This is a genomic window from Zhengella sedimenti (genome assembly GCF_046506625.1).
GTDB classification, from domain to species: domain Bacteria; phylum Pseudomonadota; class Alphaproteobacteria; order Rhizobiales; family Rhizobiaceae; genus Zhengella; species Zhengella sedimenti.
On sequence record NZ_JBKFFP010000001.1, the window covers coordinates 165648 to 221094 of the forward strand.

Genomic DNA, 55447 nt, shown 5'->3' on the forward strand with positions numbered 1-55447 from the left:
CGGGACGTCCGCTGCTGGATGCAAGCTGCAGGGCGCTGATGGATTACTGCATCGCCTTCTCCCGGCGGTGAAGCCAGCGCTTGCCAGGCGCGACGGGCGGTGACAAAAGGCGCCTGCCCGAACCCTGCCGGAGAACCCCGCCATGACCGACACCATGAAAGACCGCATGATCGTCGCCCTCGACGTCCCGACCGTCCGCGCGGCCGAAGACGCGGTTTCGGAACTCGGCGACACGGTGTCCTTCTACAAGATCGGCTATCAGCTAGCCTTTGCGGGCGGGCTTGACCTGGCCCGCGACCTCGTGGCGGACGGGCGCAAGATCTTCCTCGACATGAAGCTGCTCGACATCGACAACACCGTCGCCAAGGGCGTCGAGAGCGTCGCGCGGATGGGCGTTCACATGCTCACCCTGCATGCCTATCCCAAGGCCATGCGCGCCGCCGTCTCGGCTGCCTCCGGGTCCCCGCTCTGCCTGCTCGGCGTGACCGTGCTGACCTCGATGGACGATGCCGACCTGGCCGAGGCAGGCTATGGGGCGGATGCGGCGGCGCTGGTGGAGCGGCGGGCCCGGCAGGCCGTCGAAGCCGGCATGGGCGGCATCGTCTGCTCGGCGCAGGAGGCGGTGCGCGTGCGGCCGCTGATCGGGCCGGGCATGGCCCTCGTGACGCCGGGAATCCGTCCCTCCGGCGCCGACCACGGCGACCAGAAACGCGTCGTCACGCCGGCCGACGCCATCCGGGCGGGCGCCAGCCATCTCGTGGTCGGGCGACCCATCGCCGCCGCAGTTGACAGGAAGGCCGCGGCCAAGGCTATTCTGGCCGAAATGACAAAAGCATAACCAATCCAGACAGGGGGAACACAGCAATGCCAAAAGGTTACTGGATCGCACGCGTCACGGTTCGCGAGCCGGAGCGCTACCAGGATTATGTCGCCACCGCCCGTCCGGCGTTCGAGAAGTACGGCGCCCGCTTCCTGGCGCGCGGCGGCGCCTACGAGACGCTCGAGGGCAGCGAACGTCCGCGCAACGTGGTGATCGAGTTTCCGAGCCTTTCGGCGGCGCGCGAGTGCTACTATTCCGAACAGTACCAGAAGGCGAAGGCCATCCGGCAGGCCGTGGCAGACGCCGACATGGTCATCGTCGAGGGTTTCGAGCCCTGACAGGGGGAGCGGGCACGGTCCGTGCCCGCCTTTGCCTTTACCACCAGACACCGCCGCGCGACATGCGGATGCGGGGCTTGTCCCGGCATTCGGGGCAATCCGGCGCGACCGCGTCATCGGTCCACGGACCGGGAGCGGCCTGCAACAGGCGATAACGGCCGCTTTCGGAATGAATGCTGGGCACCAGCGGTCCGCGGCGCGGGCGCAGCGCAGGCACGGGGATGGCAAGGCCGTCCGGTGTCTTGAGCCGCGACAGCCGGGCCACACGTTCCTCGGTCCTGGGATGGCTTCGCAGGATGGAAGGTGCCGGCATGCGGCCGCCCGGCAGCATCATGCCCTCCCATTGACGGACCTGGAACCGCTCGAGTTTCCAGAGCGCGGAGGAGAGGCCATCGGGATCGCCGGTCAGCATGGCCGCGCCGAGGTCGGCGTCGAACTCACGCGTGCGCGAGAGGGCAAGCTGGAGCAGCGAGCCGATGGTTGGCGCGGCCAGCAGCAGCAGGATCGCCAGCCACGGCAGCCCGCCGCCAAAGAGATTGAAGAACAGCAGCACGAACCCCGCCGTGGACATGGCCGAGGTGTAGCGGGTGACAATGTCGGCCAGCGCCATGACCTTGAGGTCCTCGTGGGCGATATGGCTGATCTCGTGGGCCAGCACCCCGGCAAGCTCGCGTTCGGTCAGCGCCCGCGCAAGCCCGTCGGTGATCGCGACGGCGCTGTCGTCAGGCCGGCCGACCGCGAAGGCATTCATCATCCGCGACGGCACGATGTAGAGCCTGGGAACGGCAGGCAGGTTCGCGCGCCGGGCCAGTTCCGCCACGATGCGGTTGCCTGCCGGAAAGAGGTCCGGGCCGGCTTCGCGCGCCTTGTACATGCTCAGCACGATCTTCGGACTGACACCCTGCACGGCCGTCAGGGCGATGGCGCCGAAAAAGACCGCCATGACCACACCGGTCACACCGGCGAAAATCCATGCGGTCACTCCGAGCAGGCCGAGAGAACCGGCCACCAGCAGCCAGGTGTGAAACCGGTTGAGCGAACGGTGACGCTCCTGTTCGAGAAGGTCGAGGCGAGTTGGTGCGTTCATGACAGACATATGGGTGGTTCCACTGCATTTGGGGAGTCCCGATAACCCGGCCGTAAGGAAAACATGTCAGTGTTTCCCGGTCACCGGGGGACATGACGACGTTGCCATTCATGAGCTATCGACACCGCTGGATCGCGTGGTGCTCACGCCTGCCCGTGCCATTGCCGGAGACATCCGACATTGCCGCACGCGCACGCGCGGCACAGGCAGACACGGTCAACCGGCTCTCGCCGCACATGATGGCGGTCAACATCTTCAACGCGACCGTGGCTGTCGCCTTCCTGTACGGCCATGTTCATCCCACCATGCTTTTCGGATGGTTTGCGCTGACGATGGCGATGGCGTTCACACGGCTCGCGGAGTGGTGGCGGGAAAGCCGAAGGCCGTCGCCCTTGCGCGCCTCACGCAGGAGCATGGCGCTGGTGACGCGGGATGCCGGCCTGCTCGGCCTGCTCTGGGGCTTGCTGGGACCGATCAGCTGGGCCAGCGTTCCGGAAGAGACACGCCCCATGCTGGCCGCACTGATGGCGGGCATGGCGGGCGGCGGCGCGCTGACGCTCTATGTCTCGCCGCAGGCCATGACGCTTTGGGTCGGCGGGGTGCTGAGCGGTTCGCTCGCCGTGCTGGCGTGGTCGGGCACGGCCCATGACCTGGCGCTGGCGGCAATGCTTCTCATCTATGGCCTGGCCCTGATGAAGGCCGGGCGGATCGCGTCGGTGGCCTTTATCGGCAAACATGTCGCATCGGAAAAGATCCGGGAGCAGTCGGAGACCATCGGCATGCTGCTCAACGATTTTTCCGAAAGCGCGCGCGACTGGCTCTGGGAAACGGACTACCGCGGCATGATCGTGCGGGGCGGGCGTCCCCTTCTCGACCATCTCGGCCTGACAGGGATCGACGCGGACAAGCCCGTACCGCCCAAGGTCCTGTGCACGAACCGCCGCCTGCTTGCGCGACTGCGCCAGATGTTTCGCGCCCGGCAGCCGTTCCGCAATGTGGTTGCAAGCTTTCGCCGGCCTGACGGACCGGTGTGGATCAGCGTCTCCGGCAAGCCCATCTTCGACGAGGATGGCCGGTTCAGGGGCTATCGCGGCGTGGCGTCGGATGTCTCGGACCTGCAGAAGGCGGAGGAACAGATCGCCTATCTGGCCTGGCACGACCCGCTCACGGGCCTGGTGAACCGGGCAAGCTTCTCGCGGCGTCTCGAGGCAAGCATCCGCGACGAGGACGGCGCCAGCCTGTTCTATCTCGATCTCGACGGCTTCAAGGCGGTCAACGACCAGTTCGGTCACGGAATGGGCGACAAGCTGCTGGCCGAGGTCGCGGCACGGCTGCGCAAAGCCGTGGGACGCGACGATGCCGTGGCCCGCTTCGGCGGCGACGAGTTCGCCATCCTGGCGACCGGCGCCAGGACGCGGGCGCAGGCGGAGCGGCTGGCCCGGCGCCTGGTCGAGCGGATCAGCAAGCCCTATGCCATCGACGGATCGCTGCTGCGCATTTCCGTCTCCATCGGTATCGCCTTTCCAGATGCGGGCCATCGCGATCCGGCCGAATGGCTCAACCGCGCCGATCTGGCGTTGTACCGGGCAAAGGACGAAGGAAAGGCGGGCTTCCGCGTCTATGAAGCGGCCATGGATGAATTGCTGCGCCGGCGCCGCTTCATCGAGCGGGAATTGCGGCACGCGGTCGGGCGCAAGGAAATCTCGGTCGCCTTCCAGCCCTTCCGCGACGCCCGTACCGGGCGTATTGCCGGTTTCGAGGCCCTGGCACGCTGGACGCATCCCGATCTTGGCGAAATCCCGCCTGCCGAATTCATTCCCGTGGCCGAGCGGATCGGCATGATCGGGGAGATCGGCAATGCCGTGCTGCGGCAGGCCTGCGCGTTCGCCGTCAACTGGCCACCGGACATACGGGTCGCGGCGAACCTGTCGCCGCAACAACTCCAGGCCGGCACGATCGCCGAATTCGTCTGCCGCGCCTTGCGCGAGAGCGGCCTCGACGCGTCGCGGCTGGAACTGGAAATCACCGAGAGCACGTTCATCAACAATACCGCTCCGGTGCTGTCGCAGCTTGCCGACCTGAAGGAACTCGGCGTTTCCATAGCACTGGACGATTTCGGCACGGGCTATTCGGCGCTTTCCTACCTGCTGCAGTTCCCGTTCGACAAGTTGAAGATCGACCAGTCGCTGATCGGGCCGTCCGCCACGGACACGTCCGCCCGCGACATGCTGGACACGGTGCTGAAACTGGCGCGAGTCCTCGGCCTGGTGACCACGGCGGAAGGCGTGGAGACGGATGCGCAGGCAAGTCTGCTCACCGAACTGGGCTGCGACTATCTGCAGGGCTACGGCATTTCGCGGCCGCTCTCCGCCAGCAAGGTGCCGCTCTTCCTGATGGAGACGGCCGAAAGCGGACAACGTCCCGCCGAAAACGTCACCGCGCAGGCCGGGTGACGCGGCGCAGGGTCAGATTGATCCTGCCGCCATTGCGCAGGAGAGCGGATGTCTGCGGATAGATGCGATCGACCCCGTGAAAGCACAGGCGTCCCTCACCGCCGAGAACCACCGCGTCGCCGGATTCCAGACGGAACGAAACCGTGCGTTCCTCGCGCCGCGTGCCGCCGACCCGGAACAGGCAGGCATCGCCGAGCGACAGCGACACCACCGGTGCCGAAAGATCCTCCTCGTCCCGGTCCTGGTGGAGGCCCATCTTCGCTTCCGGTCCGTAGAAATTGACGAGGCAGGCCTGCGGCGGCGCATCATGGCCCGAGATCGCGTTCCAGACGTCCAGGAGGGCGGGCGGCATGGGCGGCCAGGGCCTGCCCGTGACCGGATGGGTCGCCTGGTAGCGATAGCCCCGCTCCCGGTCGGTCACCCAGCCGAGCTCACCGCAATTGGTCATCCGCACGCTCATCGGGCGGCCGCTGCGCGGCATGACCGGCACATAGAGCGGCGCGGCGCGCACGACATCGCGGACCGCATCGAGCAGCGCGTGCTGGGCGCCGGTCTCCAGGAATCCGGGAATGTGGCGGACGCCTTTCGGCAAGACCTTCATGACGAGACTTCCTTGCGCGCGGTGGCCTGCGTGCCATTATGGCGCGGGGCCATGTCCAGGCAATGGAGGACACAATGCGATACCTGTTTTGGAAGGCGGCACCGGCGGCCGTTCTGACGCTGGCGGCAATGGGCGGAGGGCCGGCCGCGGCCCAGGTCTCGGTCGCCAGCACGCTGGCGGGCAGTGCGGATCCGGAGGTGTGCGCCTTCGCCGCTTCGCTCGGCAATGGCACCGACGCCGTCATCGCGCAACTGGGCGCGATGGCCGCGCCGTGGGGTGAGTCCGACCGCGCCAAGCTCGGGCCGATCATGCGGCCGGAACTGGAGAAGTTCGACATGGAGGCGGGCGTCGTCTACCGGATCGCCGACCTTGCGCCCTTCGCGCAGGAATTCATGGTGGTCAGCGCGGACCGGGTCGACGGGCAGACGATCTATTTCCGGATCATCTACGAGACCGGACCGGCTGGCTACTACTTCAAGAACGTGAACTTCAACTCGGATTTCTACGATATCCTGAGGGGTGGCGTGATGCAGAAACCCGAAGCCGTGGCCTGCCCATAGGCCATGCCGGCAAGGGGAAGTGGCGGCCGTCGCCGGCCGCCACCTGCCGGCGCCCGCCGGGCGCGCCGCGTCACGCCGACTGGAGATCGGGAATGCGCAGGACCTGGCCGGGATAGATCTTGTCGGGATCGGAGAGCATGGGCTTGTTGGCCTCGAAGATGACCGTGTACTTGGCACCCTTGCCCTTGCCGTAATGCGCCTCGGCGATCTTCCAGAGGTTCTCGCCCTTCTTCACCTCGTGGAAGACCGGCTGGCTTGCGGGGATGGAGGCCTTGACCAGTTCCGTCATGTCCATGTCCGGGTTCAGCTTCAGGCCGGAATCGGGTGCGACGACCTTGAGTTCGGATGCCTCGACCTTTGAAATGCCGAGCGTGTTTCCGACGGCGACGATCGCCTTCTCGAAGATCGACTGGTCCTGCACGGCGCCCTTGAGGATGACCTTGTCGCCATCAACCTCCACATCCACCTTCTCGGTCCCGAGCCCGTAGGAATCCAGCTCCTTCTTGACGGCCTCGGCCTCCGGCGCCTCATCGTCGCCGATGCCCAGCTTCTTGCCTACATTCTTGACGAAATCGAAAATACCCATACCGCAGTGTCTCCCTGGCAGGTTTCTTGTCCGGCAAGGACTTTTGCATCCCGCCATCACAATTGGAAGACGGCCGATGCTGTTTCGTAGCAGGCGAAACCTTGTTTTCGTCTGGCTGCCCGGCAGCGGCGTTGTTTCAGTCGAGGCCCGGCTTGCCGCGCATCTTCTTCACGCCGGCGCGGCCGGCCTTGGCCTTGAGCCTGCGCTCCACCGCGCCTTTCGACGGCCTGGTCTTCTTGCGGGGCGGCGGCGGCGGTTCGGCGGCCCTGGCCAGCAGCGCGGCCAGGCGCTCCCGGGCATCGGCGCGGTTGCGCTCCTGGGTGCGGTGACGGTTCGCCTCGATGACGATGACGCCGTCCTTCGTCGCCCGGCTGCCGGCAAGGCGGATGATCCGTTCGCGCACGCGCTCCTCCAGCGACGAGCCGCGCGCGTCGAAGCGCAGTTGCACGGCGGTGGACACCTTGTTGACATTCTGGCCGCCGGGTCCGGCGGCGCGGATGAAGTTTTCCTGCAGTTCGTCCTCGGCGATGACATGACGACCACAACGGATACCGCCCTGGCTCACGGCTCCATCCAGACGATGACCTCGCCGGCCTCCTTCTTCACGATATCGGGGACGGTGGCATCCGTCGCGGGATAGCCTGCGACCAGCAGGATGACCGGCTTCTCGTTTTCCGGCCGGCCGCAGATCCGTGACAGGAAGCCCATGGGCGAAGGCGTATGGGTGAGCGTGGCCAGGCCCGCATCATGCAGGGCGGCAATCAGGAAGCCGGTGGCGATGCCGACCGATTCGGGCACGTAGTAGTGCTTGATGCGATGGCCGTCCGGGCCGATGCCATGGCGCTGCGCGAAGACGACGATCAGCCAGGGCGCGGTTTCCAGGAAAGGCTTGTCGGCATCGGTGCCAAGCGGCGCAAGCGCCTCCAGCCATTCCTCCGGCGCGCGGCCATCGTAGAAGGCGCGCTCCTCCTCTTCGGCTGCCGCGCGGATGGCGGCCTTGGTGGCGGGATCGGAGATGCAAACGAAGGTCCAGGGCTGCTGGTTGGCACCCGAGGGGGCGCTGGCCGCGGCCATGACGCAATCCTCGATGACACTCCGCGGCACAGGGTCGGGCGCGAAATCGCGCACGGTGCGCCGGCGCGCGATCGCCTGGCGGAAGGCCGCTGCCGCGGCCTGTGTCTCCTCCACGCCGCGGCGCCGGAAATCAAGGGGAACATGCTTGCCGGTCTTCATGGCGCGAGATGATCATGGCGGGAAGAAAAAGAAAAGCCCGACGCCTGTGCCGGCGCCGGGCTTGTTGCATGACGTGAAGGCAACCTTATTCCGCGGCCACCGGGGTGCGCGGGGCGGCATCGCGAACCGTGCCGTCGACATGGGCCTCGAACTTGGCGAAGTTCTCGATGAACATGGTGACGAGGCGCTGGGCCTGCGCGTCATAGGCGGCCTTGTCGGCCCAGGTGCCGCGCGGATCGAGGATCGCGGTATCGACGCCCGGAACCGAAACGGGAACCTCGAAGCCGAAATTCGGATCAGTGCGGAACTCGGCGGCGTTGAGCGAACCGTCGAGGGCCGCGGCCAGCAGGGCGCGCGTCGCCTTGATCGGCATGCGCGAACCGGTGCCATAGGCGCCGCCCGTCCAGCCGGTGTTGACCAGCCAGCAGGTGACGCCGTGCCTGGCGATCAGTTCACGCAGAAGGTTGCCGTATTCGGAAGGATGGCGCGGCATGAAGGGTGCGCCGAAGCAGGTCGAGAAGGTGGCTTCGGGCTCGGTGACGCCCTTTTCCGTGCCGGCCACCTTGGCGGTGTAGCCGGAGAGGAAGTGATACATGGCCTGGGCCGGCGACATGCGGGCAATCGGCGGCATCACGCCGAAGGCATCGGCCGTCAGCATGATGATGTTCCTGGGATGGCCCGACTGGCCGGTCGCCGACGCATTCGGGATGAAATGCAGCGGATAGGCGCAGCGGGTGTTCTCCGTCAGCGAGCCGTCGTCGAAATCGGGCACACGGCCGGCATCGAGCACGACGTTTTCCAGAACCGTGCCGAAGCGCTGCGTGGTGGCGAAGATTTCCGGCTCGGCCTCGGCGGACAGGCGGATCGTCTTGGCGTAGCAGCCGCCCTCGAAATTGAAGATGCCGTTCTCGCTCCAGCCATGCTCGTCGTCGCCGATCAGCGTGCGCGAGGGGTCGGCCGACAGGGTCGTCTTGCCGGTGCCCGACAGGCCGAAGAACACGGCCGCGTCACCCTGCGGCCCGACATTGGCCGAGCAGTGCATCGGCATGACGCCGCTCTCGGGCAGCAGGTAGTTGAGCGCCGTGAAGACCGACTTCTTCATCTCGCCGGCATAGGAGGTGCCGCCGATCAGCACGATCATGCGCGTCAGGTCGACGGCGATAACCGTTTCGGTGCGGCAGCGATGGCGGCCGGGATCGGCCTTGAAGGAAGGCAGGTCGATGATCGTCATGCGCGGCCGGAATTCCTCCAGCGCCGAGCGTTCCGGGCGGATGAGCAGGTTGCGGATGAACAGGTTGTGCCAGGCATATTCGGTGATGACGCGGGTCGGCAGGGCGTGGGCCTCGTCGGCGCCGCCGACCAGATCCTGGACGAAGAGGTCCATGCCCTCGGCATGGTCGATGAAGTCCTGCATGAGGCGGTCGAAGTCCTCCTGCTCCATCGGCTTGTTGTTGTCCCACCAGACCTTGTCCGCGGTGCCGGCGTCACGGACGACGAACTTGTCCTTGGGCGAACGGCCGGTATGCTGGCCGGTGATGGCGACGAAGGCGCCCTTGTCGGTCAGGCGGCCCTCGCCACGGCGCAGGGCTTCCTCGTAGAGTTCTGCCTCCCCGAGATTGTAGTAGACCGTGCCGAGGTTCTTCAGCCCCGACGTTCCGATCCCGCATGCGGGATTGCACAAACCGATCTCTTTCATGCCTGCCACCTGTTTCCTCTCGCAGATGCGCGCCTTCCATCCGAAGGCGAGAACTGATCCTGCAATGCCGCACCGGCACCACCTCGAAACCGGGGAGAAACAGAATAGGAAAGCAAATTCAAATCATTAATCGATTTAAAGATTTGAAATTCGTTTCAATCGGTTATAGCGCGGTAAACAGTGCACAGGCTTGCGGCAGATTGACCGCGCCGGTTGCATCAGGAATGGGCAATCCCCACCTTGCGCGAAAGAAGGCGGTTGCTGACCCCTGTTCGACATGACCAGGGGAATGTGCCACAATTTGTACCTAATTTGTCCGCCAGAACCGCGCCGTCGAAATGGCAAGGGACAGGTCTGATGAGGGAGAATCCCGGCATGGCAACCATCGCGCTCGTCGACGACGACCGTAACATCCTGACCTCGGTCTCGATTGCGCTTGAATCGGAAGGCTACAAGGTGGAAACCTACACCGATGGCGCATCGGCGCTGGAAGGGCTGCAGGTGCGCCCGCCGAACCTGGCGATCTTCGACATCAAGATGCCGCGCATGGACGGCATGGAACTGTTGCGCAGGCTGCGCCAGAAGTCCGACCTGCCGGTGATCTTCCTGACGTCCAAGGACGACGAGATCGACGAATTGTTCGGCCTGAAGATGGGTGCGGACGACTTCATCAAGAAGCCGTTCTCGCAACGCCTGCTGGTCGAGCGCGTCAAGGCGGTGCTGCGGCGCGCAGGCGCGCGCGAAGCGGCCGCGGGAGCCAAGGCCAGCGGCGAGAGCGCCGCCCAGCAATTGCAGCGCGGCCACCTGCTCATGGACCAGGAACGCCACACCTGCACTTGGAAGGGCGAACCGGTGACGCTGACCGTGACGGAGTTCCTCATCCTGCAGGCCCTTGCCCAGCGGCCCGGCGTGGTGAAGAGCCGCGACGCGCTGATGGACGCGGCCTATGACGAGCAGGTCTACGTGGATGACCGCACCATCGACAGCCACATCAAGCGGCTGCGCAAGAAGTTCAAGGTCGTCGACACGGATTTCGACATGATCGAGACGCTTTACGGGGTCGGGTACCGTTTCCGCGAGGCATGACGGCCGGGCCGGCAGACAGGGCCGGGCCATCCAGAGGACAGGAATGGAAGGCGCAAGCGGCAAGAGCACGGAAAAGGCAGGCAAACGCCCGGCCGGCCAGGCGCGGCTGCGCGGCGGCTTGCGCGCGTTCCGGCGATTCGCGGGCTCGCTGGTCTTTTCCAGCCTCACGCAGCGCATCCTGGTCCTCAACCTCGCCGGCCTCGGCGTGCTGGTGTCCGGCATCCTCTACGTCAACCAGTACCGCGAGGGCCTGATCGACGCGCGGGTGGAAAGCCTGCGCACACAGGGCGAGATCATCGCCGGGGCCATTGCGGCATCGGCGACGGTCGAGACCGATTCGCTGCGGATCAACCCGGAGAAACTGCTGGAACTGCAGGCCGGCCAGAGCGTCGGCCCGACCGGCGACGGGCTGGACAGCCTCGACTTCCCCATCAATCCGGAGCGCGTGGCGCCGGTCCTGCGCCGCCTCATCTCGCCGACGCGCACGCGGGCGCGAATCTACGACCGCGATGCCAACCTGCTGCTCGATTCACGCCACCTCTATTCCGGCGGACAGATCCTGCGCTACGGCCTGCCGAGCCTGGACGCCGCGGAAGAGACGACCTTGCTGGACAGCATCGGCGCCTGGTTCAAGCGGCTGATGCAGCGCACCGACCTGCCGGTCGACCGGGAGGAACCCGGCGGGTCCGGCGCGGCCTATCCTGAGGTGATGACGGCATTGACCGGCACCGGCGACCGGCAGGTGCGCGTGTCCGAAAAGGGCGAAATGATCGTTTCGGTCGCCGTCCCCATCCAGCGCTTCCGGGCCGTGCTCGGTGTCCTGCAACTGTCGACGCAGGGCGGCGACATCGACGCCATCATCGCCTCGGAGCGCAAGGCGATCCTCGCCGTCTTCGGCGTGGCGGCGGTGGTCACGATGCTGCTGTCGCTGCTGCTCGCCTCGACCATCGCCAATCCGCTGCGGCGACTTGCCGCAGCCGCCGTAAGGGTCAAGCGCGGCGTGAAGAGCCGCGAGGAAATTCCCGACTTTTCCGACCGGCAGGACGAGATCGGCAATCTCTCGGCGGCGCTGCGTGACATGACCAATGCGCTCTACGACCGTATCGACGCCATCGAGCGCTTCGCCGCCGATGTCAGCCACGAGCTGAAGAACCCGCTGACCTCGCTGAGAAGCGCGGTCGAGACGCTGCCGCTGGCGCGCAACCCGGAATCGCGCGAACGCCTGCTGGAGATCATCCAGCATGACGTGAGGCGGCTCGACCGGCTGATCACCGACATTTCCGATGCCTCCCGGCTCGACGCGGAACTGGCGCGCGCCGACAATCGCAGCGTCGACATGCAGAAGCTGCTGTCGGATCTCGTGGCCGCGAGCCGGGAGACCACACGGCCCGGCCGCGACGCGCGCATCGAACTGCGGGTCGTTCCGGCCAGCGGAAGCCGGCGCGACTTCCGCGTCCAGGGGCACGACCTGAGGCTCGGCCAGGTCATCGCCAACCTGATTTCCAACGCCCGCTCCTTCGTGCCGGCGGAGAACGGTCACATCCTCGTCACGCTGACGCGCAGCCAGCGCCGGGTCATCGTCACGGTCGAGGACAACGGACCGGGCATCCGCGCCGAGAACATCGAGCGCATCTTCGAGCGCTTCTACACCGACCGGCCGGCCTCGGAAGCCTTCGGGCAGAATTCCGGCCTCGGCCTGTCGATCTCGCGGCAGATCGTGGAAGCCCATGGCGGGCGGCTGACGGCGGAAAACATCGCCGGCGCGAAACCGGGCGATATCCGCGGCGCGCGCTTCGTCATGGCACTTCCGGCAGAGAACTGAACGCCGCCGTTCACACCGTGCTCCATGCCCGGCGTCACAGAATCCTTCGCAGTGCAAAAAAGGGCTTGTCAACGCGTTCCACGCTGACAAGATAGCGGCCCGCGAGGAAGCGGCACCGTGACAATGAAAACAGACGGTGACATGGCAATGACGGGAGCCAAGCATTCATGATCGGACTCGTGCTCGTGACGCACGGTCAGTTGGCCGAGGAATTCCGCCACGCGGTTGAGCATGTCGTAGGCCCGCAGGAGCATTTCGAAACGGTCTCCATCGGCGCCGAAGACGACATGGAGCAGCGGCGGCAGGACATCGTCGATGCGGTGGCCAGCGCCGATGCGGGCCACGGGGTGATCATCGTGACCGACATGTTCGGCGGCACGCCGTCCAATCTCGCCATTTCCGTCATGGATGCCGGCAGGGTGGAAGTCGTGGCCGGCATGAACCTGCCCATGCTGATCAAGCTCGCCAGCATCCGGGCCGGGAACGACATGGCGGATTCGCTGACAGAGGCACAGAATGCCGGGCGCAAGTACATCAACGTCGCCAGCCAGATCCTGAGCGCCAAATGAGCGAGACGATGACCGCCGCCGTGACCCGCACGCTCGACATCGTGAACAAGCGCGGCCTTCATGCCCGCGCATCGGCCCGCTTCGTCGAAACGGCGAACGGATTCGATGCCCGCGTCATGGTCGAGAAGGACGGCCTGGAGGTGGACGGTACGTCCATCCTCGACCTGATGATGCTCGCCGCGTCGCCGGGTTGCCGCATTTCGGTGACCACGTCCGGACCGCAGGCCGGCGAGGCCATGGACGCCCTGTCGGCGCTGGTCGCCGACCGCTTCGGCGAGGAGTGCTGAGGCTTTCCCGACACCGGACATGGAGGCATAAAGATTTCTTTATGTCTTTATTGCCCGTCTGGCGCTTCTCTGATATGGAGGCGCCGGATCCGGGCCTGCCAAGCCGTGCAAGCCCCAAGCCTTTCCAAGCAACGGAGTGACCTTCATGGCACATGACTATGTCGTCGCCGATATCGGCCTGGCCGCGTATGGGCGCAAGGAAATCGACATCGCCGAAACCGAAATGCCCGGCCTGATGGCCTGCCGCGAGGAATTCGGCGCGGCGCAGCCTCTGAAGGGTGCGCGCATTACCGGCTCCCTGCACATGACGATCCAGACGGCCGTGCTGATCGAGACGCTCCAGGCGCTGGGCGCGGACGTCCGCTGGGCATCGTGCAACATCTTCTCCACGCAGGATCACGCGGCCGCGGCGATCGCGGCCACGGGCACGCCGGTCTTCGCGGTCAAGGGCGAGACGCTGGAGGACTACTGGCGCTATACCGACGCCATCTTCCAGTGGCCGGACGGCGGCTTCTCCAACATGATCCTGGACGATGGCGGCGACGCCACCATGTACATCCTGCTCGGCGCGCGCGCCGAGGAAGGCGAGGACGTGCTGTCGAAGCCGGGCTCGGAAGAAGAAGAGGTGCTCTTCGCCCAGATCCGCAAGCGCATGGCGGCCTCGCCGGGCTGGTTCGTCAAGCAGCGCCACGCCATCAGGGGCGTGACCGAGGAAACCACGACGGGCGTCAACCGCCTCTACCAGCTTCAGAAAAAGGGCCTGCTGCCCTTCCCCGCCATCAATGTCAACGACTCGGTGACCAAGTCCAAGTTCGACAACAAGTATGGCTGCAAGGAATCGCTGGTCGACGGCATCCGGCGGGCCACCGACGTGATGATGGCCGGCAAGGTTGCCGTGGTGTGCGGCTATGGCGACGTGGGCAAGGGCTCCGCCGCTTCGCTGCGCGGCGCCGGAGCCCGCGTCAAGGTCACCGAGATCGACCCGATCTGCGCCCTCCAGGCTGCCATGGACGGCTTCGAGGTGGTGCGCCTCGAGGATGTCGCACCCACCGCCGACATCTTCATCACCACGACCGGCAACAAGGACGTCATCCGCATCGAGCACATGCGCGAGATGAAGGACATGGCGATCGTCGGCAATATCGGCCACTTCGACAACGAGATCCAGGTGGCCGCGCTGCGCAATCTCAAGTGGACCAACATCAAGCCGCAAGTGGACATGATCGAGTTTCCGAAGGGCAACCGGATGATCCTGCTGTCGGAAGGCCGCCTGCTCAATCTCGGCAACGCCACCGGCCATCCCTCCTTCGTGATGTCGGCCTCCTTCACCAACCAGGTTCTGGCGCAGGTCGAACTGTTCACCAAGGGCGAGACCTACAGTCACGAGGTCTATGTCCTGCCCAAGCATCTCGACGAGAAGGTGGCGCGGCTGCATCTGGCCAAGCTGTCGGCCAATCTCACCGAGCTTTCGGAAGAGCAGGCCGCCTATATCGGCGTGGACACCAAGGGCCCGTTCAAGCCGGAACACTACAGGTACTGATTTTTCCCTGACGGGACACAATATATTGATGCCGGGCAATTGACTTTTTGCCCGGCATTATTTTTGTCCGCGCGGCTTCTTCACGCCGATTCGCGGTTTCGGTATGGTGTGATTCGCCAAGCTTCCGGGCGGGGACACGCGAACAGGCAGAGAAGCGGGCAAACAGGGCGGTCTTGGGTTTCATCGGGGAGATGACAAGACATGCCGACAGACGGGCCGGAAACGGCAGGTATCTCGTATTCAGCGGCGGCGGGAACGGGACCATGTGACGGAAAAGCGAGGGTTCCTGTGACAAGGGACGACAGGCGACGGCGTGCGCATGCGCACACGCCGAAGGGGACATATCGGCCAGCGGCCGGCAGCGGCATCGCACGTTCGGCGATGCGGCGGCTGGCCGGTGTCAGCGCGCTCGTCCCCGTCTGGCTGGCACCGGGCATCGCACTCGCAGCGGAGACGGCGGCCGGTTTTCCCAGCTTCGGCGTCACCGACGTCATCCAGCATTCCATCTTCACCGGCATGCTCGGCGCCGCCATGGTGTCGGCGATCTGGGTCATCCGCGAGCGCGCACGGGTCTCGGAGGAAAACCGCGCACTGCGGCTGAGGATTTCCGAGCTCAACGCCTCGCTGCAGCGCAGCGAAAGCCTCCTGAACCTCAAGGACCAGCGGCTCATCGTCTGGAGCGATCCGCAGGCCAATGCCGAACTGGTGGGCAGCCTGCCGCCCGATTGCGGTGCGCCGGATGACCGTTCCGCCTTCCTCGCCTTCGGCCGCTGGCTGACAGCGGCATCCGCACAGGGGCTGGAACGCGCCATCATCGCGCTGCGCGACAGGGACGAGCCTTTCTCCATGGTTTGCGAAACCAGGAACGGCGCCCTGCTGGAAGCCGACGGGCGGATCGCGCCGCATCACACCGTGGTCCGGTTCACATCGCTGTCGGAGGCCCGCAACGGTTTCGCCCGGCTGAAAGCGGAGCACCAGGCGATGCTCGGCGAGTTCGAGACCATGCGCCAGATCGCCATGATCGCACAGATGCCGGTCTGGCTGCGCGACGGAAACGGCCGTCTGAGCTGGGTCAACGCGGCCTATGCAAAGGCCGTCGAGGCCGATACGCCGGAACAGGCGGTGGCGGAACAGCGGGAATTGCTTCCGACGGCGGCGCGCGAACAGATCGCACGGCACCAGTTGCGCGAAGCGGCCTTCGTCTCGCGGCTCTCCACAGTGATCGGGAAGGAACGCCATCAGTTCATGGTGACGGACTGGCGCGGCGAGGATGGCTCGGCGGGCATCGCCGTCGACATCACGGCGCAGGAATTGCTGCGCGAGGAATACGAACACGCCCAGCGCAGCCATGCCGACACACTGGACCAGCTCAATACGGCGGTTGCCATCTTCGATTCCGGCCAGAAACTGCGCTTCTACAATCTCGCCTTCCAGAAGCTCTGGGATCTCGACGCGGCCTTCCTTTCCTCCGCACCGTCGCACGAATTGCTGCTCGACCGGCTGCGCCGCGACGGCGTGCTGCCGGAACAGCCGGAATGGCGGCGCTGGAAGGATCACCTTCTGGGGGCCTACCGGGCGGTGGACAGCCAGGAACACTGGTGGCACCTGCCGGACGGGCGGACCATCCGCGTGGTCGCCAACCCGCAGCACAAGGACGGGGTGACCTGGGTTTTCGAGAACCTGACCGAGAAGATCGACCTGGAGAGCCGCTACAAGACGGCCATCCGCGTTCAGGGCGAGACGCTCGACAACCTGGCCGAGGGCGTGGCCGTGTTCGGTCCGGACGGGCGGGTGCGGCTGTGCAATCCGGCCTTCGCGGAACTGTGGGGCCTGCCGGAGGAACTGGCGCAGGAGAACGTCCACATCTCGGCCATTCGCGGGGCATGCGACGTCATTTCAAGGGACAGCCCGTGGCCGGCCTTCGTTTCCATGGCCACCGGATTCGACGAGACCCGCGACGAGCGCAAGGGCCGCACGGAGCTTTCCGACGGGACGATCCTCTCCTGGGCTGCGATGCCGCTGCCCAACGGGCAGCTCATGACGACCTTTGTCGACATGACGGATACGTTCAACGTCGAGCGGGCGCTCAAGGACAAGAACGAGGCCCTGCAAAAGGCCGACCAGTTGAAGGACGAATTCGTCCAGCATGTGTCCTACGAACTGCGTTCGCCGCTGACAAACATCATCGGCTTCACCGAACTGCTCTCCATGGAGACGCCAGGCCCGCTGACCGAGAAGCAGCATGACTATGTCGACCATATCGCCACGTCATCGGCGGCGCTGCTCACCATCGTCAACGACATCCTCGACCTCGCCACGGTCGATGCCGGCATCATGCAGCTCGATATCGCGGACATGAATGTCGCCGAAACGGTGCAGGCGGCGAGCGATCTGGCCGCCGACCGCTTCGCCGAACAGGGCATCGACCTGGCCGTCTCGCTCGACGGAGCGCCGGCCACGCTGGCCGCGGACGCCAATCGCGTGCGCCAGGTGCTGTTCAACCTGCTTGCCAATGCCGCCAACTACGCGCCCGAAGGCTCGACCGTGTCATTGACCGTCGATCAAAGGGGCGACCGCGTGGCCTTCACCGTGCATGACGACGGGCCGGGCATGAGCCGCGATGTCCTCGACACGGTCTTCCGCCGGTTCTCCTCGGCCGGCGGCGGGCGCCGGCGCGGTGCCGGGCTCGGCCTGTCCATCGTCAAGAGCTTCGTGGAACTGCACGGTGGCGCGGTGGAACTGCAAAGCGAACCCGGCAAGGGCACGACCGTCACATGCCTGTTTCCCGTCCGGCGGGACGGGTTCAGGGCTGCCGCCGAATAGGCCGCGCGCATGGAGCGGTTCGCCACGTCCGTCGGTCTGCCCTGCGAAGCCGCCACTGCGCGGCTCGGCGAAGACCTCGCCATGGCGCTCAGGCCGGGCGATGTCCTGGCCCTTTCGGGCGATCTGGGCGCCGGCAAGACCAGCCTTGCACGGGCGCTCATCCGTGCAATCGCGGACGAAGCGACGCTTGAGGTCCCCTCGCCGACCTTCACGCTGGTCCAAAGTTACGACGGCCTGCGGCTGCCCATCGCCCATTTCGACCTGTACCGGCTTTCCGGGCCGGACGAGTTGGAGGAACTGGGCCTCGACGAGGCGCTTGGCGAAGGCGCGGCGCTGATCGAATGGCCGGAGCGCGCGGCCGGACTGCTGCCTGACAGCACGATCCACCTCGACCTGTCCCATGAGGGCGAAGGCCGGCGCGCGCAGATCGTTTGCGAGGGGCCGGCGGGCGAACGGATCGCGCGCAGCCTTGCCATTCGTGCCTTTCTGGCCGAAGCAGGCTGGGGGACGGCGGAGCGGCGTTTCCTGACGGGCGATGCCTCGGCGCGGGCCTACGAGACCGCGACGCTTGGCGGGGAAACCCGCATCCTCATGGATGCGCCGCGCATGCCGGACGGTCCGCCCATCCTCGACGGACTGCCCTACAGCCGGATCGCGCATCTGGCCGAAGATGTGGCGCCCTTTGTCGCCATCGCGCGCGCACTGCGCGAAAACGGCTTCGCTGCGCCGGAAATCCATGCCGCCGATCTCGGCCAGGGCCTGCTGCTGACCGAGCATCTGGGGCCGCCGGTCTTCCTGGATCCAGCCGGCAAGCCGGTGCGCGAACGCTACGAGGCCGCCGCCCGAATGCTTGCCGCCTTGCATCTTGTCCGGTGGCCGCGGGCGATGCCCGTCGCCGAAGGCATCGTCCACCATGTCCCGGACTATGACCGTCGCGCCATGCTCATCGAACTGGACCTGCTGCCCTCCTGGTACGAGGAATTCGCCAGTGGCGCCGCACCGGACGAAAATGCCCGCAATGCTTTCCGTTCGGCATGGAACGTGGTGCTCGACCAGTTGAAGGGCTGCGAAACCAGCCTCGTGCTGCGCGATTTCCATTCGCCCAACATCATCTGGCGGGCAGATCGCGAAGGCCTCGACAGGGTTGGGATAATCGACTTCCAGGACGCCATGACCGGACCGTCCGCCTATGACGTGGCCTCGCTTGCCCAGGATGCCCGCGTGACCATCAGCCCGGACCTCGAACAGGCGACGGTCGAGGCCTATTGCGCTGCGCGTGAAGCCGCCGGCCCCTTCGACCGCAGCGCATTCGAAAGGACCTATGCAATCATGGCGGCGCAGCGCAACTCCAAGATTCTCGGCATCTTCGTGCGCCTCGACCGGCGTGACGGCAAGCCGGGTTACCTGAAACACCTGCCGCGCATCCGCGATTACCTTTCGCGCGTCCTCGGCCACGACGCGCTGGCGCCGGTGCGCGGCTACTACCGCGATCTCGGCATCGCGCCGGACCTGCGGCCATGACGATCCGTCCCGACACGGCCTTCGTGCTGGCCGCCGGGCTCGGCACGCGGATGCGTCCGCTGACCGATATCCGTCCCAAGCCGCTGATCGAGATCGCCGGGCGCAGCCTGCTGGACCGTGGGCTCGACATGCTGGCCGCGGCCGGTGTGACGCGGGCCGTCGTCAATGCGCACTGGCTCGGCGAGCAGATCATCGCCCACGCGCCAACACGCCGCGACATCGCCATCACCGTCTCGGACGAGCGCGCCGGACTGCTCGACAGCGCAGGCGGGATCGTCAAGGCGCTGCCGCTGCTGGGCAAGGACCCGTTCTTCATCCTCAATGCCGACACGTTCTGGCTCGACGGCGCGGTTCCGGCCTTGCCCTCGATGGCGAAGGCATGGGACGATGCAACCATGGATATGATTCTTCTGCTAGCCGATCCGTCCAGGGCCACGGGCCACACGGGCGGCACGGATTTTCTTGCCGGTCCCGAAGGCCGCCTGTCGCGCGCCCGCGGCGCTGATAACGGATACATCTATGCCGGTGCGGCGCTCATCCATCCGCGTGTTTTCAGCAGCGCGCCGGCCGGGCCGCATTCGCTCAACCTGCATTTCGACCGGCTGATCGGCGAGGGCCGGTTGTTCGGCCACGTGATGGACGGCCACTGGATCACCGTTGGCACGCCGGACGCCATCGCCCCGGCCGAAGAGGCGATCCGGCGTCACGGACGGGCGTAACGCCATGGGCGAGCGCCACCCGCGCGTCTTCACCATCGAGCCCGGGGCATCGTTCCTGCCGGAACTGGCGGCCGCACTGTCTGACGGAAGGCTGATCCCGGGCTTTCCCGACAGCGAGGGGCCGATGGCGCTGGCCGGAGCCACGATCTACGTGCCGACGCGGCGCGCAGCGCGCCGGTTGCGTGCGATCTTCACCGAACGGACCGCTTCCGGCGCCGCCATCCTGCCGTCCATCCGGCCGCTCGGCGAATTCGACGAGGATGCCCCCTTCTTCATGGAGGGCGCGCCGCCGCTGCCGGATCTCGACCCGCCCATCGGCGCACTGGAACGGCTGCTTGCCCTGGCGCCACTGGTGCAGGCCTGGAAGGGCAAGGTGAGCGGCGAGATCGCGCGCCTGCTCGCCGAGCCGGTCACCGTGCCCAACAGCTTCGCCGACGCGCTGTGGCTGGCCCGCGACCTGGCCGCGCTGATGGACGAGATCGAGACCGAGGGAGCAGGCTGGGACAAGCTCGGACACCTGGCCGAAGGCGACCTGGCGCAATGGTGGCAGGTGACGGTGACGTTCCTTGAAATCGTGACGTCGGTCTGGCCGGAGCACCTGGCATCCATCCGCCGCTCCAACCCGGCCGCCCACCGCAACGCGCTCATCGAGGCGGAAGCGGCGCGGCTTCGCGCCCGTCCGCCGGCCGGACCGGTCATCGCGGCCGGCTCCACCGGGTCGATTCCCGCAACAGCGCGCCTGCTCGGCGTGATCGCCCGGCTGGACATGGGCGCCGTTGTCCTGCCCGGCCTCGACATGGGCCTGGACGCGGAAAGCTGGGCTCTGATCGGCAATCCGGATGCCGCGCCGTCGGTTTACGGCCACCCGCAATATGCGCTGAAGACGCTGCTCGCCCGGCTTGGCATCGAGCGGCAGGATGTCGTGCGCATGGCGGAGGCGCCGCCCATTCTGCATCAACGGCGCGCCATCGTTTCGCAGGCGCTGCGCCCGGCCGAAACGACAGACCGGTGGAGCGAAGACGCCGCCGCGATCCAGGGCGCCATCGGCGCCGGTGCGCTTGACGGTGTCGCGCTGGCCGAGGCCCGGCACGAACGCGAGGAAGCGATGGCCATTGCCGTAGCGCTGCGCAAGGCGATCGAGGACGGGCACGAACCGGCCGCGCTCGTCACCGGCGACCGGATGCTGGCGCGCCGCGTTTCCTCGGAACTGCTGCGTTTCGGCATCACGGCCGACGATTCGGCCGGTACGCCGCTGGCCTCCGCCCCGCCGGCCACGCTGCTCATGCTGCTGGTCACGGCCGCGCTCAGGCCCGGCGATCCGCTGGCGCTGCTGGCACTGGCAAAGCATCCGCTCACACATCTTGGGCTTGAACGCCCTGTCTTGCGCGAGACGGCGGAATTCTTCGACCTGGCCGTGCTGCGCGGCGGCGCGGCGCGGCCCGACATTGCCACCCTGCCCGGTCTTGCAAATGACCGGTTGTCCGGCCTTGCCGACCGGCGCCCGCCGCACTGGATCGAACGGCTGACGCCGGAACGCATTGCCGCGATCCTCGACCTTGCAAACCGCATGGCGCAGGCGGCGCAACCGCTCACCGCCCTGCGCGGCCAGGCGTCCGCCAGCGTCGCCGAACTGACGCGGGCCTGCGTTCTGGCGCTTGAAGCGACGGGCAGGCAGGAAGACGGCAGCCTGGCAGAACTCTATCGCGGCGATGCCGGCGACAGCCTGGCGGCGCTGCTGCGCGACCTGCTGGCGGCAGGGCAAGACACCATGCTGGCGCCCACCGAATGGCCCGATGCGCTCGCCGCCATCCTGGCCGGCGAGACGGTCAAGCCGCGCGCCGGCGGCGAGACCCGCGTCCACATCCTCGGCCAGCTTGAAGCGCGGTTGCAGGATTTCGGCTTCCTTGTCCTTGGCGGGCTGAACGAGGGAAGCTGGCCCCGTCAGGCGCAGGCCGACCGCTTCATGTCACGGCTGATGAAATCCATGATGGCGCTGGAACCGCCGGAGCGGCGCATCGGCCAGGCGGCGCACGATTTCGAGATGGCGCTTGGCGCGCCGCGCCTGCTGATCACCCGTTCGGTCCGTCAGGACAACTCGCCGGCCACCCGCTCGCGCTGGCTGCAAAGGCTGCTGACCCTGTGCGGGCCGGAGGCCGAAGCCGCGCTGCTGGCGGACGGGCAGAAGCTGATCGGCTGGGCGCGCATGCTGGACCAGGCCGACCGGGTGCCCTTTGCCGAACGGCCGGCACCGAAGCCGCCGCTGGACAGGCGCCCGCGGCATTTTACGGTGACCGAGATCGAGACGCTGCGGCGCGATCCCTATGCCATCTTCGCGCGCAAGATCCTCAAGCTGAAGCCGCTGGAACCGCTGGTGGGCGATCCGGGCGCGGCGGAACGCGGAACGCTGTTCCACGAGATCCTGCACCGGTTCACGAAAGAGGGCATCGACCCGGCGAGCGACGATGCGGCGGAGCGGCTGACCGCCATCGGGCGGACCTGTTTCGATGAACTGGCCTTGCCGGACGATATCGAGGCGGTGTGGTGGCCGCGCTTCACCGCCATGATTCCCGGTCTCATCGCCTGGGAAGCCGGCCGCAAGCGGGCCGGGATGCAGGCAAGGGCAGAAGTGGACGCCAGGGCGACACCGGTCGAAGAGACCGGCGTGCTCCTTTCGGGGCGGGCCGACCGCATCGACCTTGGCGACGGGTCCGCCGACATTCTCGACTACAAGACCGGCACGCCGCCCTCGGCGAGGCAGGTGCGGGCCCTGCTTGCACCGCAATTGCCGCTGGAGGCCGCGCTCGTGCTGCGCGGCGCCTTCGACATGATTCCTGCCGGGACCGGTGCAGGCGACCTGGCCTATGTGCGGCTTGGCGCGCGCGGCGAGGTGGACCATAAAAGCGTTCTGGGCAGCGGCAAGGACGCCGTCTCAGGCGCGGAACTGGCGCAGCGTGGCTGGGAGAAGCTGGCCGGCCTTCTCATGCATTTCAACGATCCGTCCACGGGCTATGTCTCGCGCCTGATGCCGCTGGCGGAAGGCAGCATGGAAGGCGATTACGACCATCTGGCGCGGGTGCTGGAATGGTCGGCCGGAAGCGACGGCGAAGGCGGGGCGGACGGCGAATGAGCGGCAAGCTGACGATCCCGGCCGATGTGATCGAGAGCCAGACCCGGGCCGCCAATCCGTCGATCTCGGCCTGGGTGTCGGCCAATGCGGGATCCGGCAAGACGCATGTCCTGGCGTCGCGGGTCATACGCCTCCTGCTCGACGGCAACGACCCGCAAAAAATCCTCTGCCTGACCTATACCAAGGCGGCTGCAGCCAACATGGCGCATCGCATCTTCAGGACGCTCGGCGAATGGGCCATGGCCGGCGACACGAAACTGGCCGGCGACATCCGCGCGCTGACAGGCGAGTCACCGTCGCCACCTCGCTTGCGCGAGGCGCGCAAGCTTTTCGCGCGGGCGCTGGAGACGCCGGGCGGATTGAAGATCCAGACCATCCATGCCTTCTGCGAGGCGATCCTGCACCAGTTTCCGCTGGAAGCGAACATTGCCGGCCATTTCGAGATGCTCGACGGGCGGATGGAGGCCGCGCTGGTGGGCGAGGCGCGGCGCATGCTCCTGACCGCCGCCGGCAGGGACGGGACCGGCCTTGCCGACGCCTTCGCCACGGTGCTGGCGCGTGCGGGCGAGACCGGACTGGACGCGCTGATGCGCGAGATCGTGACGCGGCGGGACGACCTGACCCTGTGGCTCGAACATGGCGGCGGAGCCGATGGCTGCCGGGCGGACCTGCTGGCCCTGTTCGGGCTCGATCCTCTGACAAGCGCGGAACGGATCGCGGCTGATGCCTGGCCATTGCCCGGATGCGACCCCGCCTTCATCGCCGCGATGGATGACTGGGCGTTGGCCAATGGCGCGACGCGGGCGCGCGACTCCTGCACATATGCCGCCGTTCAGGCCTGCGCGGAGACCGATCCCCTCACCCGGCTTCACGCCATTGCCGGCTCGCTGCTCAACGGAAAGGGAGAGCCCTATAACGCAACGTGGCTCTTTCCGTCCGCCATGCGCAAGGCCATGCCCGATCTCGAAGCGCGTTACCTTGCCGGCGCCGGGGCCGCGGCGCAGGCGCTCGACCGCCTGGCGACGCTCGATATGGCCGACAATACGGCCGCGGCGCTGACCATCGCCGACCGTCTGATCGCGCGCTACGAGGCGCTCAAGCGGGCGCGCGGCTTCCTCGATTTCAATGACCTGATCCGCCGCACCGCCAACCTTCTGCAGCGCCAGGACGCAGCGGCATGGGTGCACTACAAGCTGGACCGGGGCATCGACCACATCCTCGTCGACGAGGCGCAGGACACCAGCCCCGTGCAATGGGACGTCATCAAGGGACTGGCAGCGGAGTTCTTCGCCGGCCAGGGCGCCCGCGACAACGTGACCCGCACCGTTTTCGCCGTGGGCGACGAGAAGCAGTCGATCTACTCCTTCCAGGGCGCCGAACCGGATGCCTTCGACGCCACACTCGGCCATTTCCGGGACCTGACGGCAGCGGCCGGGCAGCCGCTGGAGCCGGTGAAACTCACCTACTCGTTCCGCTCCACGCCGGACGTGCTGCGCGCGGTGGACACCGTCTTCGCGGCGGAAGCCGTGCGCAAGGGCCTGACGCGCTATGGCGACGTGCTCGAACACAAGGCGGTGCGCGAGGGCCATCCCGGTCACGTCGAGGTCTGGCCGTCGATCGAGGCCGCGGCGAATGACGAGGAAGAGGACTGGACCAGGGGCATCGATCACGCCACTGCGCCCGCGGTGGAACTTGCCAACCGCATCGCCGCCACGGTGGACCACTGGCTGAAGACTGGCGAGACGCTTCCCGGACAGGGCCGCGCCATCGCGGCAGGCGACGTGCTGGTGCTGGTGCGCAAGCGGGACCGCTTCATCCACGCGCTTTCGAGGGCGCTGAAGAACCTCGGCATCCCGGTGGCGGGCGCCGACCGGCTGAGCCTGCCGGCCCATATCGCGATCAAGGACATGATGGCCATCGGCCGCTTCGTGATGCAGCCCGAGGATGACCTTTCATTGGCCGCCGTGCTCAAGAGCCCCGTCTTCGGCCTGGATGACGGGGACCTGATGGATCTCGGGCTGGACCGGCCCGCCACCCGCAGCCTGTGGCGGACGCTCTGCACAGCGGCGGCAGGCAACCCGCGCTACCAGGCCGCCGAAACGCTGCTACGGGCCTGGCGCGCCGAAGCCGGCTACCGCCGGCCCGCCGACTTCTACGCCGGCCTGCTGGCGCGCGATGGCGTGCGGCGGCGCATGGTGGCGCGGCTCGGCGCGGAGGCCGACGAGATCCTCGACGAGTTCCTCGCCTTTGCGATGGCACAGGAGCGCACCGGCGTCACCGACATGGAGAGCCTGCTCGCCACGCTGGAAACGAGCGCCCCGGAAATCAAGCGCGAAATGGACCAGAACCGCACGGAACTCCGCATCATGACCGCCCATGCCGCCAAGGGGCTGGAAGCGCCGGTCGTGTTTCTCGTCGACAGCGGCTCGGCGCCGGTGGTGGCGCAGAACCGGCCGGCGCTGACCCCTTTCAAGCCGGAGGGCAGCGCGGTCAAGCGCTTCGTATGGCGCGCCGGCGCAGGCAGGAACGAGGCACTGGCGCTGATCGACGCGCAGAACGATGCCCGTGCCGAAGACGAATACCGGCGGCTGCTCTATGTCGGCATGACGCGGGCGGAAGACCGGCTGGTCATCTGCGGCTATCACGGCAAGACAGGCCAGAAGGACGGCACATGGCAGAAGCTGGCCCATGAGGGGCTGGCCGGATCGCCCCATGCCCGCGAGACGGTGCATCCCGTGACCGGTGAAACCATCCTTGTCTACCGCGAGAGCGAAGGCGGCGGCCAGGCGGTGGCCGCGGCGAAGGCGGCGAAGGCGGGACCGGCCGAGCCCGAGCCACTGCCCTTCGACCCGTCGGCGAGGCCGGTTTCCGCCGACCCGATGCCGCGGCCGCTGTCGCCTTCCGGCGCGGCCCTCATCATCGACCCGCAGGCCGGCGACGCGCCACCGATGGGTTCGCCCGTGCTCGACGCGCCGGACATGGCACCGCTTGCCATCCGGCGGGGCATTGCCGTGCACACCCTGTTCCAGATGCTGCCGGATGTCGCGCCGGACCGGAGGACGGCGACGGCGCGGGCATGGCTGGCACGCAACGCGGCCGACTGGCCGGAAGGCGAAGCCGAGCGGTCACTCCGAACCGTCCTCGCCATTTTGGCGGACGGGACGCTGGGCGACGTGTTCGGCCCCGGGTCGCGCGCGGAGGTGCCCGTTTCTGGCCATGTCGAGATCGCCGGCCGGAGGCATCCGGTCTCCGGAATCATCGACAGGCTCAGCGTGAGCGAGGATCGCGTGCTGGCGCTGGACTACAAGACCAACCGGCCGCCGCCGGCATCGCTGGAGCAGGTGCCTGCCGCCTATGTGGTGCAGATGGCGCTCTACAAGGCGCTGCTCCAACAGCTCTGGCCGGACCGACCCGTCGCCTGCGCCCTGCTTTTCACCGAGGCGGCGCGGCTGATCACGCTGCCCGATGCGGCTATGGACGAGGCACTGGCGCGGCTGCGCCGTCATCAGGCGTGACAAAGATGTGACTTGAACAGCGTTGCCCGAAAGACCACATTGGCGGCAACACGATTCCTGCAAGGAGAACGAAGAATGGCGACCGTCAAGATCGACAAATCCAATTTCCAGTCCGACGTGCTTGGCGCCGCCGAGCCGGTGGTGGTGGATTTCTGGGCCGAATGGTGCGGCCCGTGCAAGATGATTGCCCCGGCGCTCGACGAGATCGCCGGCGAAATGGCCGGCAAGATCAAGATCGCCAAGGTCAATATCGACGAGAACCCGGAACTGGCGGCCCAGTATGGCGTGCGCTCCATCCCGACGCTGATGATCTTCAAGGGCGGTGAAGTGGCCGACATGAAGGTGGGCGCCGCGCCCAAGACGGCCCTGTCGTCCTGGATTTCCGGCGCGGTGGCCTGAGCCGTCACGCCTGGACACACGGCCCGTGAGGCCGTGAACGAAACAGCTGTCGAACCCCGGTGCCTCGCGCCGGGGTTTTCCATTTTCTGCGGCCGGGCGTAATCGCGGCCACGGCCCCATGCCGCCGCTCAGGCCGCCGACGCCATGCGTTCGCCTGCCATGCGGTAGGAAATGGATTCGGCCAGATGGATGCGGCCGACGGTTTGCGCCCCGTCGAGATCGGCCAATGTCCGTGCAACCTTCAGGATGCGGTGATAGGCGCGGGCGGAAAAACCGGCCTTCTCGGCGGCATCATGGAGCAGTTGCAGACCGGCGGCATCGGGGTTTGCCACCTGTTCGACCAGTGCCGTCGGGCAATGGGCATTGGTTGATGCCGGCGGCAGGCCAAGAGCCTGGTAGCGTTCGGACTGGATGAGCCGGGCCTTTTCCACGCGGCGCGCCACGACAGCCGACGTCTCCGCGGCGGACGGGCGGATCAGGTCGGTCGCCGTCACGGCGGGCACATCGATGCGCAGGTCGATACGGTCGAGGAGCGGGCCGGAGATGCGCGCCTGGTAATCAGCCTGGCATTTGGGTCCGCGCGGGCAGCGATGCCCCGGTTCGCCCGCCATGCCGCAGCGGCACGGGTTCATCGCGGCAACAAGCTGGATGCGGGCGGGATAGGAGACGCGGTGGTTGGCGCGCGCAATGAAGCACTCCCCGCTTTCCAGCGGCTGGCGCAGGGAATCCAGCACGGCGGGCGAGAATTCCGGTAACTCGTCGAGGAAGAGCACGCCGTTATGCGCCATGGACACCTCGCCCGGCCGGGCACGGAACCCGCCGCCGACCATGGCCGCCATCGATGCGGAATGGTGGGGCGCGCGGAACGGGCGCCGGTCGGACAGCTTGCCGCCGGCCAGTTCCCCGGCGATGGAGGCGATCATCGAGACATCGAGCAGTTCGCGCGGCGTCAGGCGCGGCAGGATCGAGGGCAGGCGCTGGGCCAGCATGGACTTTCCCGATCCGGGCGGCCCGACCATGAGCAGGTTGTGCCCGCCGGCAGCGGCGATCTCGAGCGCCCGCTTGGCCGTTTCCTGGCCCTTGATGTCGGCCATGTCGGGCAGGTTCGCCGGCGCCTGGCGGATCATCGGCTCCGGGCGCGACAGGACCTGCGTGCCGCGGAAATGATTGGCGATGGCGATCAGGCTGCGCGGGGCGAGGATGTCCATGTCCGCACCCGCCCAGGCCGCCTCGGCCCCGGACCCGTGCGGACAGATCAGTCCGAGCCCCTCGGCATTGGCGCCCATGGCGGCCGGGAGCGCTCCGGCCACCGGCGCGATGGTTCCGTCGAGCGCCAGTTCGCCGAGAACGACATAGGAGGCCAGCGCATCGGGCGGAATCGCACCGAGCGCGGCCATGAGGCCGAGCGCGATCGGCAGATCGTAGTGGCTGCCCTCCTTGGGCAGGTCGGCCGGCGCGAGATTCACCGTCACCTTCCGGACCGGCATGGTGAGGCCGGAGGCATGAAGCGCTGCCTGCACGCGCTCTCGGCTCTCGGCAACCGCCTTGTCCGGCAGGCCGACGATGTGCATGTTCATCTTGCCGGGCGCGACCATGACCTGGACGTCGACCGGAACAGCCTCGATTCCCTGAAAGGCAACCGTGCGGACACGTGACACCATGTGTCATCCCCTTCGCGGACCGCCCCCCCAGCAGCCCGCCGCTCATGTGTCAGCACGCATCATATTGAAAATCACAACCGGCGGAAGAAATCAAGAACAAAGCAAAAACATTCCACCCGCCGCGGTGGAATTTGGTTGCATGCGGTTGCAATGGCGGAACAGAAGCCTTGCGGCTCAGCCGGCGCGGCGTTTCTCGACCGCATCCCAGAACAGGGCCGCGATGTCCGCGCCGCCGAACTTCTTCACCTCGCGCACCCCGGTGGGAGAGGTGACGTTGATCTCGGTCAGCCAATCGCCGATGACGTCGATGCCCACGAGAATGAAGCCGCGCTCGCGCAGCGCCGGACCGATGCGGGCGCAGATTTCCTTCTCCCGCGCGGTCAGTTCGGAATGCTCGGCCCTGCCGCCGACATGCATGTTGGAACGGCTGTCGTGCTCGGCCGGCACGCGGTTGATCGCGCCCACCGGTTCGCCCTCGATGAGGATGATCCGCTTGTCTCCCTTGCGCACGGCGGGCAGATATTGCTGCACGATGTAGGGCTCGCGGAACACCTGCTCGAACATTTCCAGCAGCGCCGCCAGGTTGCGGTCATCCTCGCGCATGTGAAAGATGCCGGCGCCGCCATTGCCATAGAGCGGCTTGATGATGACATCGCCATGCTTGCGCCGGAAGGCGGCCACATCTTCGCGGTTGCGCGTGATCAGCGTCGCGGGCATCAGGTCGGCGAACTCGGTGACGAAGATCTTCTCCGGTGAATTGCGCACCCAGGCCGGATCGTTGACCACAAGCGTCGCCGGGTGGATGCGCTCAAGCATGTGGGTCGTGGTGATGTAGTTCATGTCGAAGGGCGGATCCTGGCGCAGGAGCACGACGTCCATTCCGGACAGGTCGGTGCGCACTGCCTCACCCAGGGTGAAATGGCTGCCCTTCACGTCGCGGACCTCGAGCGGCTCGAGCCAGGCATGGATGGCGCCGTCCTCCTGGGACAGGCTGTCCGGCGTGTAGTGGAAAAGGCTGTGGCCCCGCGCCTGCGCCTCCAGGCAGAGGGCGAAGGTGGTGTCGCCTTCGATCCCGATCGAGGAAACATGATCCATCTGGACCGCGATGTTGAGTGCCATGCCCGCTTGCTCCCTGATGGCCGGCTTCAAGCCGGACCGGTGACGTCCGTCCTGCCCATGTATCGCCCGGCGGGCGTCTTGCCAATTCCAAACAGCCGGGCGGCTCATCGCGGGTCACGGCGTTGACCGGCGCAGGGCATCACGATTTGTTCAGGATTTCGCGCCAGCATCGGGCAATCGCGATGGTTAAACAGGGCAGTCCATGCGCATGTCCGGCAGAGACGACCGGCATTTGTCCGCTCACGATGCCGTGCTGACGGATCCGTTGACGGGGCTCGGCAACCGCCGGCGCTTTTCGCACAAGATCGCGCGGCTGATCGAGGACAGGCGGAACGATCCGGCCCCCTTCGCCATCTGTATTGTCGATCTGGACGGCTTCAAGCCGGTCAACGACCTTTTCGGCCGTGTCGCGGGCGACAACATTCTCATGCAGGTGGCGCTGCGCCTGCGCAACGCAGTCGACGAGGGCGCCTCGGTGGCGCGGATCGGCGGCGACGCCTTCGCCATCCTCTATCCATGGGTCTTCACCGAAAAGGCCGCGCGCGACCATGGCGAGATGCTGCTGGAAGTGATTTCGGCGCCCTACGACCTTGGGGACCGGACAGCGCGGCTGGGCGCCTCCATCGGCGGCGCGCTCTTCTACAACGGCGAGGACGATGCGGACGCGCTGCTGGAAAAGGCGGAAACGGCGCTGCGTCACGCCAAGAACTCCGGCCAAGCGACAGCCACCATCTACAGCGCCGCAATGGAGGAGGAAGCCCGCCGGGCGATGCTGATCGAGCAGGCGCTGCGCCGCGCGGTTCCGGCCGGGGAGGTCGAACCCCACTTCCAGCCCATCGTGGACCTGAAGACACGCCAGACCGTCGGTTTCGAATGCCTTGCGCGGTGGACCGATCGCGATGCCGGACCGGTCCCTCCCTCGGATTTCATTCCGATCGCCGAGGAGCGCGGCATCATCGGCGCGCTGTCACAGTTGCTGCTGCGCAAGGCCACACAAGCCGCGCAGGACTGGCCGGATCACCTTTTCCTCTCCTTCAACCTGTCGCCGTCGCAACTCGTCGATCCCAATACCGGCCTGACGATCCTCGCCATCCTTCACCAGACCGGATTCGATCCGCGGCGGCTGGACGTCGAGATCACAGAAACCGGCGTCATGACCAATCCCGCAGCGGCCAGGACGGTCATCGCGGATCTCCGCCGGGCCGGCATCCGTGTCGCGCTCGACGACTTCGGCACCGGCCAGTCGTCGCTGGGCCGGTTGCGCGAATTCCAGTTCGACAAGCTGAAGATCGACCGCGCGTTCATTTCAGGCGTCCTGCACGACCGGCCCTGCAGCCACATCGTCAAGGCCATTCTCGCCATGTGCGAGGGGCTTGGCATGGACGCCGTGGCCGAGGGCGTGGAGGAGGAGGCACAGGCGCAGGTGCTGCTCGATTTCGGGTGCACAGGCGGACAGGGCTACCTGTTCGGCAGGCCCTGCGACGCCCGGTCGACGCTGGTGCGCCTTCGCGATGCCTTCCCGCACACTGTCCACTCCGATCCGGCCGCGGCGAACGGGCCAGGCAAGGGCTGACGGTTCAGCCGTTCACCAGGCAGACCTTGGTGTGGCCGCGCGAGATGAACCCCAGCTTGCCGGCGGCCGCCCTGGAAAGGTCGATCACGCGGCCCTTCACGAAGGGTCCGCGATCATTGATGCGCACGATCACCGAGCGGCCATTGCGCTGGTTGGTGACCTTGACACGTGTGCCGAAGGGCAAGGTCCGATGTGCCGCGGTCATCGCCGCCGGGTTCATGCGCTCGCCCGAGGCGGTGCGCGAGGTGAGCGCGTACCAGGATGCGCTGCCGCATTGCGCCGCCGCCGTTTGCGCGGCCAGGGGCGTGATGGCCACGGCCAGCGCAGCGGCGAGAATGGTGTGCTTTTTCATGATCTACCCGCATTTTCTCTTGTAGTGCCGGCGCGGGTAGGAACGAAACGGGGCGAGAGCGTGGCAGGGGCCGGCGGCGCCGTTCACTTGGAATGAACGGCTGAAACATCCCCGCGGCACAGGAAAGCGTCATTCGTCGAGACTGACGGCGTCCGGACTGACGCCCAGCCCTTCGAGATGGCCCTTGACGGCCTCCATCATGGGCGGCGGGCCGCAGAGGTAGAATTCCTGGCCGAGGTTGCCACCCGTGACCCGCGACAGCAGGGAGGCATCGACCATGCCATGGTGCATGCCCGACTTGCTTTCCTCCGACAGGACATGCACGACCTGAAGGCCCGGCATCTTTTCCAGTTCATCGCGGCAGATGATGTCCTGTTCCGTCTTGTTGGCGAAGATCAGCGTATTGCCAGCCAGTTCATTGCGGGCCTTGAGATCGCGCAGGAGCGCAAGGAAAGGCGTGATCCCGGCGCCACCGGCGATGAAGACCCCCGGACCCTTGTAGCGGAAGGTCTCGAAGGGCTCGGCGATGCGGACGGTTTCACCGACAAGCAGTTCGTGCAGCCGGCATGTCACGCCGTCATGGTCGGGATAGCGCTTGATGGTGAATTCCAGCGTGTCCTCGCCGGGCAGCGAGGTCATGGTGAAGGGCCGCGTCTCATCGCGCCATCCCTCCCGGTCAAGCGCCAGTTCTGTCGCATCGCCAGGCTCATAGGCAAAGCCATCGGGACGCTCGATCCGGAACCGGTGAACGTCGCGTGTCAGCGGTTCGATCGCACGTATCTCAACCTTTTGCATCCGTCATCTCCTTCGGTTTCGCTGGATCAAACGGTTCCCGCGCCGCGTGGTTCCGGGCGCGGAAGACTTCAACGAAAGAGAAATCGGCATGGCCCGGGAACAAGGCGCGCCATCGTTCATTGACAGTGCGTCGACAGAACGCCGCGCGGCGCAAACGATTTTCGAAGCCGATTTGCACCGCGCGGCCATATGCCACCCGGACATACAGAGGAATTATAACATGCTTAACAAGCTCTTTACCACCACTGCCATGGTCGCGCTCATGACAACGGGCGTCCTTGCGGCCGAACAGAATGCGGCCAAGGACATGAACCATGCCGGCCAGCCGGTGTTCTCGCAGGAGGCCGCACAGGACCTGACCTCGGAGACCGGCTATTTCGAAGCGGCCGCGAGCCAGATCCTCGCGTCCAACCTGCTTGGCGCGACGGTCTATGTGAAGGCGTCCGGCGAGCGCGGCGCGGCGATGGACGGACAGTCCGGCTACGGCACGGACAACACGACCGCCAAGCAGGATCGCGTCGAGGGCGAACAGGCCGCCGGCATGACCGACAGCAACGAATCCGAACGCGCCGAAAACCAGGCTGCCGGCATGGCGGATGGCGAGCGCAAGGCCGAAAACCTTGAAGGCAACGAGGCCGCCACCGGCCAGGCCGCGCGCCAGATGGCGATGATGGACAATCTCGATTCCGTCGGTGACGTCAATGACGTCGTGATGGGCCGTGGCGGACAGGCCGAGGCGGTCGTGATCGGCGTCGGCGGCTTTCTCGGCATCGGCGAGAAGAATGTCGCGGTCGATTTCAGCAAGCTGAGCTGGGTCGAGCGGAACGGCGAACGCTGGCTGACGATCTCGGCGACGCGCGAGGAACTGGAAGCGGCTCCGGCCTTCGACACCGAAACGCTTACCGCTGAGCGCGACACCGATCGCGACGACAGGCAGCAGGTTTCGGACGCTTCCGGTGAAGCGATGGATGAGAATGCCCGCCAGGATCGCACTGCGTCCGGCGAGCAGATGAACCAGACGGACGACCGGGAACAGATGGCCGCAACGGATGACGGCGACGTCGATCGCGAAACCACCGCTGCCGTCGACCGCGAAGGCTGGACGCAGACCCAGCAGGGCGAAATGAGCGCCGAAAACCTGCTTGGCACCTCCGTCTATGGTGCGAATGACGAGGATCTCGGCGAGATCGGTGACGTCATCGTGACGGCTGACGGTGAAGTCGAGGCCTACGTGATCGACGTCGGCGGTTTCCTGGGCATCGGCGAGAAGCCGGTCGCGCTCGATGCGAGCGAACTCCAGGTCATGCAGAACGGCAATGGCGAGTATCGCATCTTCACCCAGTTCACCCAGGAACAGCTGGAGCAGCAGTCGGCCTATGACGAGGCCAGCTATGCCAGCAACAGGGACCAGATGCTGCTGCGCTAAGGCGCAGAGCCTTGTGAACCTGGAAACCGGCCGCCCCGCGCGGCCGGTTTTTCATTGCGCGTTTCGCGACTGGAACCTCACCGGGTCGCGCGCGTTCTTCCCCAGACCGAAACGAAAGGAGACACACAGATGGCAACCGCCACCCAACGCGCCTCTTCCACTTCCGACAAGAGCAACGGCAAGGTGACCGCATCCGACATCGAGGCACAGATCAGCCAGCTCAAGGGCGACATTTCCAACCTGGCCCGCACGATCGGCGACTTCGGAGCGGAAAAGGCCGGAGAAGCGCGCTCGAACGCGGCTGCACGCGCTGACGATGCCGTGCTGGCATCGCGGGAGGTCCTGGCGAATGCGCGCGGCGAACTCGACCGGCTGGAAGCCATGATGCGCAACGAAGTGCGCCGCAAGCCGATCCAGACGATCGGAATTGCCGCCGGCATCGGATTCCTGGCCGCCCTGCTGATGCGCCGCTGATCTCGATGCTGAGATTACTGCCCCTCGCCTTCTCGCTGATGTCCAGCGACCTGGAGGCAGCCGTGGCGCGGCGCAAGCGCAATGGCATGCTTGTTGCCGCGGCCGTATTCCTCCTCGTCAGCGCCTGGGCGCTCCTCTTGACCGCCGCGGTTGCCTGGACCGCGCAGGCCTACGGATTGCCAGCCGCCGCCGGCGCAGCCGCGGCGCTGCTGGCCGCCTTGGCCCTGTGCGTGATGGCCGTGCTGTCGTTCCTCAAGTGGCGCGACCGCAAACAGGCCGAGAAGGACAGTCCGGGTACGCGGATCGCCGCCTATGCCGCGCTCGGCGCCGCGCCGCTGTTGCAGCGAAAGGCCGGGCTTCTGGGTCTAGGGCTTGCCGTCGCGCTGGCCTTCGCGGCCAGCCAGATGGCCTCGACGGATGCAGGCGACGATTGAAGCCGGAGACCGCCAAGAGAAAGGAAAACGTCATGAACCGTCCCCTTGAGCCGAAGGAAGCACGACAAGGCGAACGGGGCAGACCCGTACTCGTCATCCTCGCGGCCGGGCTGCTCATAGCCATGATCGCCTGGGCCGGTGTCGCGATCTACGGCGAATCCATCGATAGCGCCGTCGACCAGCAGGTCGAAACGACAACCGGCGCAAGCTGATCACCGCCCGCTCCATCCCAAGCGAAATCCAAGGAGAACCAGACCATGTCCAACGTCACCGCCGTCCTGAAACCGGAAGCCCACGCCGAGAAGATCGATATCGGGCTCGATGCCGCCTACCGGAAGGAAATGGCAGGCCTGCTGACCGGTATCCTGGAGGATACCTACCGGATGACGGTCAAGAGCCATATCTATCACTGGAACGTCGTCGGCCCGCTGTTCAAGCCGCTGCACGAACTGACCGAGGATCACTACGAAGCCCTGTTCGCGGCGGCCGACACGATCGCCGAGCGGATTCGCGCGCTCGGCCACCTAGCGCCGGTCTCGCTGGCTGAAACCTCGCAATTCGCGCCTTCGGAGAAGGCTGTCGATCACGCCAGCGCCAAGTCGATGGTCGAAGACCTGATCGACACGCATGAGAAAGCCGTGAAATCGATGCGGAAAGCGGCAGGCAAGGCCGGCGATGCCGGTGACGTCGTCACCGAGGACATGCTCACCGAACGGCTGACCTTCCATGAGAAGGCGCTGTGGATGCTGCGCGCCATCGTCGCCGACTGATTGACGCCACGGATCCGACAGGCCTGGCCTGCCGGCCTGAAGAAAGGAAAAGCCCCCGGACGCGCCGTCCGGGGGCTTTTTTCGTGACAAGCGCCCTTGCACCCTCTGCCCGACGGGCAGCGACCGGGCCTTCAGGCCCCGAGCCGGGACGGCCGGGCGTGCAGGCCGGCATCTGTCGCAGCCGTTTCTTCAGTGGCCTTTGGACGGTCGCCCTGCAAATGCAGCACGCGCAGGGCCTTGCGTTCGATCCGGATCTCGACACGCCGTTCCAGGTCGACGATCTCGCCGTCGATGAGCGCCTTGGCGCCCGGCTTGTGGCCGGGAAATTCGAGCTTCACCTCGGCGGCCGTCGCCTTTTCCAGATCGGGATTCGCGTCCCAGCTTCCCAGCGTCAGGTCGGCGGCAAGCTGCAAGCCTGCGGCAGGCGCCAGCGGACGCGCGGCATAGAGGCCCAGGGCGCCGGAATCGAAGGTATCGGGATAGGGCAGGTGGCCGGTCCCATGCGGATTCGCCGAGACGGCGAGCAGGCTGAGACGACGCCGCACGGCCTCGCCGTCCGTGGTGATCACGGCGCGAAAGGAGGGCGGTTGCATGAGTGGCGACAAGGCCGCGCGGGCGCTGGCCAATATCTTTCCCAGCCGGGAGCCGGCATATTCGCGCCGTTCCCGTTCCATCACCATGCGCGGCTGCATGCCCACGGAATACTGGTGAATGAAGGCGCGGCCATTGGCCGTGGCGATGTCGGCGCGGGCTTCCGGCGCATTTGCGAGCGCCTGGACGGCCTCTTCGAGGTCGAGCGGAATACCCAGTGTGCGCGCAAAGAAGTTCATTGTTCCGGCGGGCAGGATGCCGAGCGCCTTGCCCTCCTGCCAGCACACAGCGGCGGAGGCCGAGACGGTGCCGTCGCCGCCGCCGGCCACGATGCAGTCGATGTCGTCGCGGCCCGCCTGGCGGCGCAGGGTTTCAACCAGGTTCGCGCCATCGGTGACATGGCACTCCAGGCTGCGGCCCGCACCGGCGAACGCCTCGCCCAGATCGGCGCAGAGGCGCTCGACATCGACGGACCGGATCGTTCCGCCTTCCCTGTTCAGTATGGCTGCAACGCGCATGGGCCGGTCCTCAGATAAAGGGGCGCCGGCGCGTTTCGTCCGGCGTCCATGCCGCGATCCGCTCAAGGCCGGCACGGTCGGACACGACACATCCATGGTCGGTCCAGCGTATCATCTGCCGGCGGGCGAGCTTGCGGAGCGTCTTGTTGGTGTGAACAAGGGAAAGGCCGAGCGTATCGGCGAAATGCTGCTGGGTCACGGGAAGGCGCTGCCCGTTCGGCCCGTCCGCGCCGGTGACACGGCTGCGATGATCCAGAAAGACAAGCAAGTAGGCGGCGCGCTCCAGCGCCGAACGGCGGCCGACGGAGAGCAGATGCTCGTCGAGGATGCGCTCCTCCTGCGCCGCGATCCAGGTGATGTCGAAGGCAAGTTCGGGATGACGCTCGTAAAGTTGCGACAGGCGGCTGCGCTCGAAGACGCACAGGCGCACATCCGTCAAGGCTTCGACGGTGTGCTGCATCTCGCCCATGAGACTGCCCTGGAGGCCGATCAGGTCGCCGGGCATGACATAATTGAGGATCTGGCGCCGCCCGTCGGGCAGAAGCTTGTAGCGGAAGGCGATGCCATCCAGGACCGTGAAGAGATGGGCGCTGTGGGCTCCCTCGACCAGGATCGTGGCGCCCTTGTCGACCGCGAGTTCGCCCATCTTGAAACCGGCCACGAAGTCGAGTTCGCGTCCGGAAAATTCGCGATAGCAGGAATTGGCGCGCAGCGGACAGTGCGCGCAATCGGTCTTTCCACGCTGAACGGTGATCCTGTCAGTCATCCGGCCTCCAGACACACCGCAACGCATGGCAACAACGGAGGTTCCGCAGCGCGAAGCGTGGGCATGTCATAGTTAAATGACCCGTGGCGGAAAAAGTTCATGCTGGACTTTTCCCGGAAGGAATCATCCATGTCCGAACAAGAAGGCCTCCGGCTACTCATCATCGAGCCCGAACCGCTGATCGCCATCGATATCGAACGCATCATCGGCGACGCCTACGCCTGCACAGCGACCATCGCCACCGACCTGGCCAAGGCCGCTTCGGACACCTGGGACCTAGTGATCTGCGATTGCCCGGACCTGTCGGCCGACTACATCGAACACCTCTCCGCCTCCATTCCGAAAGACGCCGCGGTGATCCTCGTGAGTGCATCGGACACTGTCGTCCAGTCCGAGGCGCCATGGCCCCGGGTCGGAAAACCCTTTGCCAACAGTTGCCTTCTTAGCGCGGTCCGCAGGGCGCTGGCCGCGGCATCGGGCAAGGACGAGGCGGCCGAAACCACCTGATCCGGGCCGGATGCCCATCATCATCCTGCGAAGGCACGCTTGGTGACGGTTGCCGAAATCTCGTCAGGTCCGTAGTCACCCTCGCCGCTGACGGACAGCAGTTCGGCGAGGCGGTTGCGGGCGCGATTGACGCGGCTCTTGATCGTGCCGATGGCGCAGCCGCAAATCTCGGCGGCCTCCTCATAGGCGAAACCGGACGCACCGACGAGGATGATCGCTTCACGCTGGTCGGCGGGCAGTTTGTCGAGCGCGGCCCTGAAATCCTGCAGGTCGAGCGCGCCATACTGCGCCGGGTGTACCGACATGCGCTCGGTGAAGAGGCCGTCGGAATCCTGGATCTCGCGGCCGCGCTTGCGCATCTGGCTGTAGAATTCGTTGCGAAGGATGGTGAAGAGCCAGGCGTTCATGTTGGAGCCGGGCTGGAACAGGTGCTGTTTCGACCAGGCCTTCATGATCGTTTCCTGCACGAGGTCGTCGGCCTTGTCGTGCTTGCCCGTCAGCGACACCGCGAAGGCGCGCAGGTTCGGCAACGCGGCCAGCATGGAACGCTTGAAGGCGCGATCGTCAGCAGCAGATGTCCTGTCCGTTCCGGAAGGTTCAATCACGGGCATTCTCCGCAGATGTTTCCCGGCGCGTCTCATCCTGCCTGTCCACGGCATCAAGCCGTTCCAGCAGATCGAGAAAACGGTCGGGGATCGCCTCTTCCCTGACGGAATCGTAATAATCGCGCAGCCGGCGCGACACGGCATCGCCCGCAGCCCTTGCTGACGGCGAACCTTTTGAATTCTTTTTGCTATTCACGGGAAACCTTTCCATCCTGCCCGACACGATCATGTTCAAAAATGCATGCCGGACAAAAAAGTTCCAATGGAGGCGGAACTTTTTTGCCGTTCGCGCGTCGTGACCGTTACCGTAACGTCCAACCGGACATGGGGAGATTTTCTAGCATGTCATTGTCCACCCGTATTGCAGCCCACCTGCCTTACCTCAGGCGCTACGCACGCGCGGTCACAGGATCCCAGACATCCGGTGATGCTTATGTCGCCGCCGCGCTCGAAGCGCTGATCGCCGACCTGTCGCTGTTCCCGGCGGCGAGTTCGGACCGGGTCTCCCTCTTCAAACTCTTCACGCGGCTGTTGCGTTCCACGAATATCGAGATCCCCGAACCCGATTCGCCCTTCGCCTGGGAAAAGCGCGCCGCGGCAAACCTGGCCAAGGTGCGGCCCGTTGCGCGCCAGGCCTTCCTGCTGACATCGGTTGAGTCGTTCTCGCCGGCCGAAGCCGCCGAAATCCTCGATCTCGACAACGCCGCGCTGGAAGCCCACCTGGAAGAGGCGGCCGAAGACATTTCCCGCCAGGTGGCAACCGACATCATGATCATCGAGGACGAGCCCCTCATCGCCATGGACATCGAGGCGCTGGTGGAAGAACTCGGCCACACGGCGACGGGCGTGGCCCGCACGCACAGCGAAGCCGTCACCCTGTTCAAAAGGACGAACCCGAAAATGGTGCTGGCGGATATCCAGCTTGCCGACGGCAGTTCCGGCATCGACGCGGTCAACGACATTCTCAAGACGGCGCAGGTGCCGGTCATCTTCATCACCGCGTTTCCCGAACGCCTGTTGACCGGCGAACGGCCGGAACCGGCCTTCCTGGTCACCAAGCCGTTCAACCCGCAAATGGTCAAGGCGCTGATCAGCCAGGCCCTGTTCTTCAACGAGGCGGTGGCGGAAAACGCGGCGTGAGCGGCCTTTCGGCGGGAACCAAGCAGCGCAAGGCACGTTTATCGGCATATCGATCAACAGGAGATACCCGATGCTTTACTACGCGCTGATCTTTCTCGTCGTGGCCATCATCGCCGGGGTTCTGGGCTTCGGCGGCATTGCCGGTGCCTCGGCATGGATCGCCCAGGTCCTGTTCTTCATTTTCCTGGCCGCACTGGTCATCTCGCTGATCGCCGGCTTCTTCCGCCGTGCATGACATTGGTGACCCATTTCCGACCGAACTGACAGGCGCCCGGACAGGGCGCCTGTTCCCGTTTCCGAAGTAACGTGCAGAACGTCGACATGCCGCATCGCCTGACCTGGGAAAGCAAGGACAGCAAAGGCAACGCCTTTCGCGATTTCATCGTGCGGGCGCTGAACCAGTCCTATGTCGGCGCGACGCTGCAATCGCTGGACGGGCGCTACATCTATATCGCGAACCTGCCCGATTGCTGGCACGTGAACCCGGAGACGGAACCGCACGAGGCCGTGGTTTTCGGCGACAGGCTGGGCGGGACGCTCAGCGAAATCCGCGGGAGGGTAAAGCAGAACGGTGATGCGGAAAGCCTGCTGACATCCGGGCCGGACGAGCGCCGTTTCGAATTCATCGTCACGCGGACCGGCACAGGCCCCGAAACGATGATCCACACGACCATCATCGAACTGACCGAAGAGCATCGCCGCGAGCAAATGCTCAGGGCGTTGCTGCGCGAGGTCAGCCACAGGTCGAAAAACCTGCTGGCGATCATCCTCAGCATCGTGTCGCAGACGGCGCGGGGCGCCTCCACCCTCTCAACTTTCCTGCCGGTGTTCCGCGGACGCATCTATTCCCTCGCCCAGTCGCAGGATCTGGTTACCGATTCAAGCTGGCGGGGCGCCCAGTTTCGCGAACTCGTAAGGGCGCAGGCGGCGAAGTATCTCGATGAGGCTGAGGCGGTGCTGACCGTGACAGGAGCCGATCCGCTGCTTTCGCCGAACGAGGCGCTGCATGTCGGCCTGGCGTTGCATGAACTGCTGGTCGACGCCCTTGCAGCGGCGGCCGCGCTCGGCATGCGTCCCGACATCCGGGTCGACTGCGCGGCCAGCGATACGGAACCGCGGCAGATCGACATCACATGGAGCCATACCGCCAACGGCCCGGACTTCATTTCCGAAGCCGGGCAGGCCGACGCCTTTGCCAGCGTGGTCCTCGACCGGATCACGCCGGTCGCCGTCCAGGGAACCGGAAAGATCGAGCGGCACGATGACCTGTTCGTCTACAGGCTTTCCTTTGCGCAGGCGCCGCAAGCCTGACAGGCGTTCACCGCGAGACAAAAAGCCTGCCCTTTGTTTCCTGACCGATCCGGAACCGGAGGCACGGTTCGCGAATTTGGCTTCCGAAAGGAGGCAACATGAGCGATCACGACAAGGATCACGAGAGCAGGAGTTCGGAACAACGGCCTCCCCTTTCCAACGGGTGGGTCTTCGCCCTGTCCATGACCGCGGCCCTTGCGACGGGCGCGTGGCTCATCCTCTCGGAAGCGCCGGGCGGGGCAGAGGCCGTGTTTCCGTTTTCGGCTCCTGCCGGCATCCAGTCCGATTGAACAAAAAAACCCCCGGTCCAGCCGGGGGTTTTTCGTTTTCAAGCGAAGGCAAGCGGCCATCACTGGCGCGCGAGGAAATCGTCGATCTCGCGCTCGGCCTCTTCCTGGCCCTTGCCGTAGCGCTCCTGGATCTTACCGGCGAGTTGCTTGCGGTTGCCGGCGATGACGTCGAGATCGTCACCCGTGAGCTTGCCCCAGTTCTTCTGGAGGTTTCCCTTCATCTGTTCCCAATTGCCTTCGATCTGGTTCCAGTTCATCGCGTTTCTCCTTTTTCATGAAAAGCTGTCGTGCGGCCATGCCGCGGGGGCTATTGGCAAACGGCGATACCCGGCCATCGGTTCCCTGTTCCGCCTCAGGCATCATGAAATCGCGTGGCGGGAACCGGTCACCCCGTTGCGGCGTTTTCACTGCAACAACGAGAGACCGGAGCCATGGAACATCTTGCCGCCCTCATGCTGATCATCGCCTGTGGCAACACGCCGGAAAGCTGCGACGTGCACCCGTCACCCGTCACCGGATACGAATCCATGCAGGCCTGCCGGCAGGCGATCGGCCCGGTCCTGGGCTCGGCAGGCCGGCGCGACGGCCTGCTGGTCGCCCGGTGCCTGGAAGTCGATCCGGCGGACGAGCGGGAAAAGGAGATCGTCTGGGACGTCACGAAAGATGGCGGCTTGCAGGCTTCCGTCCGGGCGGTCGAGGATGCCCCGTCGATGATTGCGCAAGCCGGTGGCGCCCATGGCGGTCGCGCTCTGCGCTGAACAACGGGTGCGCAGCCACGGCGGTGCACCATGCAAGCAGAAACAAAAGGGCAAACTGAAACAAGCCTCTTTCCAGCATGCCCAAAAAAAGCATACTGACCGTATTCCTTTTCCCCGAGAGACAGGCCAGTTGCAGCGATACGTCCCCGCCTTCGTCTTTGTCCTCGTCGGCTTGATCGGATTTGTGATCACGGCGGCGGTATACCGTACCGAAAGCGAGGCGGCGCAGGCCCGGTTCGAACTCGTCGCCGATGAAGCGGCCGGACGCATCGAGGAGCGCGTCCACCAGCACATCGCGCTGCTGGTGGCGACGGCATCCCACTACCGCGCCGTCGACGGGCAATTGACCCGGCCTGCGTTCGCGGCCTTCGTCGCCGGCCTCGACCTCGACAACCGGTTCGAGGGCATTCAGGGCATCGGCTTTTCCAAGATCCTGCAACCGGGCGAGGATGGCGAGGCGCGCAAGGCCCTGCAGGAGGCTTATGGGATCGACCGGGCGGTCTGGCCGGAAGGCACGGAAGCCGTGCGCACGGCGATCCTGCTTCTCGAACCGATGAACGACCGGAACCGCGCCGCGCTCGGCTTCGACATGTTCTCGGCGCAAGACCGGAAAGAGGCGATGTGGCGCGCGCTGCAGACCGGCGAGGTGTCAGCCACACCGCCGGTCACGCTTGTCCAGGAAATTACCACGATCAAGCAGGCAGGCTTCCTGGTTTACCTGCCGGTTTCGGAACCCGGCGGCAACGTGCCGGCCGGTTTCATATACGCGCCGTTCCGGGCCGGCGACCTGCACAGGGCCGCGTTGAAGGGACGTCCGCTGCCGGTGGAACTGACGACCCGTGACATCAACGCGCCGCCCGGAAGCCAGGCGCTCTACACCTCCGGGGGGTACACCGAATCGGGCAATTCCGTTTCCTGGCGCGCGGTTCGCGAATTCGACATTGCAGGCCGGCGCTGGGAAGTGAGGCTCCACGAGACGCCGGAATTCGCCGGCGCCTATCCCGGCATATACACGCTCCTGACCGGGCTCATCACGTTCCTGCTTGCCACGGCGCTGGCCGCAGCGACGCGCTGGCAACAGCAATCGGTGGCCAATGCGGAAGCCCTTGCCGACCTGTCGCAAAGCGCATCGGCGGAAAAGGATCTCCTGCTCAAGGAGATGAAGCACCGGATCAAGAATTCCATCGCCCGCATCCAGGCCATGGCCCGGCAGACGGCGGCCGCAAGCGAGGACATCCAGGCGTTCTCCGAGAGCTTTTCGGCACGGCTGCAATCCATGGCCAATGCGCAGGACCTGCTGACGCGCGCCAGCGGCAGCGGAGCCGAACTGAAGGAACTCATCGGTACCGAACTGCAGCAGATCTACGGCACGCAATTGGACGACACGCGGATGGAGGGGCCCGCGGTCTGGCTCGATGCCCGCCAGACGCAGGCGCTTGCCCTGACCGTCCATGAACTGGCCACGAATTCGCTGAAATACGGAGCCGGGTCACATCCGGACGGCAAACTCGACATCCAATGGTCCGTCACGGACACGCCGCGCCGTCCCCTGACGCTCACCTGGAGTGAAACGTTTCCGGCCGCCCAACCGCCGGACGAACCGGACCGTCGCGGTTTCGGCTCCCGCCTGATCGACGCCAACATCCGTGGCGAGCTGCGCGGCACTATCGAGCGCGACTACCACGAAAACGGCCTCACCATCGGGATCGAAATTCCCCTGCGGCCGGACAAGGCCTGAGGAACAGATTGCCGCGCCGCGCGTTTTTCGGGGTAATCCGGAGAAAACAGCCATGCGCCACCTTCCACCCGGACGCGGCGCCCGGCTGGCCCCGCAGACCGGATCGGCCAACCAGTTCATCGAGATCGCGGCCCGTTTCGCCGCCATTACCGTCGGCCTGCTGGCGCTCACGGTGATCGTCGAGCGCGGCCAGGTGCTGATCGCGCCGGTGACGCTGGCGCTTGTCATCGGGCTGATGTTCGGACCGCTTGCGGACCGGATCGAGCGGGCCGGCGTTCCGGCTCCCATTTCCGCCGCGACCATCGTCCTCGTCTTCCTTTCGCTCATTTCCGCCGTGATCGCGACCATCGTGATCCCGCTGACGGCATGGACCGAACGGCTGCCCGTGATCTGGGCGCGGGTCCAGTCCATCCTGGCCGACTGGAAGGATCTCATGACGACCATGGACAGCATGAGCGCCAGCCTCCAGAACGCGCTTGGCCAGGAGGGCAATGCCGCAGAGGTCAAGGTCGACGACGGTTCGGCGGTCGAGAACGTGGCGTGGCTCGCCCCGGCGATCGCAACCCAGATCGTGCTCTTCCTGGCGAGCCTCTATTTCTTCATGGCGACGCGCCACCAGCTTCGCAGCTCGGTGCTCGGCCTGTGCTTCGACCGCCGCCTTCGCTGGCGCATTGCCCATGTCTTTCGCGACGTGGAAGCGCTGGTATCGCGCTACCTGATCTCGATCACGGCAATCAACATCGCCATGGGCGCCTGCGTCAGCGTGGCCATGGCGCTTCTCGGTGTGCCCTCGCCGCTGCTCTGGGGCATGCTGGCCGGCTTGCTGAACTATGCCATCTATGTCGGGCCGGCGATCATGGCGGTCATCATGCTGGGTGTCGGCCTGGCCACAGGCTCCTCCACATCCGGTTACCTGGCACCCATGCTGGCCTACCTGGCGGTCAACATGACGGAAGCGCAATTCGTGACGCCGCATGTCCTGGGACGGACGCTCACGCTCAACCCGCTCATCGTGCTTCTCGCGCTGGCCTTCTGGATCTGGGTGTGGGGACCGGTCGGCGGGTTCGTCGCCGTGCCCCTGATGCTCATCGCGGCGGCCGCCATCCGGCATGTCTCGCCGGCGAACCACCGCCGCTTCGCGCTGGAAACGAACGCGGAAAAAAACTGACGCCGCGCGCGGAACAATCTGCCCGTCCACGGCATTCTATGGGCGTGACAGGCTCCGGATACCCCCTCCCCGCACCAAGGCCGTCACTCAAGTCCGCTTCTCCTGCCCCCCCGGAAGCGGATTCAAGAGGGAAGCGCCATCTGCCCGCGGCGCTTCCCTCTTCTTCATCAAATCCCTGCCCCGGCACTGCGGCCGCCGCCTCCGTCCTGACCGGACGCGAGGGGCGGCCGTCTGGCCGACGCGGTCAAGCGACGGAACCGCCCGACGCGGCTCCGGCATTTGCGATGTCTGGAGGAAATTTGGTGGAGCCAAGCGGGATCGAACCGCTGACCTCCTGCATGCCATGCAGGCGCTCTCCCAGCTGAGCTATGGCCCCACGGGGAACCGGCAACCGGTTCCGGGAAGGAGGCGGAGCCTTGCGCTCCGCTTCGGTGTCGGGCTTCTATCCAAGCCCCGCGGCAAGATCAAGTGTCTTTTGCACCTGTGCCGGTTTTTTTGGGAAACGCGGCGAGACCGGCGCCGCGTTTCGCGAAGGTCATTCGTCGTCGTCGCTGTTCACGCCGCCGATGATGCCGGTAACGTCGTCATCGTCATCCTCGTCCTCGTCGTCGCCGAGGAACGGATCGTCGTCGTCATCGCCCAGGTCGATATCGTCATCGTCGTCGTCGTCATCGTCGACGTCAACCTTCTCGGTGACCGGACCCTTGGCGCCACCGGTGGAATCATCCTCGTCCGCATCCTCGAGGGAAACGATCTCGGTCTCGGCTTCCTCGTCGTCCAGTTCCTTCTCGTCGGCGACGTCCTCTTCCTCTTCCTTGATGGAGGAGACATTGTCCTGGAAATAGGACAGCGGATAGGAAACGCCGGTATAGGGGGAAACGACCGGATCCTTGTTCAGGTCGTAGAATTTGCGGCCCGTCTCGGGACAGACCCGCTTGGTGCCAAGTTCAGGTTTCGCCACGGCTCGTCCTCATCTTTTGGGGGCGGGCGCTCGACCGCCGGATTCGCGGCAAGCCCTGCCGGGCCCTCGCCATAGGTTCATGAAATCGCGGACCCCTTATCGTCAAGTGGCCATCCTGTCAAAAGCTATTTCGGCCTGGCGGCGCAGACGGCAAGGGATGACCCCGAGGCATCGAAGTGCTAGACAGCCGGCGTCCGGCCGGCCAATCACGGTCCGGCGCCCCGCCATGCTTATCCAGATGGACAGAACCATGTCGCATTCCGGCGCTCCCCGCCCCGCCCTCGCCCGCAAGAGCAACGCGCTTTCCGGCACCGCGCGCGTGCCCGGGGACAAGTCGATTTCCCACCGCTCCTTCATGTTCGGCGGCCTGGCCTCCGGTGAAACACGGATCACAGGCCTGCTGGAAGGCGAGGACGTGCTGGCCACCGGCCGCGCCATGGGCGCCATGGGCGCGCAGATCGCCAAGGTCGGCGATACATGGATCATCCAGGGCGCCGGCAACGGCGCGCTGCTGGAACCGGAGGGTCCGCTTGATTTCGGCAATGCGGGCACGGGCTGCCGTCTGACCATGGGCCTGGCGGGTGTCTACGACATGCAGACCGTCTTCACCGGGGATGCCTCCCTGTCGCGCCGCCCCATGGGCCGCGTGCTCGACCCCCTGCGGCTGATGGGCGTGCAGGTGCAGGCGCAGGACGGCGACCGGCTGCCCGTGACGCTGCACGGGCCCAAGACGCCGTCGCCGATCACCTACCGCGTGCCGATGGCCTCGGCGCAGGTGAAATCCGCCGTGCTGCTGGCCGGGCTCAACACGCCGGGCGTGACCACGGTCATCGAACCGGTGATGACACGCGACCATACCGAAAAGATGCTGGCCGGGTTCGGCGCTCAGCTCGAGGTGGAGGAAGACGCCGACGGCGTGCGCACCATCCGCCTGCAGGGCCGGCCGAAGCTGACGGGCCGGGTGATCGACGTGCCGGGCGATCCGTCCTCGGCGGCCTTCCCGCTTGTCGCCGCGCTCATCGTGCCGGGCTCCGACATCACCATCGAGAACGTGCTGATGAACCCGACGCGCAACGGCATCGTCACCACGCTGCAGGAAATGGGCGGGCAGATCGACATCATCAACTGGCGCGATGCGGGCGGCGAGGACGTGGCGGACCTGCGCGTGCGCGCCTCCGACCTGAAGGGCGTGACCGTTCCTGCCGAGCGCGCGCCGTCGATGATCGACGAATATCCGGCGCTGGCCATGGCCGCCGCGCTGGCCGAGGGCGAAACTGTGATGGAAGGCCTGGAGGAGCTGCGCGTGAAGGAAAGCGACCGCCTTTCCGCCGTCGCGGAAGGGCTGAAGGCCAATGGCGTGGATTGCACGGAAGGCGAGACGACGCTCTCCGTGCGCGGACGGCCGGACGGCAAGGGGCTGGGCGGCGGCACGGTCGAAACCCACCTCGACCATCGCATCGCCATGAGCTTCCTCATTCTGGGCCTTGCCACGGAAAAGCCGGTCACCGTGGACGACGCCACCATGATCGCCACATCCTTCCCGGAATTCTTCACGCTGATGGGCGGTCTGGGCGCTGAACTGGAGGAGACGAAGCATGACTGACAGCAAGGTGGCCCTGATCGTCGGCGGCGGTTCGGGCATGGGCGCGGCGGCGGCGCGCAAGCTGGCCGAAAACGGTTACGCCGTCGCGGTGATGTCGTCTTCCGGCAAGGGCGAGGCGCTCGGCCGCGAACTGGGCGGGCTGGGTTTCACCGGGTCCAACCTCGAACCCGGCGACCTGAAGCGGTTCGTGGACCTCGCCATGGAGCGGTTCGGGCGGATCGACGCCGTGGTCAATTCCACCGGCCATGGTCCGAAGGGACCGGTTCTGGAGATCTCCGACGAGGACTGGATGAAGGGCATGGAGTATTACTTGCTCAACGTCATCCGCATGACGCGGCTCGTCACACCCTTGATGCAGGCCCGGAAATCGGGCTCCATCGTCAACATTTCCACCTATGCGGTGTTCGAGCCCGAAGAGATGTTCCCGACATCGGGCGTGTTCCGGGCCGGGCTTGCCGCCTTCACCAAGCTCTTCTGCGACAAGTATGCCGGCGACAACCTGCGCATGAACAACGTCATGCCGGGGTTCATCGACTCGCTGCCGGAAAAGGAAGAGCGGCGCGCGCGGATACCGATGGGCCGTTACGGCTCGGCGGATGAAGTGGCCGAACTGATCGCTTTCCTTGCATCGGACAAGTCGGCCTATGTCACGGGGCAGAACATCCGCATCGACGGCGGGATCACGCGCAGTGTCTGAGGACGGGACGGACATGCCGCTTGCCATCGCCATCGACGGGCCGGCGGCATCCGGCAAGGGCACGCTGGCGCGCATGCTGGCGGCGCACTACGGGTTGCGCCATCTCGACACCGGGCTGACCTACCGGGCGGTGGCCAAGGCGCTGATGGATGCCGGTGCGCCGCTGGACGACGAGGACAAGGCCGAGGCGGCTGCGCGGGCGCTCGACCTGGCTGCCATGGACCGGGCGGTGCTGTCCGACCACGCCGTGGGCGAGGCCGCCTCGAAGGTCGCCGTCATGCCGGCGGTGCGCCGCGCGCTGGTGGACAAGCAGCGGGCCTTCGCCGCCGAGCCGCCCGGCGCCATTCTCGATGGCCGCGACATCGGCACGGTCGTCTGCCCCGACGCGCCGGTGAAGCTCTATGTCACGGCCTCGGCGCCGGTCAGGGCGAGGCGGCGCTATCACGAGATCCTGTCGAAGGGCGGAGAGGCGGACGAGGCGCGGATCCTGGCCGACATCGAACGGCGCGACGCGCGTGACATGGGGCGCGCGGACTCGCCGCTGAAGCCGGCGGACGACGCCTACTTGCTAGATACGTCCAACATGGATATAGAGACCGCGTTCGCGCGCGCCCGGATCCTCATCGACGAGGCAAGGGCCAAGGCGCGGACATAACCCGCCTGCCGGCATTCTCCGACGCGCCGGTCCGGCATTTCGCGTTTTGAAGACGCGCGGTGCCATGAGGGTTCGCCAGAGGCGGCCCGGGATGCTCGATGCAGGCAAACGCAACGCAACCCCCCGGCGCATGCAGCCCGCTTTCCGAAAAACTTTTGTCTTGCGGGCTCCCAGGAGAAAACATGTCAGATATGAATCCGTCGCGCGACGATTTCGCGGCATTGCTCGATGAATCCCTGCACGACAGCCCGCTCGCGGAAGGCTCCGTCGTCAAGGGCAAGATCACGGCCATCGAAAAGGACATGGCCATCATCGACGTCGGCCTGAAGGTCGAAGGCCGCGTGGCGCTCAAGGAATTCGGCGCCAAGGCCAAGGACGGCGCGCTCAAGGTGGGCGACGAGGTCGAGGTCTATGTCGAGCGCGTGGAAAACGCGCTGGGCGAAGCCATGCTCAGCCGCGAAAAGGCCCGCCGCGAAGAGGCGTGGGTCAAGCTGGAAGAGAAGTTCAACAATGGCGAGAAGGTCGAAGGCGTGATCTTCAACCAGGTCAAGGGCGGCTTCACGGTCGACCTCGACGGCGCCGTGGCCTTCCTGCCGCGCAGCCAGGTGGACATCCGCCCGATCCGCGACGTCACGCCGCTGATGCACAACCCGCAGCCGTTCGAAATCCTCAAGATGGACAAGCGCCGCGGCAACATCGTCGTCTCGCGCCGCACCGTGCTTGAAGAGAGCCGCGCCGAGCAGCGCTCCGAGATCGTCCAGAACCTCGAAGAGGGCCAGGTGGTCGAGGGCGTGGTCAAGAACATCACCGATTACGGTGCGTTCGTCGACCTCGGCGGCATCGACGGCCTGCTGCACGTCACCGACATGGCATGGCGCCGCGTCAACCATCCGACCGAGATCCTCAACATCGGCCAGACGGTCAAGGTGCAGATCATCCGCATCAACCAGGAAACCCACCGCATCTCGCTGGGCATGAAGCAGCTCGAAGCCGATCCGTGGGACGGCATCGGCGGCCGCTATCCGCTTGGCAAGAAGGTCACCGGCACGGTCACCAACATCACCGACTACGGCGCCTTCGTGGAGCTGGAGCCGGGCATCGAGGGCCTGATCCACGTGTCGGAAATGTCCTGGACGAAGAAGAACGTCCATCCGGGCAAGATCCTCTCGACCACGCAGGAAGTCGACGTCGTCATCCTGGAAGTCGATCCGGTCAAGCGCCGCATTTCGCTCGGCCTCAAGCAGACGCTGGAAAATCCGTGGGAAGCCTTTGCCCGCAACCATCCGGTCGGCTCCATGGTCGAGGGCGAGGTGAAGAACAAGACCGAGTTCGGCCTGTTCATCGGCCTCGACGGCGATGTGGACGGCATGGTCCACCTGTCGGACCTCGACTGGAACCGTCCGGGCGAGCAGGTCATCGAGGAATTCGAAAAGGGCATGGTCGTCCAGGCCCAGGTCCTCGACGTGGACATCGAGAAGGAGCGCATCTCGCTCGGCATCAAGCAGCTTTCGCGTGACGCTATCGGCGAGGCTGCGGCTTCGGGCGAACTGCGCAAGAACGCGATCGTCACCTGCGAAGTGACCGACGTGAAGGACGGCGGCATCGAGGTTCGCCTCGTCGACCACGACATCGACGCCTTCATCCGCCGCTCCGACCTGTCGCGCGACCGCGACGAGCAGCGCCCCGAGCGCTTCCAGGCCGGCCAGAAGGTGGACGCACGCGTCACCCAGTTCGACAAGAAGACGCGCCGCATCCAGGTCTCCATCAAGGCGCTGGAAATCGCCGAGGAGAAGGAAGCCGTGGCGCAGTACGGTTCGTCGGACTCCGGCGCTTCGCTGGGCGACATCCTGGGCGCCGCGCTGAAGAAGCAGGGCGAATAAGCCGCATCGCCTTCACGGCGGCACGACATGAAAAGGCCCGGCGGAGACGATCCGCCGGGCCTTTTTTTCGTCCATGGGAAGGGCTGTCAGAGCCTGATGCGGAAACGCGCGAAGCCGTTTTCGCCGTCGCCGGCCTCCTCGATGGCCACGCCCTTCACGTCACCGGCATACTGGCGGCCCTTCGGTCCGGTATCGAAGATCACGGTGGCGCCCTCCACTGGCGCGAAGGTCCAGTTGGCATCGGCGGACGGGTTGATGGTTCCCTGGTCGACGATGTAGCGCACGATCACGTCGCGGTTGGTGTCAGGTGCGACGAGGATCACGACATCCTCGTTGACACCGGGGAAATTGCCGCCGCCACCGGCGCGGTAATTGTTGGTCGCGACAACGAATTTGGCCGCCGGGTCGACCGGCTTGCCCTCGAACATCAGGTCTGTGATGCGGCTGGCGCCCGGATTGGCGACCTCGCCCTTGGACGTGTACTTCGCCGGCTGGGTCAGGTCGATGCGATAGGTGACGCCGTCGATCACGTCGAAATTGTAGGACGGGAAATCCGGGTTGATCAGCGGCTGGTCGGCCTTGCCCGGCTCGACCCGGTTGAAGATGCCGGCCGACATTTCCAGCCATTCCTTCACCGTCGCGCCATCGACGAGCACGGCGCGCACCGTGTTGGGATAGAGGTAGAGATCGGCGACGTTCCTGATGGCAATGGCACCGGCCGGCACGTCCGTGTAATAATCCGGGCCGCCGCGCCCGCCCGCCTTGAAGGGTGCTGCGGCCGAGAGGACCGGCAGGTCCTTGTGTTCGCCATCCTTGAGCAGGTCCTTCACATACCAGGTCTGGGCACGGGAGACGATCTGCACCGAGGGATCATCGGCCACGAGCGCGAAATAGGAATAGAGCGGCGCGGAGGTCTCGCCGACCGGTGTGCGCACATAGGCAAGGGTCGCCTCGTGCTCGGCCTTCACCGAGGCCTCGACCTCGGCGCTGCTTTCGACGAGCGGATTGACCTTGCGCTCCACGCGCTCATAGATCGGGCGCGTCTCGACCATGGAGTCCACCACCTTCCAGGTGTTGCCGTCACGCTCGACAAGGAGGTCGATCAGGCCCATGTGCGAGCCCCAGAAACCGGCCTGTACCGCCGGCTTGCCGAACAGGCGTCCCCTGGCGGCGTCCACGCCCTCCAGGCCCTCGAACGCCTTGCCCGGGAAGACCAGATGCTGGTGACCGGTGAAAATGGCATCGATGCCTTCCACCTCCCCCAGGAAGAGCGAGGCGTTTTCCATGCCGTCCACCCGTTTCGCGTCGATGCCGGAATGGGAAAGGGCGACGACGATATCCGCGCCCTCCTCCTTCATCTGCGGAACCCAGGCGGCGGCGGCCTCGACAATATCGCGGGTCATCACGTTGCCGCTGAGATGGCGGGAATCCCAGACCATGATCTGCGGCGGGACAAAGCCGATGAAGCCGACGCGGATGGCGTGCTCCTGGCCCGCGCCGTCGACGACCGTCCTGTCCAGGATCACGTAGGGCGACATGTAGAGATCGTCATCGCGCGGATTGGCCGCCAGCGTGGTGCCGCGCACGAGATTGGCGCAGACCAGCGGGTAACCGGCACCGGCATTGACCTTGTCCATGAAGGACAGGCCATAGTTGAATTCGTGGTTGCCAAGCGTTCCGCAGTCATATCCCAGCACGTTCATCGCCTGGATCACGGGGTGCATGTCGCCTTCCTTCATGCCCCGTTCATAGGCGATCCAGTCGCCCATCGGGTTGCCCTGAAGGTAGTCGCCATTGTCGACGAGAAGGGAATTGCCGGCCTCCTTGCGGAAGTCACCGATGACTCGCGCGGTACGGGCCAGGCCCATCGTGTCATTGGGTTTGTCGGCGTAGTAGTCATAGGGCATGACCGCCACGTGGATGTCGGTCGTCTCCATGATACGCAGATGCGCCTGGCCGGCCGATGCGCGCGCGGCGAAGGGATGCAGTGCGATGAGCGCCGAGGACGCCGCGGCGCCGGCCATGAACGAACGTCTTGTCAATCTGTGTGCTGATCCGAGCATGCGAGGAACTCCCAGGTTTGCAACGTCTTCCGGCCAGACGCCCCACCCTCTTTCGCCGGCGCAGAAGTGTGCGGTTGAATCGGCGCGAAGTCCAGCAGGGCGTTGCGACAGGGCGATGACGGGGGAGCAAATGCCTGCGCCGGCATCAGGCTCGACGGCGGACACGGAAAAGGCCGGGATTTCCCGGCCTTTTCGAGGGTGGGGTCTGCACGACCCGGTTACCTGTTGATATCGCGTTCCTCGATGGCGGGACCGTAATCGAGGTTCGGCTCCTCGCCCGCTTCTCCGGCCATCGTGGAATTGTCCGGGATCGAAGCTGTCGGCATGGTGTCGAGCAGCATCGGATCGGCATATCCACCGCGGTAGACATTCCTTTCGGCGGGACCCTTGTTGTATTCGTCCTGCACGGCGGCCGAGTAGTTACCATAAAGCTGCGGCGGCTCCTCGGCGAAGGCGGCGGTGGAAAGCGCGGCGCTAGCGGCGAAAGCTGCCAGAATCATCCGTTTCATGTCTGTACTCCCTTGTTGACATTGATCGAATTCGTTGCCGGCTTCTCTGCGCCGGTCGTGTTGGAAACGGGCGCAACCGGCGTGTTGTTTCGTGAATGCGGGTAAACAGTCGGTCACGAATTGTTTGACGTCCGGATGTGAACCAGGCACGGAAAATCACGTAAACGCGGCCCTTGCCGGGGATTGCTACTTGCCAGCAGGATGCGTTCGTGATTATATTTCGATAATTCTGGAAATTTGGAATCAATGGACAAGACGGCTGCCCTTTCCGCGCTTTCGGCCCTGTCGCAGGACATGCGCCTCGATGTGTTCCGCCTGCTGGTCCAGGCCGGCGGGACCGGCGTGGCGGCCGGCGACATCGCGCGGCGTCTCGACGCGCTGCCCAACACGCTGTCGGCGAACCTGAAGATCCTGGCGCAGGCCGGGCTCGTGCGGGCCGAGCGGCACGGGCGGACGATCCTCTACCATGCCGACTTCACCGGCATGCGCGACCTTCTCGCCTTCCTGATGGAAGATTGCTGCAACGGGGCGCCGGAACTTTGCGCGCCCGTCATCGACGCCGTGACCTGCGGCTGTCCGGAGTGACCCCCCTTGAAATCCAGGCCGATCAACATCCTCATCCTGTGCACCGCAAATTCCGCGCGCTCGATCCTTGGCGAAGCGCTGATCCAGCGGCTCGGACAGGGCCGCTTCCGGGCCTTCTCGGCCGGATCGCAGCCACGCGGCATCCCCAACCCGACGGGCCTGAAACTGCTGGAAAGCCTCGGCCACGACATTTCCGGCTTCCGCTCCAAAAGCTGGGACGAATTCGCCGGAGCCGACGCGCCGCAAATGGACATCGTGATTACCGTCTGCGATTCGGCAGCCGGCGAATCCTGCCCCTTGTGGCCCGGCGCGCCGGTCAAGGCGCATTGGGGCATTCCCGATCCGGCCGGCAAGGGCGAGACGGAGGAAGCGCGACTGGCCGCGTTCCGCCAGGCCTACGACCTGCTGGAAGCCCGCGTGGCCGCTCTCGCCGCCCTGCCGGTGGAAGAGATGAGCGCAGACGCCCTTTCAGCCGCCCTGGCAAGGATCGGCGCCATGGACGGCGCGACCGCCATGGCGCAGGCGCAGGACGCGGAGGGCTGATCGCGTGACATTCGACCTGAAACGACGCCTCGTGGCCGAGGCACTCGGTACCGGACTGCTGGTCGCCACCGTGGTCGGTTCGGGCATCATGGCGGACCGGCTGTCGGACGATGTCGCGGTTTCGCTGCTCGGCAACACGATCCCGACCGGGGCGATCCTGTTCGTTCTCATAACCACGCTGGGCCCGGTCTCCGGCGCCCATTTCAACCCCGCCGTCAGCGTGGCCTTCGCGATCCGGCGCAGCCTGCCTTTCGGCGAACTGGCACCCTATGTGCTGGCGCAGATCGCCGGGGGCATTGCAGGATCGCTTCTCGCCCATGCCATGTTCGAACTCGACATCGTGCAGTTCTCGCAAACGGCGCGCACCGGCGGCGGCCAGTGGATCGCCGAAATCGTTGCCACCTTCGGCCTCGTCTTCACGATCTTCGCGGGCATACGATTCAGGCCGGAGGCGGTGCCGGCCCTTGTCGGCCTCTACATCACCGCGGCCTACTGGTTCACTGCATCAACGTCCTTTGCCAACCCCGCCGTGGCGGTTGCGCGTGCCTTTTCCGACACGTTCGCAGGCATCAGGCCCGCCGACATGCCCATGTTCATCCTCATGGAAATCGCCGGCGCCCTGGCAGCCGCCGCGTTTTCCGGCTGGCTGTTCGCAGGCGGGCGGAACCGGGAACCGGTGCGGCCTGCCTGACCTGCCGCATTGCAGCAAGTTGGCCGAATTGCGGCTTTGCGTGCCGGTCAAAAAGGGCTAAACAGCGGTCAATGGACGTGGCCGGCCCGGCCGCGCCCGCCCGCGTTTCGAGCCAGACGGACAGGTCATGACCCAGATCACTTCCACACCGAAACTCGTTACCATCTTCGGCGGCTCCGGCTTTGTCGGCCGTCACACGGTGCGCGCGCTGGCCAAGCGCGGCTACCGCATCCGCGTGGCCTGCCGCCGGCCCAATCTCGCCGGCCACCTGCAGCCGCTGGGCAATGTCGGACAGATCCAGGCCGTTCAGGCCAACCTGCGCAACCGCGCCTCCATCGACCGGGTCATCCAAGGTTCCGACCACGTCATCAACCTGGTCGGCATCCTCCACGAGGGCGGCAAGCAGACCTTCCAGTCGGTCCAGGCCTTCGGCGCCCGCGCCGTGGCCGAGGCCGCGCGTGCCATCGGCGCCAGCCTGACGC

General features: G+C 65.9%; 56 protein-coding genes and 1 tRNA gene (2 of these 57 only partly in view). 38 read left to right on the forward strand and 19 right to left on the reverse strand.

Translation table 11 applies throughout. From position 1 onward, the window contains the following. The 3 genes from ACLB6G_RS00850 to ACLB6G_RS00860 all read left to right on the forward strand — a co-directional run. A protein-coding gene (locus tag ACLB6G_RS00850; RefSeq protein ID WP_410354215.1) for an NADPH-dependent FMN reductase crosses the window boundary here: on the forward strand, window positions 1-71 show its 3' end. Its footprint begins 511 nt before the window's first position; 71 of the gene's 582 nt are visible here — the last part of the coding sequence; its start codon lies beyond the left edge, outside the window; its stop codon occupies window positions 69-71. 71 nt (window positions 72-142) lie between these two features. Next, on the forward strand, window positions 143-838 hold the full coding sequence (gene pyrF, locus ACLB6G_RS00855) for an orotidine-5'-phosphate decarboxylase (RefSeq protein WP_410354216.1): 696 nt from the start codon (window positions 143-145) through the stop codon (window positions 836-838). A 26-nt stretch (window positions 839-864) separates the two neighbouring features. After that, on the forward strand, window positions 865-1158 hold the full coding sequence (locus tag ACLB6G_RS00860) for a DUF1330 domain-containing protein (RefSeq protein WP_410354217.1): 294 nt from the start codon (window positions 865-867) through the stop codon (window positions 1156-1158). Between the two features lie 37 nt (window positions 1159-1195). Here ACLB6G_RS00860 and ACLB6G_RS00865 read toward each other — a convergent pair whose 3' ends face one another. Further along, window positions 1196-2245 carry a zinc metalloprotease HtpX gene (locus ACLB6G_RS00865; RefSeq protein ID WP_410354218.1) on the reverse strand — a complete coding sequence of 350 codons (1050 nt, stop codon included), beginning with the start codon at window positions 2243-2245 and terminating at the stop codon, window positions 1196-1198. A 92-nt stretch (window positions 2246-2337) separates the two neighbouring features. Between ACLB6G_RS00865 and ACLB6G_RS00870 the strand changes: the two genes are divergently transcribed. Beyond that, on the forward strand, window positions 2338-4698 hold the full coding sequence (locus tag ACLB6G_RS00870; RefSeq protein WP_410354219.1) for a putative bifunctional diguanylate cyclase/phosphodiesterase: 2361 nt from the start codon (window positions 2338-2340) through the stop codon (window positions 4696-4698). Here the strand turns inward: ACLB6G_RS00870 and ACLB6G_RS00875 are convergent. Next, window positions 4679-5299, reverse strand: coding sequence for an alpha-ketoglutarate-dependent dioxygenase AlkB family protein (locus ACLB6G_RS00875; RefSeq protein WP_410354220.1), 621 nt, complete (start codon window positions 5297-5299; stop codon window positions 4679-4681). The genes ACLB6G_RS00870 and ACLB6G_RS00875 overlap by 20 nt on opposite strands. Window positions 5300-5373: 74 nt before the next feature. On the opposite strand from ACLB6G_RS00875, the gene ACLB6G_RS00880 reads away from it, so the two are divergent. Beyond that, window positions 5374-5859 (forward strand): hypothetical protein, encoded by a 486-nt coding sequence (locus tag ACLB6G_RS00880; RefSeq protein WP_410354221.1) that lies wholly within the window; start codon window positions 5374-5376, stop codon window positions 5857-5859. Between the two features lie 70 nt (window positions 5860-5929). On the opposite strand, the gene lysM is transcribed toward ACLB6G_RS00880, so the two are convergent. From lysM to ACLB6G_RS00900, 4 genes are all read right to left on the reverse strand, one after another. Continuing rightward, a complete protein-coding gene (lysM, locus tag ACLB6G_RS00885; protein ID WP_410354222.1) occupies window positions 5930-6445 on the reverse strand; it encodes a peptidoglycan-binding protein LysM in 516 nt (171 codons plus the stop codon). A gap of 136 nt (window positions 6446-6581) precedes the next feature. Further along, window positions 6582-7010: an alternative ribosome rescue aminoacyl-tRNA hydrolase ArfB gene (gene arfB / locus ACLB6G_RS00890; protein WP_410354223.1), complete on the reverse strand. Its 429-nt coding sequence runs from the start codon at window positions 7008-7010 to the stop codon at window positions 6582-6584. Further along, window positions 7007-7678: a nitroreductase family protein gene (locus ACLB6G_RS00895; RefSeq protein ID WP_410354224.1), complete on the reverse strand. Its 672-nt coding sequence runs from the start codon at window positions 7676-7678 to the stop codon at window positions 7007-7009. Before ACLB6G_RS00895 ends, arfB begins: the two co-directional genes overlap by 4 nt. An 85-nt stretch (window positions 7679-7763) precedes the next feature. Beyond that, a complete protein-coding gene (locus ACLB6G_RS00900; RefSeq protein ID WP_410354225.1) occupies window positions 7764-9374 on the reverse strand; it encodes a phosphoenolpyruvate carboxykinase in 1611 nt (536 codons plus the stop codon). A gap of 375 nt (window positions 9375-9749) precedes the next feature. Here ACLB6G_RS00900 and ACLB6G_RS00905 point away from each other — a divergent pair, with 375 nt between their 5' ends. From ACLB6G_RS00905 to trxA, 11 genes are all read left to right on the forward strand, one after another. Further along, window positions 9750-10460: a response regulator transcription factor gene (locus ACLB6G_RS00905; RefSeq protein WP_410355139.1), complete on the forward strand. Its 711-nt coding sequence runs from the start codon at window positions 9750-9752 to the stop codon at window positions 10458-10460. Between the two features lie 43 nt (window positions 10461-10503). Then, window positions 10504-12282, forward strand: coding sequence for a stimulus-sensing domain-containing protein (locus ACLB6G_RS00910; protein WP_410354226.1), 1779 nt, complete (start codon window positions 10504-10506; stop codon window positions 12280-12282). Window positions 12283-12449: 167 nt separating this feature from the next. Next, window positions 12450-12851, forward strand: a complete 402-nt coding sequence (locus ACLB6G_RS00915; RefSeq protein WP_410354227.1) for a PTS sugar transporter subunit IIA — start codon at window positions 12450-12452, stop codon at window positions 12849-12851. Continuing rightward, window positions 12848-13138 (forward strand): HPr family phosphocarrier protein, encoded by a 291-nt coding sequence (locus ACLB6G_RS00920; RefSeq protein WP_410354228.1) that lies wholly within the window; start codon window positions 12848-12850, stop codon window positions 13136-13138. Before ACLB6G_RS00915 ends, ACLB6G_RS00920 begins: the two co-directional genes overlap by 4 nt. 145 nt (window positions 13139-13283) lie before the next feature. Then, window positions 13284-14678: an adenosylhomocysteinase gene (gene ahcY / locus ACLB6G_RS00925; RefSeq protein ID WP_410354229.1), complete on the forward strand. Its 1395-nt coding sequence runs from the start codon at window positions 13284-13286 to the stop codon at window positions 14676-14678. 381 nt (window positions 14679-15059) lie between these two features. Continuing rightward, the gene (locus tag ACLB6G_RS00930) at window positions 15060-17501 is read left to right on the forward strand and encodes a sensor histidine kinase (RefSeq protein WP_410354230.1); all 2442 of its coding nucleotides are present in this window, start codon (window positions 15060-15062) and stop codon (window positions 17499-17501) included. A 9-nt stretch (window positions 17502-17510) separates the two neighbouring features. Next, the gene (tsaE, locus tag ACLB6G_RS00935) at window positions 17511-19022 is read left to right on the forward strand and encodes a tRNA (adenosine(37)-N6)-threonylcarbamoyltransferase complex ATPase subunit type 1 TsaE (RefSeq protein WP_410354231.1); all 1512 of its coding nucleotides are present in this window, start codon (window positions 17511-17513) and stop codon (window positions 19020-19022) included. Continuing rightward, complete coding sequence (locus ACLB6G_RS00940) at window positions 19019-19741, forward strand: nucleotidyltransferase family protein (RefSeq protein ID WP_410354232.1); 723 nt, start codon at window positions 19019-19021, stop codon at window positions 19739-19741. The genes tsaE and ACLB6G_RS00940 overlap by 4 nt, the downstream gene beginning before the upstream one ends. 4 nt (window positions 19742-19745) lie before the next feature. Next, window positions 19746-22868 carry a double-strand break repair protein AddB gene (gene addB, locus ACLB6G_RS00945; protein WP_410354233.1) on the forward strand — a complete coding sequence of 1041 codons (3123 nt, stop codon included), beginning with the start codon at window positions 19746-19748 and terminating at the stop codon, window positions 22866-22868. After that, window positions 22865-26383, forward strand: a complete 3519-nt coding sequence (addA, locus tag ACLB6G_RS00950) for a double-strand break repair helicase AddA (RefSeq protein ID WP_410354234.1) — start codon at window positions 22865-22867, stop codon at window positions 26381-26383. The genes addB and addA overlap by 4 nt, the downstream gene beginning before the upstream one ends. A 75-nt stretch (window positions 26384-26458) precedes the next feature. Further along, entirely contained in the window at window positions 26459-26782 is a 324-nt protein-coding gene (gene trxA / locus ACLB6G_RS00955; protein ID WP_410354235.1) for a thioredoxin, read from the forward strand. Between the two features lie 128 nt (window positions 26783-26910). Here the strand turns inward: trxA and ACLB6G_RS00960 are convergent, their stop codons facing one another. Together ACLB6G_RS00960 and gshB are read right to left on the reverse strand one after the other, a co-directional pair. Continuing rightward, on the reverse strand, window positions 26911-28443 hold the full coding sequence (locus tag ACLB6G_RS00960; protein WP_410354236.1) for a YifB family Mg chelatase-like AAA ATPase: 1533 nt from the start codon (window positions 28441-28443) through the stop codon (window positions 26911-26913). Between the two features lie 174 nt (window positions 28444-28617). Next, a complete protein-coding gene (gshB, locus tag ACLB6G_RS00965; RefSeq protein WP_410354237.1) occupies window positions 28618-29562 on the reverse strand; it encodes a glutathione synthase in 945 nt (314 codons plus the stop codon). A 202-nt stretch (window positions 29563-29764) separates the two neighbouring features. Between gshB and ACLB6G_RS00970 the strand changes: the two genes are divergently transcribed. Beyond that, window positions 29765-31135 carry a putative bifunctional diguanylate cyclase/phosphodiesterase gene (locus ACLB6G_RS00970; protein WP_410354238.1) on the forward strand — a complete coding sequence of 457 codons (1371 nt, stop codon included), beginning with the start codon at window positions 29765-29767 and terminating at the stop codon, window positions 31133-31135. Between the two features lie 4 nt (window positions 31136-31139). On the opposite strand, the gene ACLB6G_RS00975 is transcribed toward ACLB6G_RS00970, so the two are convergent. Together ACLB6G_RS00975 and ACLB6G_RS00980 are read right to left on the reverse strand one after the other, a co-directional pair. Further along, window positions 31140-31487: a septal ring lytic transglycosylase RlpA family protein gene (locus ACLB6G_RS00975; RefSeq protein WP_410354239.1), complete on the reverse strand. Its 348-nt coding sequence runs from the start codon at window positions 31485-31487 to the stop codon at window positions 31140-31142. Window positions 31488-31616: 129 nt separating this feature from the next. Then, window positions 31617-32282 carry a ferredoxin reductase domain-containing protein gene (locus tag ACLB6G_RS00980; RefSeq protein ID WP_410354240.1) on the reverse strand — a complete coding sequence of 222 codons (666 nt, stop codon included), beginning with the start codon at window positions 32280-32282 and terminating at the stop codon, window positions 31617-31619. A 220-nt stretch (window positions 32283-32502) separates the two neighbouring features. Here ACLB6G_RS00980 and ACLB6G_RS00985 point away from each other — a divergent pair, with 220 nt between their 5' ends. The 5 genes from ACLB6G_RS00985 (at window position 32503) to ACLB6G_RS01005 (ending at window position 35386) form a co-directional block, all read left to right on the forward strand. Then, window positions 32503-33708, forward strand: coding sequence for a PRC-barrel domain-containing protein (locus ACLB6G_RS00985; protein ID WP_410354241.1), 1206 nt, complete (start codon window positions 32503-32505; stop codon window positions 33706-33708). A 129-nt stretch (window positions 33709-33837) separates the two neighbouring features. Further along, window positions 33838-34182 carry a DUF883 family protein gene (locus tag ACLB6G_RS00990; RefSeq protein ID WP_410354242.1) on the forward strand — a complete coding sequence of 115 codons (345 nt, stop codon included), beginning with the start codon at window positions 33838-33840 and terminating at the stop codon, window positions 34180-34182. 5 nt (window positions 34183-34187) lie between these two features. After that, entirely contained in the window at window positions 34188-34616 is a 429-nt protein-coding gene (locus tag ACLB6G_RS00995) for a hypothetical protein (protein WP_410354243.1), read from the forward strand. A gap of 32 nt (window positions 34617-34648) precedes the next feature. Then, window positions 34649-34828 carry a hypothetical protein gene (locus ACLB6G_RS01000; RefSeq protein ID WP_410354244.1) on the forward strand — a complete coding sequence of 60 codons (180 nt, stop codon included), beginning with the start codon at window positions 34649-34651 and terminating at the stop codon, window positions 34826-34828. Between the two features lie 45 nt (window positions 34829-34873). After that, on the forward strand, window positions 34874-35386 hold the full coding sequence (locus tag ACLB6G_RS01005; protein WP_410354245.1) for a Dps family protein: 513 nt from the start codon (window positions 34874-34876) through the stop codon (window positions 35384-35386). Window positions 35387-35517: 131 nt separating this feature from the next. On the opposite strand, the gene ACLB6G_RS01010 is transcribed toward ACLB6G_RS01005, so the two are convergent. Together ACLB6G_RS01010 and ACLB6G_RS01015 are read right to left on the reverse strand one after the other, a co-directional pair. After that, on the reverse strand, window positions 35518-36495 hold the full coding sequence (locus ACLB6G_RS01010; RefSeq protein WP_410354246.1) for a diacylglycerol/lipid kinase family protein: 978 nt from the start codon (window positions 36493-36495) through the stop codon (window positions 35518-35520). Window positions 36496-36505: 10 nt separating this feature from the next. Then, window positions 36506-37261, reverse strand: a complete 756-nt coding sequence (locus ACLB6G_RS01015) for a Crp/Fnr family transcriptional regulator (protein ID WP_410354247.1) — start codon at window positions 37259-37261, stop codon at window positions 36506-36508. Between the two features lie 129 nt (window positions 37262-37390). Between ACLB6G_RS01015 and ACLB6G_RS01020 the strand changes: the two genes are divergently transcribed. After that, window positions 37391-37768 carry a response regulator gene (locus ACLB6G_RS01020; RefSeq protein WP_410354248.1) on the forward strand — a complete coding sequence of 126 codons (378 nt, stop codon included), beginning with the start codon at window positions 37391-37393 and terminating at the stop codon, window positions 37766-37768. Window positions 37769-37788: 20 nt separating this feature from the next. Here ACLB6G_RS01020 and ACLB6G_RS01025 read toward each other — a convergent pair whose 3' ends face one another. Next, window positions 37789-38370, reverse strand: coding sequence for an RNA polymerase sigma factor (locus tag ACLB6G_RS01025; RefSeq protein ID WP_410355140.1), 582 nt, complete (start codon window positions 38368-38370; stop codon window positions 37789-37791). Continuing rightward, complete coding sequence (locus tag ACLB6G_RS01030) at window positions 38366-38602, reverse strand: NepR family anti-sigma factor (protein ID WP_410355141.1); 237 nt, start codon at window positions 38600-38602, stop codon at window positions 38366-38368. Before ACLB6G_RS01030 ends, ACLB6G_RS01025 begins: the two co-directional genes overlap by 5 nt. A gap of 113 nt (window positions 38603-38715) precedes the next feature. Here ACLB6G_RS01030 and ACLB6G_RS01035 point away from each other — a divergent pair, with 113 nt between their 5' ends. The 4 genes from ACLB6G_RS01035 to ACLB6G_RS01050 all read left to right on the forward strand — a co-directional run bounded on the left by ACLB6G_RS01035 (window position 38716) and on the right by ACLB6G_RS01050 (window position 41114). Further along, on the forward strand, window positions 38716-39513 hold the full coding sequence (locus ACLB6G_RS01035) for a response regulator (RefSeq protein ID WP_410354249.1): 798 nt from the start codon (window positions 38716-38718) through the stop codon (window positions 39511-39513). A gap of 70 nt (window positions 39514-39583) precedes the next feature. Beyond that, a complete protein-coding gene (locus ACLB6G_RS01040) occupies window positions 39584-39748 on the forward strand; it encodes a DUF1328 domain-containing protein (RefSeq protein ID WP_371274630.1) in 165 nt (54 codons plus the stop codon). A gap of 86 nt (window positions 39749-39834) precedes the next feature. After that, a complete protein-coding gene (locus ACLB6G_RS01045; protein WP_410354250.1) occupies window positions 39835-40824 on the forward strand; it encodes an HWE histidine kinase domain-containing protein in 990 nt (329 codons plus the stop codon). 98 nt (window positions 40825-40922) lie between these two features. Next, window positions 40923-41114 carry a hypothetical protein gene (locus tag ACLB6G_RS01050; protein WP_410354251.1) on the forward strand — a complete coding sequence of 64 codons (192 nt, stop codon included), beginning with the start codon at window positions 40923-40925 and terminating at the stop codon, window positions 41112-41114. Window positions 41115-41173: 59 nt separating this feature from the next. On the opposite strand, the gene ACLB6G_RS01055 is transcribed toward ACLB6G_RS01050, so the two are convergent. After that, complete coding sequence (locus tag ACLB6G_RS01055; protein ID WP_410354252.1) at window positions 41174-41371, reverse strand: CsbD family protein; 198 nt, start codon at window positions 41369-41371, stop codon at window positions 41174-41176. 174 nt (window positions 41372-41545) lie between these two features. On the opposite strand from ACLB6G_RS01055, the gene ACLB6G_RS01060 reads away from it, so the two are divergent. The 3 genes from ACLB6G_RS01060 to ACLB6G_RS01070 all read left to right on the forward strand — a co-directional run bounded on the left by ACLB6G_RS01060 (window position 41546) and on the right by ACLB6G_RS01070 (window position 44778). Next, window positions 41546-41872 (forward strand): hypothetical protein, encoded by a 327-nt coding sequence (locus ACLB6G_RS01060; protein WP_410354253.1) that lies wholly within the window; start codon window positions 41546-41548, stop codon window positions 41870-41872. A 130-nt stretch (window positions 41873-42002) separates the two neighbouring features. Then, window positions 42003-43610 (forward strand): CHASE domain-containing protein, encoded by a 1608-nt coding sequence (locus ACLB6G_RS01065; protein WP_410354254.1) that lies wholly within the window; start codon window positions 42003-42005, stop codon window positions 43608-43610. Between the two features lie 52 nt (window positions 43611-43662). After that, window positions 43663-44778 (forward strand): AI-2E family transporter, encoded by a 1116-nt coding sequence (locus ACLB6G_RS01070; RefSeq protein ID WP_410354255.1) that lies wholly within the window; start codon window positions 43663-43665, stop codon window positions 44776-44778. Window positions 44779-45078: 300 nt separating this feature from the next. Here ACLB6G_RS01070 and ACLB6G_RS01075 read toward each other — a convergent pair. Together ACLB6G_RS01075 and ACLB6G_RS01080 are read right to left on the reverse strand one after the other, a co-directional pair. Continuing rightward, window positions 45079-45154: transfer RNA gene (locus tag ACLB6G_RS01075), tRNA-Ala, on the reverse strand. A gap of 159 nt (window positions 45155-45313) precedes the next feature. Beyond that, window positions 45314-45739, reverse strand: coding sequence for a TIGR02300 family protein (locus ACLB6G_RS01080; protein ID WP_410354256.1), 426 nt, complete (start codon window positions 45737-45739; stop codon window positions 45314-45316). 250 nt (window positions 45740-45989) lie between these two features. Between ACLB6G_RS01080 and aroA the strand changes: the two genes are divergently transcribed. The 4 genes from aroA (at window position 45990) to rpsA (ending at window position 50574) form a co-directional block, all read left to right on the forward strand. Next, a complete protein-coding gene (aroA, locus tag ACLB6G_RS01085; protein WP_410354257.1) occupies window positions 45990-47342 on the forward strand; it encodes a 3-phosphoshikimate 1-carboxyvinyltransferase in 1353 nt (450 codons plus the stop codon). Further along, entirely contained in the window at window positions 47335-48039 is a 705-nt protein-coding gene (locus ACLB6G_RS01090; protein WP_410354258.1) for an SDR family oxidoreductase, read from the forward strand. The genes aroA and ACLB6G_RS01090 overlap by 8 nt, the downstream gene beginning before the upstream one ends. A gap of 13 nt (window positions 48040-48052) precedes the next feature. Next, window positions 48053-48694: a (d)CMP kinase gene (gene cmk / locus ACLB6G_RS01095; protein ID WP_410354259.1), complete on the forward strand. Its 642-nt coding sequence runs from the start codon at window positions 48053-48055 to the stop codon at window positions 48692-48694. A gap of 182 nt (window positions 48695-48876) precedes the next feature. Further along, window positions 48877-50574: a 30S ribosomal protein S1 gene (rpsA, locus tag ACLB6G_RS01100; protein WP_410354260.1), complete on the forward strand. Its 1698-nt coding sequence runs from the start codon at window positions 48877-48879 to the stop codon at window positions 50572-50574. A gap of 86 nt (window positions 50575-50660) precedes the next feature. On the opposite strand, the gene ACLB6G_RS01105 is transcribed toward rpsA, so the two are convergent. Both ACLB6G_RS01105 and ACLB6G_RS01110 read right to left on the reverse strand, forming a co-directional pair. Next, window positions 50661-52637 (reverse strand): bifunctional 2',3'-cyclic-nucleotide 2'-phosphodiesterase/3'-nucleotidase, encoded by a 1977-nt coding sequence (locus tag ACLB6G_RS01105; protein ID WP_410354261.1) that lies wholly within the window; start codon window positions 52635-52637, stop codon window positions 50661-50663. 218 nt (window positions 52638-52855) lie between these two features. Beyond that, the gene (locus ACLB6G_RS01110; RefSeq protein ID WP_410354262.1) at window positions 52856-53146 is read right to left on the reverse strand and encodes a hypothetical protein; all 291 of its coding nucleotides are present in this window, start codon (window positions 53144-53146) and stop codon (window positions 52856-52858) included. Window positions 53147-53392: 246 nt separating this feature from the next. Here ACLB6G_RS01110 and ACLB6G_RS01115 point away from each other — a divergent pair, with 246 nt between their 5' ends. The 4 genes from ACLB6G_RS01115 to ACLB6G_RS01130 all read left to right on the forward strand — a co-directional run. After that, window positions 53393-53731, forward strand: a complete 339-nt coding sequence (locus ACLB6G_RS01115; protein ID WP_410354263.1) for an ArsR/SmtB family transcription factor — start codon at window positions 53393-53395, stop codon at window positions 53729-53731. A gap of 6 nt (window positions 53732-53737) precedes the next feature. Then, on the forward strand, window positions 53738-54274 hold the full coding sequence (locus ACLB6G_RS01120; protein WP_410354264.1) for an arsenate reductase ArsC: 537 nt from the start codon (window positions 53738-53740) through the stop codon (window positions 54272-54274). A gap of 4 nt (window positions 54275-54278) precedes the next feature. After that, entirely contained in the window at window positions 54279-54965 is a 687-nt protein-coding gene (locus tag ACLB6G_RS01125; protein WP_410354265.1) for an aquaporin, read from the forward strand. Window positions 54966-55092: 127 nt separating this feature from the next. Next, window positions 55093-55447, forward strand: the 5' end (the start) of a protein-coding gene (locus ACLB6G_RS01130) for a complex I NDUFA9 subunit family protein (protein ID WP_410354266.1). 620 nt of this gene lie beyond the right edge of the window; 355 of the gene's 975 nt are visible here — the first part of the coding sequence; its start codon is at window positions 55093-55095; its stop codon lies off the right edge, out of view.

Excerpts from the sequence above, each read along its gene's own strand:
- cmk (WP_410354259.1), top strand. The coding sequence starts at position 48,053 with ATGCCGCTTGCCATCGCCATCGACGGGCCGGCGGCATCCGGCAAGGGC.
- ACLB6G_RS00900 (WP_410354225.1), bottom strand. The coding sequence starts at position 9,374 with ATGAAAGAGATCGGTTTGTGCAATCCCGCATGCGGGATCGGAACGTCG.
- addA (WP_410354234.1), top strand. The coding sequence starts at position 22,865 with ATGAGCGGCAAGCTGACGATCCCGGCCGATGTGATCGAGAGCCAGACC.
- ACLB6G_RS00930 (WP_410354230.1), top strand. The coding sequence starts at position 15,060 with ATGCGGCGGCTGGCCGGTGTCAGCGCGCTCGTCCCCGTCTGGCTGGCA.
- ACLB6G_RS01060 (WP_410354253.1), top strand. The coding sequence starts at position 41,546 with ATGGAACATCTTGCCGCCCTCATGCTGATCATCGCCTGTGGCAACACG.
- ACLB6G_RS00990 (WP_410354242.1), top strand. The coding sequence starts at position 33,838 with ATGGCAACCGCCACCCAACGCGCCTCTTCCACTTCCGACAAGAGCAAC.
- pyrF (WP_410354216.1), top strand. The coding sequence starts at position 143 with ATGACCGACACCATGAAAGACCGCATGATCGTCGCCCTCGACGTCCCG.
- lysM (WP_410354222.1), bottom strand. The coding sequence starts at position 6,445 with ATGGGTATTTTCGATTTCGTCAAGAATGTAGGCAAGAAGCTGGGCATC.
- tsaE (WP_410354231.1), top strand. The coding sequence starts at position 17,511 with ATGGAGCGGTTCGCCACGTCCGTCGGTCTGCCCTGCGAAGCCGCCACT.
- ACLB6G_RS01105 (WP_410354261.1), bottom strand. The coding sequence starts at position 52,637 with ATGCTCGGATCAGCACACAGATTGACAAGACGTTCGTTCATGGCCGGC.
- ACLB6G_RS01050 (WP_410354251.1), top strand. The coding sequence starts at position 40,923 with ATGAGCGATCACGACAAGGATCACGAGAGCAGGAGTTCGGAACAACGG.
- ACLB6G_RS01000 (WP_410354244.1), top strand. The coding sequence starts at position 34,649 with ATGAACCGTCCCCTTGAGCCGAAGGAAGCACGACAAGGCGAACGGGGC.
- ACLB6G_RS01045 (WP_410354250.1), top strand. The coding sequence starts at position 39,835 with ATGCCGCATCGCCTGACCTGGGAAAGCAAGGACAGCAAAGGCAACGCC.
- ACLB6G_RS01110 (WP_410354262.1), bottom strand. The coding sequence starts at position 53,146 with ATGAAACGGATGATTCTGGCAGCTTTCGCCGCTAGCGCCGCGCTTTCC.
- ACLB6G_RS00895 (WP_410354224.1), bottom strand. The coding sequence starts at position 7,678 with ATGAAGACCGGCAAGCATGTTCCCCTTGATTTCCGGCGCCGCGGCGTG.
- ACLB6G_RS01010 (WP_410354246.1), bottom strand. The coding sequence starts at position 36,495 with ATGCGCGTTGCAGCCATACTGAACAGGGAAGGCGGAACGATCCGGTCC.
- ACLB6G_RS00860 (WP_410354217.1), top strand. The coding sequence starts at position 865 with ATGCCAAAAGGTTACTGGATCGCACGCGTCACGGTTCGCGAGCCGGAG.
- rpsA (WP_410354260.1), top strand. The coding sequence starts at position 48,877 with ATGTCAGATATGAATCCGTCGCGCGACGATTTCGCGGCATTGCTCGAT.
- ACLB6G_RS01005 (WP_410354245.1), top strand. The coding sequence starts at position 34,874 with ATGTCCAACGTCACCGCCGTCCTGAAACCGGAAGCCCACGCCGAGAAG.
- ACLB6G_RS00880 (WP_410354221.1), top strand. The coding sequence starts at position 5,374 with ATGCGATACCTGTTTTGGAAGGCGGCACCGGCGGCCGTTCTGACGCTG.
- ACLB6G_RS00975 (WP_410354239.1), bottom strand. The coding sequence starts at position 31,487 with ATGAAAAAGCACACCATTCTCGCCGCTGCGCTGGCCGTGGCCATCACG.
- ACLB6G_RS00875 (WP_410354220.1), bottom strand. The coding sequence starts at position 5,299 with ATGAAGGTCTTGCCGAAAGGCGTCCGCCACATTCCCGGATTCCTGGAG.
- ACLB6G_RS01030 (WP_410355141.1), bottom strand. The coding sequence starts at position 38,602 with ATGATCGTGTCGGGCAGGATGGAAAGGTTTCCCGTGAATAGCAAAAAG.
- ACLB6G_RS00985 (WP_410354241.1), top strand. The coding sequence starts at position 32,503 with ATGCTTAACAAGCTCTTTACCACCACTGCCATGGTCGCGCTCATGACA.
- ACLB6G_RS01035 (WP_410354249.1), top strand. The coding sequence starts at position 38,716 with ATGTCATTGTCCACCCGTATTGCAGCCCACCTGCCTTACCTCAGGCGC.
- ACLB6G_RS00910 (WP_410354226.1), top strand. The coding sequence starts at position 10,504 with ATGGAAGGCGCAAGCGGCAAGAGCACGGAAAAGGCAGGCAAACGCCCG.
- ACLB6G_RS00940 (WP_410354232.1), top strand. The coding sequence starts at position 19,019 with ATGACGATCCGTCCCGACACGGCCTTCGTGCTGGCCGCCGGGCTCGGC.
- ACLB6G_RS00920 (WP_410354228.1), top strand. The coding sequence starts at position 12,848 with ATGAGCGAGACGATGACCGCCGCCGTGACCCGCACGCTCGACATCGTG.
- ACLB6G_RS00960 (WP_410354236.1), bottom strand. The coding sequence starts at position 28,443 with ATGGTGTCACGTGTCCGCACGGTTGCCTTTCAGGGAATCGAGGCTGTT.
- aroA (WP_410354257.1), top strand. The coding sequence starts at position 45,990 with ATGTCGCATTCCGGCGCTCCCCGCCCCGCCCTCGCCCGCAAGAGCAAC.
- ACLB6G_RS01070 (WP_410354255.1), top strand. The coding sequence starts at position 43,663 with ATGCGCCACCTTCCACCCGGACGCGGCGCCCGGCTGGCCCCGCAGACC.
- ACLB6G_RS00905 (WP_410355139.1), top strand. The coding sequence starts at position 9,750 with ATGGCAACCATCGCGCTCGTCGACGACGACCGTAACATCCTGACCTCG.
- ACLB6G_RS01090 (WP_410354258.1), top strand. The coding sequence starts at position 47,335 with ATGACTGACAGCAAGGTGGCCCTGATCGTCGGCGGCGGTTCGGGCATG.
- ACLB6G_RS01040 (WP_371274630.1), top strand. The coding sequence starts at position 39,584 with ATGCTTTACTACGCGCTGATCTTTCTCGTCGTGGCCATCATCGCCGGG.
- ACLB6G_RS01015 (WP_410354247.1), bottom strand. The coding sequence starts at position 37,261 with ATGACTGACAGGATCACCGTTCAGCGTGGAAAGACCGATTGCGCGCAC.
- ACLB6G_RS00980 (WP_410354240.1), bottom strand. The coding sequence starts at position 32,282 with ATGCAAAAGGTTGAGATACGTGCGATCGAACCGCTGACACGCGACGTT.
- ACLB6G_RS01020 (WP_410354248.1), top strand. The coding sequence starts at position 37,391 with ATGTCCGAACAAGAAGGCCTCCGGCTACTCATCATCGAGCCCGAACCG.
- ACLB6G_RS00915 (WP_410354227.1), top strand. The coding sequence starts at position 12,450 with ATGATCGGACTCGTGCTCGTGACGCACGGTCAGTTGGCCGAGGAATTC.
- trxA (WP_410354235.1), top strand. The coding sequence starts at position 26,459 with ATGGCGACCGTCAAGATCGACAAATCCAATTTCCAGTCCGACGTGCTT.
- ahcY (WP_410354229.1), top strand. The coding sequence starts at position 13,284 with ATGGCACATGACTATGTCGTCGCCGATATCGGCCTGGCCGCGTATGGG.
- addB (WP_410354233.1), top strand. The coding sequence starts at position 19,746 with ATGGGCGAGCGCCACCCGCGCGTCTTCACCATCGAGCCCGGGGCATCG.
- ACLB6G_RS00865 (WP_410354218.1), bottom strand. The coding sequence starts at position 2,245 with ATGAACGCACCAACTCGCCTCGACCTTCTCGAACAGGAGCGTCACCGT.
- ACLB6G_RS01055 (WP_410354252.1), bottom strand. The coding sequence starts at position 41,371 with ATGAACTGGAACCAGATCGAAGGCAATTGGGAACAGATGAAGGGAAAC.
- ACLB6G_RS00870 (WP_410354219.1), top strand. The coding sequence starts at position 2,338 with ATGACGACGTTGCCATTCATGAGCTATCGACACCGCTGGATCGCGTGG.
- ACLB6G_RS01115 (WP_410354263.1), top strand. The coding sequence starts at position 53,393 with ATGGACAAGACGGCTGCCCTTTCCGCGCTTTCGGCCCTGTCGCAGGAC.
- ACLB6G_RS00995 (WP_410354243.1), top strand. The coding sequence starts at position 34,188 with ATGCTGAGATTACTGCCCCTCGCCTTCTCGCTGATGTCCAGCGACCTG.
- ACLB6G_RS00970 (WP_410354238.1), top strand. The coding sequence starts at position 29,765 with ATGCGCATGTCCGGCAGAGACGACCGGCATTTGTCCGCTCACGATGCC.
- gshB (WP_410354237.1), bottom strand. The coding sequence starts at position 29,562 with ATGGCACTCAACATCGCGGTCCAGATGGATCATGTTTCCTCGATCGGG.